This is a genomic window from Stenotrophomonas testudinis, assembly GCF_024499815.1.
In the GTDB taxonomy this organism is placed as follows: Bacteria; Pseudomonadota; Gammaproteobacteria; order Xanthomonadales; family Xanthomonadaceae; genus Stenotrophomonas.
Genome location: NZ_JAMOKY010000023.1, coordinates 1 through 56,153, shown reverse-complemented (window position 1 = coordinate 56,153; position 56,153 = coordinate 1). Strand labels below are relative to the sequence as shown.

The 56,153-nt window shown below is 67.8% G+C and carries 53 protein-coding genes (1 of these 53 running past the window's edge); 17 read left to right on the top strand and 36 right to left on the bottom strand.

Annotation, left to right across the window (positions count from 1 at the left end):
• The 14 genes from NQ204_RS13260 to NQ204_RS13195 form a co-directional block, all read right to left on the bottom strand.
• A protein-coding gene (locus NQ204_RS13260) for a GntR family transcriptional regulator (protein ID WP_108768136.1) crosses the window boundary here: on the bottom strand, positions 1–4 show its 5' end (the start). Its footprint begins 716 nt before the window's first position; the window shows 4 of its 720 coding nt (coding positions 1–4); it begins with the start codon at positions 2–4; its stop codon lies beyond the left edge, outside the window.
• 102 nt (positions 5–106) lie between these two features.
• Positions 107–1,474, bottom strand: coding sequence for an SLC13 family permease (locus NQ204_RS13255; protein ID WP_116863128.1), 1,368 nt, complete (start codon positions 1,472–1,474; stop codon positions 107–109).
• 104 nt (positions 1,475–1,578) lie between these two features.
• Positions 1,579–2,499, bottom strand: a complete 921-nt coding sequence (gene mdcH, locus NQ204_RS13250) for a malonate decarboxylase subunit epsilon (protein ID WP_256644104.1) — start codon at positions 2,497–2,499, stop codon at positions 1,579–1,581.
• Positions 2,496–3,353, bottom strand: a complete 858-nt coding sequence (gene mdcB, locus NQ204_RS13245) for a triphosphoribosyl-dephospho-CoA synthase MdcB (RefSeq protein WP_256644103.1) — start codon at positions 3,351–3,353, stop codon at positions 2,496–2,498. The genes mdcH and mdcB overlap by 4 nt, the downstream gene beginning before the upstream one ends.
• On the bottom strand, positions 3,350–3,991 hold the full coding sequence (mdcG, locus tag NQ204_RS13240) for a malonate decarboxylase holo-[acyl-carrier-protein] synthase (protein WP_116863131.1): 642 nt from the start codon (positions 3,989–3,991) through the stop codon (positions 3,350–3,352). The genes mdcB and mdcG overlap by 4 nt, the downstream gene beginning before the upstream one ends.
• Entirely contained in the window at positions 3,984–4,694 is a 711-nt protein-coding gene (mdcE, locus tag NQ204_RS13235; RefSeq protein WP_256644102.1) for a biotin-independent malonate decarboxylase subunit gamma, read from the bottom strand. Before mdcE ends, mdcG begins: the two co-directional genes overlap by 8 nt.
• Positions 4,691–5,599, bottom strand: a complete 909-nt coding sequence (locus NQ204_RS13230; RefSeq protein ID WP_256644101.1) for a biotin-independent malonate decarboxylase subunit beta — start codon at positions 5,597–5,599, stop codon at positions 4,691–4,693. The genes mdcE and NQ204_RS13230 overlap by 4 nt, the downstream gene beginning before the upstream one ends.
• On the bottom strand, positions 5,596–5,916 hold the full coding sequence (gene mdcC, locus NQ204_RS13225; RefSeq protein WP_256644100.1) for a malonate decarboxylase acyl carrier protein: 321 nt from the start codon (positions 5,914–5,916) through the stop codon (positions 5,596–5,598). The genes NQ204_RS13230 and mdcC overlap by 4 nt, the downstream gene beginning before the upstream one ends.
• A gap of 10 nt (positions 5,917–5,926) precedes the next feature.
• On the bottom strand, positions 5,927–7,570 hold the full coding sequence (mdcA, locus tag NQ204_RS13220) for a malonate decarboxylase subunit alpha (protein ID WP_256644099.1): 1,644 nt from the start codon (positions 7,568–7,570) through the stop codon (positions 5,927–5,929).
• Positions 7,571–7,843: 273 nt separating this feature from the next.
• Positions 7,844–10,033 carry a TonB-dependent siderophore receptor gene (locus NQ204_RS13215; RefSeq protein WP_256644098.1) on the bottom strand — a complete coding sequence of 730 codons (2,190 nt, stop codon included), beginning with the start codon at positions 10,031–10,033 and terminating at the stop codon, positions 7,844–7,846.
• Between the two features lie 321 nt (positions 10,034–10,354).
• Positions 10,355–12,043, bottom strand: a complete 1,689-nt coding sequence (mqo, locus tag NQ204_RS13210; RefSeq protein ID WP_256644097.1) for a malate dehydrogenase (quinone) — start codon at positions 12,041–12,043, stop codon at positions 10,355–10,357.
• Positions 12,044–12,136: 93 nt separating this feature from the next.
• Entirely contained in the window at positions 12,137–12,643 is a 507-nt protein-coding gene (locus tag NQ204_RS13205) for a GNAT family N-acetyltransferase (protein WP_256644096.1), read from the bottom strand.
• Between the two features lie 43 nt (positions 12,644–12,686).
• Entirely contained in the window at positions 12,687–13,271 is a 585-nt protein-coding gene (locus tag NQ204_RS13200; protein WP_256644095.1) for a hypothetical protein, read from the bottom strand.
• A gap of 159 nt (positions 13,272–13,430) precedes the next feature.
• The gene (locus tag NQ204_RS13195) at positions 13,431–14,336 is read right to left on the bottom strand and encodes a LysR family transcriptional regulator ArgP (RefSeq protein WP_108768150.1); all 906 of its coding nucleotides are present in this window, start codon (positions 14,334–14,336) and stop codon (positions 13,431–13,433) included.
• Positions 14,337–14,474: 138 nt separating this feature from the next.
• On the opposite strand from NQ204_RS13195, the gene NQ204_RS13190 reads away from it, so the two are divergent.
• The 4 genes from NQ204_RS13190 (at position 14,475) to NQ204_RS13175 (ending at position 21,414) form a co-directional block, all read left to right on the top strand.
• Entirely contained in the window at positions 14,475–15,110 is a 636-nt protein-coding gene (locus tag NQ204_RS13190) for a LysE/ArgO family amino acid transporter (protein ID WP_108764406.1), read from the top strand.
• A gap of 172 nt (positions 15,111–15,282) precedes the next feature.
• Positions 15,283–17,274, top strand: coding sequence for an alpha/beta hydrolase family protein (locus NQ204_RS13185; RefSeq protein WP_256644094.1), 1,992 nt, complete (start codon positions 15,283–15,285; stop codon positions 17,272–17,274).
• A gap of 93 nt (positions 17,275–17,367) precedes the next feature.
• A complete protein-coding gene (locus tag NQ204_RS13180) occupies positions 17,368–19,353 on the top strand; it encodes an alpha/beta hydrolase family protein (protein ID WP_256644093.1) in 1,986 nt (661 codons plus the stop codon).
• Positions 19,354–19,425: 72 nt separating this feature from the next.
• Positions 19,426–21,414: an alpha/beta hydrolase family protein gene (locus tag NQ204_RS13175; protein ID WP_256644092.1), complete on the top strand. Its 1,989-nt coding sequence runs from the start codon at positions 19,426–19,428 to the stop codon at positions 21,412–21,414.
• 23 nt (positions 21,415–21,437) lie between these two features.
• On the opposite strand, the gene NQ204_RS13170 is transcribed toward NQ204_RS13175, so the two are convergent.
• Positions 21,438–23,192 (bottom strand): peptide MFS transporter, encoded by a 1,755-nt coding sequence (locus NQ204_RS13170; protein WP_256644091.1) that lies wholly within the window; start codon positions 23,190–23,192, stop codon positions 21,438–21,440.
• 98 nt (positions 23,193–23,290) lie between these two features.
• Positions 23,291–24,439 carry an acetyltransferase domain-containing protein gene (locus NQ204_RS13165; protein WP_116863144.1) on the bottom strand — a complete coding sequence of 383 codons (1,149 nt, stop codon included), beginning with the start codon at positions 24,437–24,439 and terminating at the stop codon, positions 23,291–23,293.
• 199 nt (positions 24,440–24,638) lie between these two features.
• Between NQ204_RS13165 and NQ204_RS13160 the strand changes: the two genes are divergently transcribed.
• From NQ204_RS13160 to NQ204_RS13150, 3 genes are all read left to right on the top strand, one after another.
• Positions 24,639–26,603 carry an OPT family oligopeptide transporter gene (locus tag NQ204_RS13160; protein WP_108760163.1) on the top strand — a complete coding sequence of 655 codons (1,965 nt, stop codon included), beginning with the start codon at positions 24,639–24,641 and terminating at the stop codon, positions 26,601–26,603.
• A gap of 176 nt (positions 26,604–26,779) precedes the next feature.
• A complete protein-coding gene (locus tag NQ204_RS13155; protein ID WP_256644090.1) occupies positions 26,780–28,858 on the top strand; it encodes an alpha/beta hydrolase family protein in 2,079 nt (692 codons plus the stop codon).
• 126 nt (positions 28,859–28,984) lie between these two features.
• Positions 28,985–30,229 carry a DUF819 family protein gene (locus tag NQ204_RS13150; protein WP_256644089.1) on the top strand — a complete coding sequence of 415 codons (1,245 nt, stop codon included), beginning with the start codon at positions 28,985–28,987 and terminating at the stop codon, positions 30,227–30,229.
• A 30-nt stretch (positions 30,230–30,259) separates the two neighbouring features.
• Here the strand turns inward: NQ204_RS13150 and NQ204_RS13145 are convergent, their stop codons facing one another.
• From NQ204_RS13145 to NQ204_RS13125, 5 genes are read right to left on the bottom strand one after another with little or no spacing between them, the layout of a single operon-like run.
• Positions 30,260–30,739: a hypothetical protein gene (locus tag NQ204_RS13145; RefSeq protein WP_116864747.1), complete on the bottom strand. Its 480-nt coding sequence runs from the start codon at positions 30,737–30,739 to the stop codon at positions 30,260–30,262.
• Between the two features lie 47 nt (positions 30,740–30,786).
• Entirely contained in the window at positions 30,787–31,047 is a 261-nt protein-coding gene (gene minE, locus NQ204_RS13140; protein ID WP_079221044.1) for a cell division topological specificity factor MinE, read from the bottom strand.
• Positions 31,048–31,049: 2 nt separating this feature from the next.
• Positions 31,050–31,859 carry a septum site-determining protein MinD gene (gene minD / locus NQ204_RS13135; protein WP_108755675.1) on the bottom strand — a complete coding sequence of 270 codons (810 nt, stop codon included), beginning with the start codon at positions 31,857–31,859 and terminating at the stop codon, positions 31,050–31,052.
• A 35-nt stretch (positions 31,860–31,894) separates the two neighbouring features.
• A complete protein-coding gene (gene minC, locus NQ204_RS13130) occupies positions 31,895–32,683 on the bottom strand; it encodes a septum site-determining protein MinC (RefSeq protein WP_165835737.1) in 789 nt (262 codons plus the stop codon).
• Between the two features lie 8 nt (positions 32,684–32,691).
• Complete coding sequence (locus NQ204_RS13125) at positions 32,692–33,288, bottom strand: GNAT family N-acetyltransferase (protein WP_108764416.1); 597 nt, start codon at positions 33,286–33,288, stop codon at positions 32,692–32,694.
• 151 nt (positions 33,289–33,439) lie between these two features.
• Here NQ204_RS13125 and NQ204_RS13120 point away from each other — a divergent pair, with 151 nt between their 5' ends.
• From NQ204_RS13120 to NQ204_RS13105, 4 genes are all read left to right on the top strand, one after another.
• On the top strand, positions 33,440–34,633 hold the full coding sequence (locus tag NQ204_RS13120) for a sensor histidine kinase (protein WP_108768159.1): 1,194 nt from the start codon (positions 33,440–33,442) through the stop codon (positions 34,631–34,633).
• Positions 34,633–35,274 carry a response regulator gene (locus NQ204_RS13115; protein ID WP_108746175.1) on the top strand — a complete coding sequence of 214 codons (642 nt, stop codon included), beginning with the start codon at positions 34,633–34,635 and terminating at the stop codon, positions 35,272–35,274. The genes NQ204_RS13120 and NQ204_RS13115 overlap by 1 nt, the downstream gene beginning before the upstream one ends.
• A gap of 231 nt (positions 35,275–35,505) precedes the next feature.
• Positions 35,506–36,579, top strand: a complete 1,074-nt coding sequence (locus NQ204_RS13110) for a polyketide cyclase (protein WP_116864749.1) — start codon at positions 35,506–35,508, stop codon at positions 36,577–36,579.
• A gap of 101 nt (positions 36,580–36,680) precedes the next feature.
• Positions 36,681–37,052: a DUF423 domain-containing protein gene (locus NQ204_RS13105; protein WP_116864750.1), complete on the top strand. Its 372-nt coding sequence runs from the start codon at positions 36,681–36,683 to the stop codon at positions 37,050–37,052.
• A 120-nt stretch (positions 37,053–37,172) separates the two neighbouring features.
• Here the strand turns inward: NQ204_RS13105 and NQ204_RS13100 are convergent, their stop codons facing one another.
• The 6 genes from NQ204_RS13100 to NQ204_RS13075 are packed head-to-tail and all read right to left on the bottom strand — an operon-like array spanning position 37,173 to position 41,154.
• On the bottom strand, positions 37,173–37,982 hold the full coding sequence (locus NQ204_RS13100) for a M15 family metallopeptidase (RefSeq protein ID WP_256644088.1): 810 nt from the start codon (positions 37,980–37,982) through the stop codon (positions 37,173–37,175).
• Between the two features lie 9 nt (positions 37,983–37,991).
• A complete protein-coding gene (locus NQ204_RS13095; RefSeq protein WP_116864752.1) occupies positions 37,992–38,585 on the bottom strand; it encodes a PH domain-containing protein in 594 nt (197 codons plus the stop codon).
• Positions 38,582–39,871, bottom strand: coding sequence for an alpha/beta hydrolase (locus tag NQ204_RS13090; protein ID WP_116864753.1), 1,290 nt, complete (start codon positions 39,869–39,871; stop codon positions 38,582–38,584). Before NQ204_RS13090 ends, NQ204_RS13095 begins: the two co-directional genes overlap by 4 nt.
• Positions 39,872–39,873: 2 nt before the next feature.
• Entirely contained in the window at positions 39,874–40,053 is a 180-nt protein-coding gene (locus tag NQ204_RS13085) for a DUF4177 domain-containing protein (protein ID WP_108768165.1), read from the bottom strand.
• On the bottom strand, positions 40,050–40,229 hold the full coding sequence (locus NQ204_RS13080; RefSeq protein WP_079221055.1) for a type II toxin-antitoxin system antitoxin: 180 nt from the start codon (positions 40,227–40,229) through the stop codon (positions 40,050–40,052). The genes NQ204_RS13085 and NQ204_RS13080 overlap by 4 nt, the downstream gene beginning before the upstream one ends.
• A 43-nt stretch (positions 40,230–40,272) precedes the next feature.
• Positions 40,273–41,154 carry an SPFH domain-containing protein gene (locus NQ204_RS13075; RefSeq protein WP_164074738.1) on the bottom strand — a complete coding sequence of 294 codons (882 nt, stop codon included), beginning with the start codon at positions 41,152–41,154 and terminating at the stop codon, positions 40,273–40,275.
• A 132-nt stretch (positions 41,155–41,286) separates the two neighbouring features.
• Between NQ204_RS13075 and purT the strand changes: the two genes are divergently transcribed.
• Positions 41,287–42,474 (top strand): formate-dependent phosphoribosylglycinamide formyltransferase, encoded by a 1,188-nt coding sequence (gene purT / locus NQ204_RS13070; RefSeq protein WP_116864755.1) that lies wholly within the window; start codon positions 41,287–41,289, stop codon positions 42,472–42,474.
• Positions 42,475–42,566: 92 nt separating this feature from the next.
• On the opposite strand, the gene NQ204_RS13065 is transcribed toward purT, so the two are convergent.
• A complete protein-coding gene (locus NQ204_RS13065) occupies positions 42,567–43,781 on the bottom strand; it encodes an endonuclease/exonuclease/phosphatase family protein (RefSeq protein WP_256644087.1) in 1,215 nt (404 codons plus the stop codon).
• Between the two features lie 38 nt (positions 43,782–43,819).
• Positions 43,820–44,575 (bottom strand): arginyltransferase, encoded by a 756-nt coding sequence (locus NQ204_RS13060; protein ID WP_116864757.1) that lies wholly within the window; start codon positions 44,573–44,575, stop codon positions 43,820–43,822.
• A 163-nt stretch (positions 44,576–44,738) separates the two neighbouring features.
• On the opposite strand from NQ204_RS13060, the gene NQ204_RS13055 reads away from it, so the two are divergent.
• Positions 44,739–45,308, top strand: coding sequence for an EF-hand domain-containing protein (locus tag NQ204_RS13055; protein ID WP_256644086.1), 570 nt, complete (start codon positions 44,739–44,741; stop codon positions 45,306–45,308).
• Positions 45,309–45,359: 51 nt separating this feature from the next.
• Here NQ204_RS13055 and NQ204_RS13050 read toward each other — a convergent pair whose 3' ends face one another.
• The 4 genes from NQ204_RS13050 to NQ204_RS13035 form a co-directional block, all read right to left on the bottom strand.
• Complete coding sequence (locus NQ204_RS13050) at positions 45,360–46,577, bottom strand: RNA polymerase sigma factor (protein WP_256644085.1); 1,218 nt, start codon at positions 46,575–46,577, stop codon at positions 45,360–45,362.
• A 147-nt stretch (positions 46,578–46,724) separates the two neighbouring features.
• Entirely contained in the window at positions 46,725–47,234 is a 510-nt protein-coding gene (locus NQ204_RS13045) for a pathogenicity-like protein (RefSeq protein ID WP_164075398.1), read from the bottom strand.
• A gap of 3 nt (positions 47,235–47,237) precedes the next feature.
• Positions 47,238–48,158: an acyl-CoA thioesterase II gene (tesB, locus tag NQ204_RS13040; RefSeq protein WP_200752761.1), complete on the bottom strand. Its 921-nt coding sequence runs from the start codon at positions 48,156–48,158 to the stop codon at positions 47,238–47,240.
• Positions 48,159–48,245: 87 nt separating this feature from the next.
• Entirely contained in the window at positions 48,246–49,022 is a 777-nt protein-coding gene (locus NQ204_RS13035) for an enoyl-CoA hydratase/isomerase family protein (RefSeq protein ID WP_256644084.1), read from the bottom strand.
• Positions 49,023–49,056: 34 nt separating this feature from the next.
• Between NQ204_RS13035 and NQ204_RS13030 the strand changes: the two genes are divergently transcribed.
• Positions 49,057–49,503, top strand: a complete 447-nt coding sequence (locus tag NQ204_RS13030; RefSeq protein ID WP_256644083.1) for a copper chaperone PCu(A)C — start codon at positions 49,057–49,059, stop codon at positions 49,501–49,503.
• 92 nt (positions 49,504–49,595) lie between these two features.
• Here the strand turns inward: NQ204_RS13030 and NQ204_RS13025 are convergent, their stop codons facing one another.
• The 3 genes from NQ204_RS13025 to uvrA form a co-directional block, all read right to left on the bottom strand.
• On the bottom strand, positions 49,596–50,345 hold the full coding sequence (locus NQ204_RS13025; RefSeq protein WP_256644082.1) for an enolase: 750 nt from the start codon (positions 50,343–50,345) through the stop codon (positions 49,596–49,598).
• An 85-nt stretch (positions 50,346–50,430) separates the two neighbouring features.
• On the bottom strand, positions 50,431–50,838 hold the full coding sequence (locus tag NQ204_RS13020) for an acyl-CoA thioesterase (protein WP_116865286.1): 408 nt from the start codon (positions 50,836–50,838) through the stop codon (positions 50,431–50,433).
• Positions 50,838–53,831: an excinuclease ABC subunit UvrA gene (gene uvrA / locus NQ204_RS13015; protein WP_116865285.1), complete on the bottom strand. Its 2,994-nt coding sequence runs from the start codon at positions 53,829–53,831 to the stop codon at positions 50,838–50,840. Before uvrA ends, NQ204_RS13020 begins: the two co-directional genes overlap by 1 nt.
• Before the next feature lie 313 nt (positions 53,832–54,144).
• On the opposite strand from uvrA, the gene rplU reads away from it, so the two are divergent.
• The 3 genes from rplU (at position 54,145) to cgtA (ending at position 55,964) form a co-directional block, all read left to right on the top strand.
• On the top strand, positions 54,145–54,462 hold the full coding sequence (gene rplU, locus NQ204_RS13010; RefSeq protein WP_004148331.1) for a 50S ribosomal protein L21: 318 nt from the start codon (positions 54,145–54,147) through the stop codon (positions 54,460–54,462).
• Between the two features lie 11 nt (positions 54,463–54,473).
• Entirely contained in the window at positions 54,474–54,737 is a 264-nt protein-coding gene (rpmA, locus tag NQ204_RS13005) for a 50S ribosomal protein L27 (protein ID WP_004148333.1), read from the top strand.
• A gap of 174 nt (positions 54,738–54,911) precedes the next feature.
• On the top strand, positions 54,912–55,964 hold the full coding sequence (gene cgtA / locus NQ204_RS13000) for an Obg family GTPase CgtA (RefSeq protein WP_079221070.1): 1,053 nt from the start codon (positions 54,912–54,914) through the stop codon (positions 55,962–55,964).
• The last annotated feature ends 189 nt before the right edge of the window (positions 55,965–56,153 follow it).

Sequence of the window (56,153 nt, the reverse complement as noted above, 5' to 3'; positions counted from 1 at the left end):
CCATGGTGGAAAGTGTACTGCCTCCCTGCGTGGAACCTGTAACGCGGTGCGGGAAGTCCGCCGCCCCAACTAAAAGGGCGCCGGATTCTTCCGGCGCCCCTCGCACTTACATCCAGCCCGGTACCACGAACACCAGCCAGGCCAGCAGCGGGCCAAACGCCACCACCAGGCCGCTGTACACCAGGAAGCGGCGGAACAGCGTCTCGCGCTCTTCCTTCGCGGCCGAAGCCACCACCAGCGCGCCGTTGGTCGAGAACGGGCTGACGTCGACGATGGTGGACGACACGGCCAGCGCGCAGATCACGCCGGCCGCACCCAGGTGGCCCTGCATCAGGAACGGCACCGCCAGCGGAATGGTCGCGCCCAGCACGGCCGCCGAGGAGGCGAATGCGGACACGATGCCGCCGACATAGCAGACCAGCAGGGCGCCCAGCAGCGGGATGCCGATGCTGGAAACACCATGGCCGATGAAGTCCACCGCGCCGGCATGTTCAAGCACGCCGATATAGGTCACCACGCCGCAGATCAGCAGCACGGTCGACCAGCTTATGCCATCGACCGCACCCTTCTGGCTCTGCGGCGAGAGCAGGGCCAGCGCCACCGCGACGGTGATCGAGACCAGGCCGACGTTGAGGTTGTAGATCAGCGCGGCCACGCCCAAGCCGAGCAGGCCGATCAGGGTGAACAGACGCTCGCGGGTGAAGCCCACCGCATCCAGCGCGGCGGGGTCATTGGACAGCGTGCCACCACCGGCGGCGACCAGCGCGCCGTGGCCTTCGATGGCGAACTGCCGCGACGACGCCTGCGGGCCACCGGCCATGGCGAGCTCGGCGTTGCCGACGCCACCGGCGGCGGTGATCGAACCGCGACGCATCAGCGCGATGCCGCCGAAGGCCAGGAAGCAGATGATCGCCATCATGGAGTTGAAGCCGAGGCTGGTCAGGAACACCGCCATCTCGGTCACTTCCAGGCCGGCCTTCTGCACCACGCCGTTGGTGATGCTGCCGTACACGCTGATCGGCGAGAAGCCACCGGCCTGCGCACCATGGATCACCAGCAGGCCCATCATCAGCGGGTTGATGTTGTACTGCTTGGCGAAGCGCAGCGCGACCGGGCCGATGATGGCCACCGCGGCCGGGCCCAGCGCGCCGAAGGCGGTCAGCACGGCGGTGATGACGAACATCACCCACGGAATGGCCACGATGTGGCCGCGTACCGCTTTCACCGCCCAGTGCACCAGCAGGTCGATGGTGCCGTTTTTCTGCGCGATGGCGAACAGGTAGGTGATGCCGACCAGGGTCAGGAACAGGTCACCGGGGAAGCCGGCGAGCACGTCCTTGCCACCCATGTCGACGAAGATCCCGCCGATGATGAAGGCGAGGGCGAAGGCCACCGCACCCATGTTGATGGGCATCGCGGTGGCGACGATGAACATGATCACCAGACCGATGATCGTTGCGATTTGTGGACTCATGCGCCCTCCCAGACACGTGACTCGGGTACAGCTCGGATGGAGACCCGCCATCCCGGGGTAAGGCGTCGTACAACGTGATGCGTGATACGTACTGCTCGAACCCGTTACTGCAGCCGATCCAGCGCGCTGCGGACCCATGCCGCCGCGCCGTCCAGGCTCTGGAACTCTTCCACCGCGCGCACCTCGCAGCACGGGTAGGACGGCGCGACCATGCGCGCCAAAGCATTGCCCGGGCCAAGCTGCAGGAATACCCGCGCGCCGCGCTCGAAGGCCTGGCGCATCACCTGCGCCCATTCGATGGTCTGTGCCAGCTGCGCCGACAGCGTGTGCACCGCCGCTGCGCGGTCACGCACCGGGCGCGCATCGATGCCGGCCAGCAGCGGCAGGCGTGGGGCCTGCAGCGGCGAGCCGTCGAGTGCGGCGGCGAACGGTGGGACGGCAGCGTGCAGCAGCGGCGTATGCGCGGGGACATGCACCGGCAGCGGGCGGATCTCCGCACCCTGCGCGCGCGCGGCATCGGCCAGTGCCTGCAGGGAGGCCTGCGTGCCGCCGACGATGAAGTGATCGCGGCCGTTGGCGATGGCCACATGCGCGCCATGCGCGGCACACAGCGGCTGCAGCGTCTGGCGCTCCAGCCCCAGCACGGCCTGCATGCCTGCATCGGCAGGGCTGGCGGCATCCATCAACCGCGCGCGCTGCGCGGCCAGGGCCAGGCAGGTGCTTGCATCAAAACTGCCGGCAACTGCATGCGCGGCCAGTTCACCGATGCTGTAGCCGGCCACCAGCAGCGGTGCCGGCAGCGCCTCGCGCAGGCCGTGCCAGTGCGCCAGCGTTGCGGCACACAGCAAGGGCTGCGCCAGTGCGTTGTCGAAGCGTGCTCCGTCGGCGGCGGCCGCGAACACATCACGGCCGAGCACGGCGCTGGCCGACACCAGCACGTCGCGGGCCGCGGGAAACCCGCGCACACGGTCGAACATCGCCGCGTGCTGCGCACCTTGTCCGGGGCAGAGCAGAGCCAGGCTCATGCGCCCTCCTGCTGCAGCAGGAACCAGCTGCAGGCCAGCAGGTCAGCGCTGCCACCGGGGCTCAGGCGGCGCGCGACGAAGCCCTCACCGATGCCGTGCAGGCGAGTTTCCCAGCCGGGTGCGAAGGCACCGCCTGCCTCGATGAAGCGGCGCGCCTGCTGCTGCGCCCAGGCCAGGCCCTCTGCGCCGCCACGGTGCAGCAGGTTGAGATCGTCCACCTGCGCGACCAGCTGCATCAGGGTCTGGCACATCGCCGCATCACGCGCCAAGCCGTTGTGCAACGCATGGCGCAGGGTCGGTACGGCCAGCTCGCGCAGCACGGGGTAACCGGCGGAGGCCTGTTCGCGCACCCCCGGCACGCCATGGCGCAGGCGCGCGCGCTGGCCGGGGCTGTTCGCATCCAGCGGCGCAGCGGCCAACGCATCGGCCCAGTGCTGGACGGCCAGGCAGACCTGCGCGGCGGGCGCGGCGTGGCTCTGCTGGCGGCGGCAGCGGGCGGCAGCGGCGACCAGCAGGCCCAGGCTGAAGATGGCACCGCGATGGGTATTGATGCCGCCGGTGGCGCGCAGCATCGCGTGCTCGGCGGCGATGCCGTGAGCGCGCAGGTTGGCAAACGGCGCATCAGCGGCACCGGCGCCGGCAATCGCGGTGAAGTAGTGGCGCAGCGCGAACAGGCTGCGCAGGAACGTACCGGCATCCATGTCGTCATGGCTGCCGGTATCGAACGGAGTGACCAGGCCCGGCTTGGGTGCGCAGGCCAGTTCGGCATGCAGGCTGGCGATGGCCAGGCGGCCCAGGCGCGCGCTGTCGACGCGGTGCGCGACGGGGCGGGTGGCGTGGGCCAAGGTGTTCATGCGGCCACTCCAGTGGCCAGGAACAGTCGTTCGCGGGCTTCCAGCGCGGCACCTTCCAGGCGCTTGACCAGTACCTGGCGGCTGCCACCGGCGTATTCGCGCCAGTTCACCGCGCCGCCGTCGGCCAGGCACAGTTCGCCGTCCACCCGACGGCCGTGCTCGGCCTCCCACTTCTGCAGGCGCGCCACCAGTACATCGGCCTGTACCGTGGCCTCCACCTGCCACAGCAGGTCGATGTCCGATCCGGCATGCACATAGGGCAGGCCACTCAGGTGCTGCCATGCGAAGGCACCGAAAACACGGGCCGGCGCAAGGCGCGCCAGTGCGTGCAGCGCGGCCTGCCAGTCGTTGGCAACGCCGGTGGTGAGGATGGCTTCCAGCATCGGCGGCGGCTGCTGGCGCAGCACGTCATGCAGCGGCACGCGCAGGGCCAGGCGCTGCTTGCCCTCGCTCGGCGGCAGCGGCACGCCCAGACGCAGGCGCGGGTCGGGATCATCCACGGCACGCCGCGCCACCATCGCGGGCAGCCCCTGCGCGAACCACGCCGCCAGGCGCGGTTCCTGCGCGGCCACGTCGGCCCGCCAGTCGGCATTGGCCGACAGCCAGACCAGCGTGTGGCGGGCGGGCCGGTCAGGCATCGCCGCGGGCCACCGCAGTGCAGACATCGGCCGCCAGTGCGCGGCCGCCACGTTCGGCACCGCGTGCGGCACGCAGGTCGCCGTCGCTGGGCGCGCGCAGCGCCTGCAGCAGGTGCTGGGCGAGGTCACCATCCCACAGCGATTCGACCGCGCCCATCGACACGTAGTTGGCCACGCCCGGTGCGAACACCGGCGAGCTCTGGCTGAGCGCCTGCAGCTTTTCCAGCGGTTGCTTGGTCACCCGCGCCATCGCGCGCAGGTCCATCACCCGCACCTGTGCATCGGGCAGGGCATGGATGTGGTCGGCCATCAGGCCAAAGGACAGGAAGCCGCCGCTCACCGATTCGCCGTAGACCAGGGTAACCAGGCGCGCGCCACGACGGCGGGCCAGGTCGAGGGTCTGCGCGAGGTGGGCGAAACAGCCGTTGATGCCCAGCAGTTCATCGCGACGGGCCAGGCGCTGGCCGGCGGTGTCGGCCAGCATCACGAGTGGCCGCTGCGGGTGTGCGGCGGTACTGGCCAGCACGGTTTCGGCCAGCGCCAGCGCATGGTCGACGCCGACCTCGATGCGGTCGGTGGTGCCGATCACCGTCACTTCGCCGTCCTCGGTGGTGGCCGTTCCGGTCAGCACCGAATCATGGATGTCGATGCGGTGGCCGCGCGGGAACAGGGCGTCGAGCAGGGTCTGCAGCGGGGCGCTCATGGCAGGCTCCGGTCGGCGGTGGCGGCGAGGAAGGCGTCGGTGTCCAGCAGCGGCAGGCGCTCGGGTTCGGCGATGCCCTGACGGGCCCAGATCTCCAGCCCATCGCGGCAGTCGCCCCAGGCCTGCACGCGCGCCTTCAACGCGGCGTGGCGGGCCTGCAGGGCGGCCAGGGCAGCGTCGGTATCTGTGCTGGCGGCGTCGGCCTGCAACGCATCGGCCGCGGCGCGGGCGAAGGCTTCGATGGCGTCGGGCACCAGCACCTGCGCCTGGTCGATCAGATAGCGGTGCTTGCCGCCGGTCACCCGCCAGACCAGTGCGCGGTCGCGCGAATCGAACTCTTCCACGCCGCGCACGGTCTCTATCACTTCCGGCCCTGACAGCGACAGCCGGCCTTCCTCGGACATGATGACGGTGGTACAGCAGCGGGCGACGATGCCCATGCCGCCGAACGCGCCGTTGCCGCTGCCGATCAGGGCCACGACCGGTACGCCGGCGGCGCGTGCGCCCAGGGTGGCGCGCATGATTTCGGAAATCGCGATCAGGCCGGCATTGGCTTCGTGCAGGCGCACGCCGCCGGTATCGAGCAGCAGGAGCACGCCATCGGGCTGCGTTTCCGCCGCGCGGCGCAGCAGACCGGTCAGCTTGGCGCCGTGCACTTCGCCGACGCCACCGCCCATGAATTCACCCTGCTGCGCGGCCAGCAACACGCGCTTGCCCTGCAGCGTCGCTTCGCCGACGACGATGCCATCGTCGAAGGCGGCCGGCTGGTCGAGCTGGGCCAGGTGCGGGCTCATCATCCGCCGTGCGGGGCCGAGGAATTCGCGGAACGAACCGGCGTCGACCAGACCGGCGATGCGTTCGCGTGCATCGGCTTCGTAATAGCTGTGGCGTTGCACGTGGCTCATGGCGTGCCTCCGGCCAGCAGGGTTTCCACGGCCTGGTCCAGGCGCAGGCTGACCACGGCCGGCGTCGCACCGGCATCGTTGATCGAGACGCGCACGTCGCGCAGGGGATGGCGCTGGGCGAAATCGGCGATGACCGCCTGCCAGATGGTGCCGAAGCCCTGCGCGGCGGTGATGATGCGCACCGTCATCGCCCCGTCCTGCGCGGCGGGCTCCAGCAGGATTTCCAGGTTGCCCGAGGCGAGCACGCCCACCAGCACCGCATCGCGCGGGAACTGCACGGGGATGCGGCCGTCGAATCGATAGTCGAGGGTTTCCATGCTCAGTCCCTTACCAGTTGCGGAAGCGCTTGGGCGGGTCGTACAGGCCGCCGGACCAGCGCACCAGGTCCTTCACCGAACGCGCGGCCAGCAGGTCACGGCTGGCGTCGCGCGGCGAGATGCCGAGATCTTCAGGACGACGGATCACGCCACGGTCGCGCAGGTTTTCCACCATCGCGCGGTCGCGGCCGAGGCCGACGGCGGTGTAGCCGGAGACGCCACGGATCGCCTGTTCGCGTTCCTCCTGCGTGCGGCACAGCAGCAGGTTGGCGATGCCTTCCTCGGTCAGCACGTGGCTGACGTCGTCGCCGTAGATCATCACCGGCGGCAGTGGCATGTCCGCGCGCTCGGCCAGTTCCCAGGCATCCAGGCGTTCAACGAAGGCGGGCGCCATGTGCTCGCGGAAGGTTTCCACCATCTGCACCACCAGCTTGCGCCCGCGCGGCATTTCGCCCGGCCGCGCGGCCTGCTGGCCAGCCTTGATCCAGGCGTCGCTGGCGTGGCGGCGGCCGCGTGCGTCCGAGCCCATGTTGGGTGCGCCGCCGAAGCCGGCGATGCGGTCGCGGGTGGCGGTGGAGCTGTTGCCCTGCAGGTCGATCTGCAGGGTCGAGCCGATGAACATGTCGCAGGCATACAGGCCGGCGGTCTGCGAGAACGCGCGGTTGGAGCGCATCGAGCCGTCTGCACCGGTGAAGAACACATCGCCTCGCGCGGCGATGTACCTCTCCATGCCCAGCTCCGAACCGAACGAATGCACCGATTTGACGAAGCCCGATTCGATCGCCGGAATAAGCGCCGGGTGCGGGTTCAGCGCCCAGTGCTGGCAGATCTTGCCCTTCAGTCCCAGCGATTCGGCGTAGGTCGGCAGCAGCAGCTCGATGGCCGCAGTGTCGAAGCCGATGCCATGGTTGAGGCGGTTCACGCCGTACTCGGCGTAGATGCCCTTGATGGCCATCATCGCCATCAGCACCTGGATCTCGGAGATCTGCGCCGGGTCGCGGGTGAACAGCGGTTCGATGTGGTTCGGGCGCGGTGCCTGCACCACGAAGTTGACCCAGTCGGCGGGGATATCGACGCGGGGGAGTGTGTCGACGATTTCGTTGACCTGGGCGATGACGATGCCGCCACCGAAGGCGGTGGCCTCGACGATCACCGGGGTGTCTTCGGTGTTCGGGCCGGTATAGAGGTTGCCGTGGCGGTCGGCGGCCTGCGCGGCGACCAGCGCCACGCGCGGGGTGAGGTCGATGAAGTAGCGGCCGAACAGTTCCAGATACGTGTGGATGGCACCGATCTGGATGCGCCCTTCGGCCACCAGGTTGGCCAGCCGCACCGACTGCGGGCCGGAGAACGAGAAGTCCAGCTTCGACGCGATGCCGCGTTCGAACACATCCAGGTGCGAGGGCAGGGACAGCACCGACTGCACCATGTGCAGGTCGTGCACGCGGGCGGGGTCCAGGTCGGCCAGGGCCTGGGCGAGGAAATCGGCCTGCTTCTGGTTGTTGCCCTCCAGGCAGACCTTGTCGCCCGGTTCCAGCAGGGCATGCAGCAGTTCGGCCACATCCGCGGCGGCGACCTCGCGGCCCCTGGCCCATGGCGCGGCCCGTTCCAGGCGGGCCTGGCGGCTGCGTTCCAACGTGTCCCAGCTCGGGTTCATCGACCGGCTTCCGATTGGTGGTTTGATAATTACGACATAATTACAGGGCGGTGTGCAACCCGCAGCGCAGCAAGAAAAAGGCCCGCACGCAGGCGGGCCTATTCATGTAGGCCACGACCGTTGGTCGTGGCAGCGCGGGGGAGGCAAGTGCCGACCAACGGTCGGGCATCACCGGGATTGCGCCGGTAGATCCACGCCATGCGTGGATGGAGCCCGCGGTGGGGTCAGAGTCCTTTCCTGCGGAAAGGGATCCGACCCCGGCGTGCGGCGACCTTAGAACTTCCAGCGCAGGCTGGCCGCCACGAAGCGCGGTTCGCCGTAGTTGTTGTAGTCCAGGTTGGCCCAGTAGGTCTTGTCCAGCGCGTTGCGCACGCTCAGCGTCGCCGTCCAGTTGTCGCTGATGCGGTAGTTGGCGTTGAACTGCACCAGTGCATACGCCGGCTGGTTCACCGTCACCGTGCCGCCCAGCGGGTAGGGGATGTTGTAGCCCTGCACCTTGCTCTGCCACTGCACGCCGGCACCGACGCTCAGGCGGTCCAGCACGCCGGGCAGGCGCACCTGGGTGTTCAGCTGCAGCAAGTCCTCGGCCGGGTTCGCGTACAGCAGGTCGGTCGCGGCGCGGGTCACCTTGACGTGGGTAAAGCCGGCATTGACCGTCCAGCCCGGCAGGATCTCGCCGTTGATGTCCATTTCCCAGCCGCGCGCCTTGGTGCCGTTGACACCGATGTAGGCCGAGCTGCCATCGCTGAGCGAACCGTCCGGCACGCTCATGTCACGCACCGCGTAGTTGTCCTGCTTGGCTTCGAACACCGCCGCATTGGCGGTCAGGCGGCCGTCGAACCACTGCGTCTTGATGCCCGCTTCGACGTTGGAACCCTGCACCGGCGCCAGCAGGTTCTCGTTCTTGTCCTTGTAGTTCTGCGGGTTGAAGATCTCGGTGTAGCTGGCGTAGACCGACACGTCCGGGGTGATGTCGTAGACCAGGCCCACGTACGGCGTGACTTCGTCGCTGACCTTGTACGCACCGCTGGTGCCGGTGTACGCGCCGGCGGCGTTGTAGGCGCGGGAGCGGGTTTCCCAGCGGCTCAGGCGTGCACCTGCGATCAGCGCCAGCGGATCGGCCAGGCGCAGGCGGGTGGCCAGGTACACGCCACTCTGCGTGGTCTTGGCCAGGCGGCGCGCACCGGTGCGGGTGTAGGTCACCTCGGAGATGTCGCCGTTCCAGTCGTAGATGTTGGGGATGTAGTAGCAGCGCTCGTTGCCGCAGCGCGCCCAGTCACTCGGGAAGTTCAGCGTGGTGGTGTTGGTGGTGGCTTCCAGGTCCGACCACTGCGTGCCCAGGGTCACGTCGTGCTCCTGGCCCCACAGGCTGAAGGTGCCGGTCAGGTAGGCATCGACGTTACGGCGGGTGTCTTCGGCATCGCCGGCGGCGGCGCGCAGGAAGATGCCCGAGCCGTCCACCGGGTTCGGGTTGCCGGTGCCGTACAGGCGCACGTTCTGCACGTTGCCGCGGGTGTAGGAGGTGTTGACCTTCAGCAGCCAGTCGTCGCCGAAGCGCTGTTCGAGGTTGGCGAACACGGTGCTGGTTTCGCGCTGCCAATAGCTCCACTTCGGCGACACGTTGGTCGAGCGCGGCAGGTGGGCGAAATTGCCCTGGCTGTCGAAGAACGGCACGGTGCCCCAGGTCGAACCTACCGGGTTGTTGTCCTGGGTCTGGTAGCCGACGGTGACCGTGGTGCTGTCGGTCAGGTCGCCTTCCAGCACGGCCATGCCGGCCATCTTGTTTTCCTTGTAGCGGTCGTAATAGAAATCACGATCGGTATAGGCGGCGACGACGCGGCTGCGGAAGCGGCCATCGGCGGTGAGCGGCGCGGTTACGTCCGCCTCCATGCGGCGGTAATCCCAGCTGCCGGCACTGACCGAGAACGAGGCGTCGAATTCCTTGCCCGGGCGCTTGCGCAGCAGGTTGACCGTGGCCGACGGCACGCCGGCGCCGCTGAGCAGGCCGTTGGCACCGCGGATCACTTCCACGCGGTCGTAGAAGGCGGTGTCGTATTCCTGGTTGGTCGAGCCGCTGTAGGTGGGGATGCCATCGACCTGGAAATCGGTGATGGCGAAACCACGCGCGTAGTACAGCGGGCGCTGGGTGTCATAGAAGGACACGCTGACGCCGGTGACGTTGCGCATCACGTCGTTGATGCTGAACAGCGATTCGTTCTGCAGGCGATCCAGGCCGATCACCGTGGACGACTGCGGGGTTTCCTGCAGCGTGATCGGCAGGCGGGTGGTGCTCGACGGCGGCGCCGACTGTTCGGCGCGCACGCTCACCCGGTCCAGGGTCTTGGCGTCGGAGGCGTCGGCGGCAGCAAACGCGCTGGGCGCCGCCAGCAGGGACAGCGACGAAAGCAGGGCAGCCGGCAGCAGCGCGCGGCGGGGCAGGCGGTTACGCAGGGTCAAGGACATGGTGGGCTCGAGGGTTGGAAGCGGGGAAGGGTGGCGACAGTCGTCCAGTACCCGGGGCGGCGGCTTCGGGCACATCAGGTCCATCTGGGAGGGCGCAGTCACTGCGCAGGGCGCAAATGTAAATAATTCTTAACAACATTACAATTCGTATCAGCGGACATGGGCGTCCTGGCGCCGGGCACCGCCTTCTGTAGAGCCAAGCCTATGCTCGGCTGCATTTGGCTGGAGCCGAGCATGGGCTCGGCTCTACACCAAAGAGCCGCCCAAATACGAACGGCCACCCGAAGGTGGCCGTCCGTGTAGTGCAATGGGCAAGCAGGCTTACAGCGCCTGCAGCTCCTCGTTGGCGTTGCGCTTTTCCGGCGCGGCCGGGGCAGCGGCCGGGGCCACCGCCGGCGTCGCACCGGCTTCCACCGGCACGTCCAGATACGGCAGGTGCAGGGTCTGGCTGGTCTGCGTGCGGATCTCGTTGGTCAGCGCAGCGCTCTCGTTGAGCTTGCGACCGTACGACGGCACGATCTCGCGCAGGCGGGTTTCCCAGCCGGCCTTCATCTGTTCCGGGAAGGCCTTGGCCATCAGGTCCAGCATGATCGGCGGCGAGGTCGAGGCACCCGGCGAGGCACCCAGGAGGGCGGCCAGGGTGTGGTCCTTGTCGGTCACGATCTCGGTGCCGAACTGCAGCACGGGGCCCTTCAGCGGGTCGCGCTTGATGATCTGCACGCGCTGGCCGGCCGTCACCAGCTTCCAGTCAGTGGGCTTGGCGTTGGGGAAGTACTTGACCAGCTCGGCCTGGCGGTCAGCATCATCCAGACGCGCCTGGGCCATCAGGTACTGCACCAGGTCCAGGTTGTCCTTGCCCACCGACAGCATCGGGCCGACGTTGTTGTGGTTGACCGACGAATACAGGTCCCACCACGAGCCGTGCTTGAGGAACTTGGTGCTGTACAGGGCGAACGGCCCGAACAGGATCACCGGCTTGCCGTCCAGCTTTCGCGCATCCAGGTGCGGCACCGACATCGGCGGCGAGCCGGTTTCGGCCATGCCGTAGGCCTTCACGTGGTGGCGCGAGGTCACGTCCGCGCCCTGGAAGGCGAGGAACTGGCCGCCCACCGGGAAGCCGGCGTAATCCTTCGATTCGGGAATGCCGGACATCTGCAGCAGCTTCAGCGCGGCGCCACCGGCACCGATGAACACGAAGCGGGCGTGGGTGGTGGTCTCGGTGCCGGCCTTGAGGTCCTTCACCGTCACGTTCCAGCTCTTGTCGGCGTTCTGCCGCAGCGCGCGCACTTCATGTTCCAGGTGCAGGCCGAAGTTCGGGCTGCGCTGCAGGCCGGCGGTCAGCTGGCGGGTGATGACGCCGAAGTTGACGTCGGTACCGAGCGGCATCCAGGTCGCAGCGACCTTCTGCTTCGGGTCGCGGCCTTCCATCAGCAGCGGGGCCCACTGCTTGATCTGCGCCGGATCCTCCGAGTACTGCATGCCGTAGAACAGCGGGTTCTTCACCAGCGCCTGCTGGCGCTTGTGCAGGTAGGCGATGTTGTCATCGCCCCAGACGAAGCTCATGTGCGGGGTCGGGTTGATGAAGTCGCTGGGCTGGCTCAGCCGGCCATCCTTCACCTGGTGCGACCAGAACTGGCGCGAAACCTCGAACGACTCGGCGATGCCGACCGCGCGCTTGGTCTCGATGCTGCCGTCGGGCAGTTCCGGGGTGTAGTTCAGTTCGGCGAATGCCGAGTGGCCGGTGCCGGCGTTGTTCCAGCCGTCCGAGCTTTCGCCGGCGACGGTGTCGAGCCGCTCGTAGACCTGGATGTTCCAGTCCGGTTGCAGTTCCTGCAGGTAGGTGGCCAGGGTGATGCTCATGATGCCGGCACCGACCAGGACGACGTCGACCGGCTTGTCGTTGCTGGCGGCGGGCACCGAGCGCTGGGTCAGCGGCCAGTACAGGAACAGCGCGGCGGCCAGCAACAGCAGCACGAGCAGGGCGATAAGAGCCTTGCCAAATTTCTTCATGGGAATGACTTGGGCGTGGGGAAGGGGGCAGGATGCGCGCTGGGACAGCAAATGGCGTGAAGAAACAATGCCTTGCAGCAACCTGCCGCGATTTTAACCCGATCTGGTCCGGTTTTGATGCAATGCAGCATCCCGCCCCCCGGCGTCACGCGCTCCGACCAGGTCCAGGATCTCGTCGCCTGCCTCATCCACCTCGCCGGTGGCCTGCCAGCCCAGATGCCGGTAGAAACCGTGCGAACGCGAGCGCGGATCGGCCGAGCAGGCCAGGAACAGGCGGCCATGGCCGGCGACGCGGGCGAGACCGACCACCTCCTGCAGCAGGCGCTGGCCGATGCCGCGGCGTTCGTAGTCCGGCAGCAGCGCCAGCACCAGCACCTCGCCACTGTCGCGGTCGGCGAAGCCGTAGCCGACCACCGTGCCGTCGTCCTCGGCGATGCGGCCGATGAAATCGCCCTCGGCGATGCCTGCCGCCCAGCTCTCCGCGGTGATGCCCAGTTCGGCCAGCTGCGCGGCGCTGAAGGCGTTCTCGCGGGTACGCCCGCGCAGGTCGATGCAGGCGGCCGCATCAGTGGAAAGGGCGGGGCGGTAGTGGATCGTCATGCAGGTTCCTTCGGTAGCGCCGGGCCATGCCCGGCGGAAGCGTTCAATCACTGCCGATGGTGAAGTACTCCGCAGCGAAGTAGCCCACTTGGTACGCCAGTGCCACCCCGGCCAGCACCACCTGCGCGCGTGTCGTGCGCAGGTTCCAGCCCAGCACGCAGACCATCAGCATCAGCGCCGTGTGCAGCGGATAGGCCTCGCCCAGCAGGCGCCAGCGACTTTGCCCCTTGATCGCGGTATCCACAAGATCCAGAAGCGTCAGCGCGGCGATCGCGCTGAAGATCCAGCGCCGGCGCTGCATCAGGTAGGCGCCGTAGCTGCCGAAATCGCGCAGGTCATCCGGGAACAGCAGGGCGCACAAAAGGAACCACGTAGCGCCGTAAGTGATCACGAACAGATAGATCTCGAAGGTCCACTGGTGTACCTGGACCAGGCGGAATTCCCACCACCAGAACGTCACCAGCGATACCAGCGTCCAGGCCACCCAGCACAGGTGCAGGGCCGAACAGCCGCGCCGCTGCGGGTGCTCGATGATCTGCGCCAGCCCCTTCAGCAGCGTGGTGATCGACAGGCCCAGGATGATGCCCATCACCACGCGGATATGCAGGAACACCGGATCGGTCTGCATCGCCCAGCCCCCAGAAGGTCGGTTGCCGCGATGCTGGCACAGAAACAGGTCCCAAAAAATGGGGTCAGAGCCCGTTGCGCAGCAACCGGACCCACCCCGCCATTCCACGGAATGCCCGCTTCTGACGTTGACGTTGACGTTGCCGGCCAGCGGCCGGCACTACCGCTTCCGCCGGACCAGCGTGCTCGACGCCTCCAGCACCGCCCGGGTCAGCAGCGCCATCGTCTGCACATCGCCCTTCCAGTGCTGCCAGTACAGCGGCACGTCCTCCCACGCACGCTGCCGCACATACACCAGCCGCCCCGCATCCAGATGGCGCTTCACCAGCGGCAGCGGGTTCATCGTCCAGCCCAGCCCGCCCAGGTTGGCCTGCACGAAGGCCCGGGTGGAGGGGATCCACCACGTCGGCGCCGTGCTCGGCAGCGCATCGCCGGCCATCCGCTGGGCGAAGCGCGACTGCATGTCGTCCTTGCGGTTGAACACCAGCACCGGGGCCTGCGCCAGCGCCTGCGCCGTCACCCCCTTGGCGAAATGGCGCTCGCGGAACTCCGGCGTGCAGGTCGCCGCATAGCGGATGCTGCCCAGCGCATGGATCTGGCAGCCCTGCACCGGCTCGTCCAGCGTGGTCACTGCACCCAGCACCGTGCCCTGGCGCAGCAGCTCCACTGTGTGGTCCTGGTCTTCCACGCGCAGGTCCAGGGTGGTGCCGGTGTTCTGCGCGAACTGCTGCGCGGCCTGCGGGAACCAGGTTTCCAGACTGTCGTGGTTCACCGCCACCGGGATGCTCGCCTGCGGCAGGTCCTCGTCGGCCAGGCCCATGCGGTGCAGGGCGTCGTGCTCCAGCAGCGCGGTCTGCTCGGCCAGCTGGACCAGCAGCTGGCCCTCGGCGGTGGCCGTGGCCGGGGTGCCGCGCTTGACCAGCAGGCGGCCGATCCGGTCCTCCAGCGCCTTCACCCGCTGCGAGATGGCCGAAGGGGTGACATTCAGCGACTGCGCAGCGCGGTCGAAGCTGCCTTCGCGGATGACCGCTGCCAGAGCCCGCAGCTGGGCATGGTCGATGCGCATCGAATTAAGCTCCGCTAATGTTGGTTTAGTAAGTTTAGCTCGTCTTTCAAATGGTGCGGCGCGACAATGGCGCCCGTTCCGGTGCTGTCCGCCTTTGCGAGGCACCGTCCCCCCCAGTAAGACAAGGCAGTGAATCCCATGTTCTCGGTCATCTCCGCCAGCACCGGCCTCGGTGCCTGGTTCTCTGGTGCAGCTACCGGCGTCGGCCTGTTCGCCGTGGTCGGTGCCCAGAGCGCCTTCATCCTGCGCCAAGGCATCCTGCGCAAGCACATCGTGCCGGTGGTCGCCACCTGCGCGGCCATCGACGCCATCTTCATCTTCGCCAGCGTAGCCGGCCTGCGCACGCTCACCTCGGCGCTGCCGTGGCTGACCAGCGCCGTGCTGTGGACCGGTGTGGCCTTCTTGGCCTGGTATGCGATGAAATCCGCGCGCCGCGCCTTCGCCGGTGGCGGTGGCATGGGCGAGGCCGACAGCGATGACGGCAGCCGCCGTGCGGTGCTGCTGGCCGCGGTCGGCTTCTCGCTCATCAACCCGCATTTCTGGCTGGACATGATGGTGATCGGCTCGATCGCCGAGAACTTCGGCAATGCGCGCATGGCGTTCGCCGCCGGCGTGGTCACCGCCAGCTGCCTGTGGCTGACCGCGCAGGGCCTGGGTGCCCGCCTGCTGGCGCCGCTGTTCACCAAGCCCAGCACCTGGCGCGTGCTGGACGGCACCATCGCCGTCATCCTCAGCATCCTGGCGCTCACGCTGGCCATCCGCGGCGTGCACTGAGCACTGCACCGAACACCACACTCTCTCCAAGGTCGTGGCTGCGGCGGCATCGGAAACGATGCCGCCGTCCTTTTTTTTTCCGCAGCGCGTTTGTCCGTGGTGCTGGCGGCCGGGTACCGCCCCTGCCTAGAATTCCCGCAGGCGGACAGGGTGTCCGCGGCAAAGGGGATGGATGCGCAGTATTTTTCTGGCCGTCGGGCTGGCCCTGGCGTCGATGCCGCTTGCCGCGGCGACGGTCGACCTGGATCGTTTCCTGCAGCGGGAAACCTTCACCGACATCAAGATTTCACCCACGGGCGAGTACGTGGCCGCGACCGCGCCGGTGGAGGCCGGCACGCTGGTGGCGATCTACCGGATCGCCGACATGCAGCTGGTGGGCTCCTTCAGGCCGACGCGCAATAACCACGCCAGCACCTTCGACTGGGTCAGCCGTGATCGGCTGCTGGTCGGCCTGGCGGTGTCCTATGGTCCCCTGGACCGGCCCGGGCTGACCGGTGAGCTTTACGCGGTCAACGCCGATGGCAAGGAAGGCAAGCTGCTGGTGGGCGTCCGCTCGCCCGGCCGCGGCCGCGACCAGTCGGTGATGCCGGCCGATTCGGTGGTGGCGTTCCTGGCCGACGAACTGCGCGATGACGAGAGCAACGTCCTGCTGGCGGTCACTCCGCTCTTCAGCAAGGCCTCCACCCAGGTCGAGCGCATGGACGTGCTGACCGGGCGGCGCACGGCCGTGGCGCAGGCACCGATGGCCGATGCCGCGTTCACCACCGACAACCTTGGCCACGTGCGGTTCGCCCGCGCCCGCGATGACGACAACAAGCTCCGCCTCTACTACCGCCAGGATGAAGCTGCGCCTTGGGTGCTGGTGAACGACGAGGCGGCCAGCGGACACCTCGAATTCGCGCTCGGCTTCGATGCCAGCGACGAGATCGCCTACCTGCAGGTCGAGCAGGCCGAAGGCCCCGACACCATCGTCGCCTGGAACCCGCGCAGCAATGAGCGGCGCGACGTGCTGCGCGACCCGGTGCTCGATCCGACGCGGATCCTGATGCGCCCGGGTACCCGCCAGCCGGTGGGCGCGCTGTTCCTCGGCGAAGCCCCGCGCACCCGCTTCTTCGACGAGACCTCGGCCGAAGCACGGCTCTACCGCAGCCTCGAAGCCGGACTGGGCTCTGCGGTGAACGTGACCTCCAGCACCCACGACGGGCGGACGCTGCTGGTCGAATCGTGGTCGGGCAGCAATCCCGGCGACTTCCATCTCTACGACACCACCCGCAAGGCTGCGCGGCACCTGATCAGCCGCAGCGACTGGATTGACCCGGCCGAGATGGCCAGCGTGCGGCCGCTGCAGCTGACGGCACGCGACGGGCGCGCGCTGCGCGGCTTCGTCACCGTGCCGCACGGCCGCGAGTTGCGTGACCTGCCGATGGTGGTGATGCCGCACGGCGGCCCGTTCGGCGAATTCGACACCGGTGGCTACGACAGCGAGACGCAGATGCTGGCCGCGGCCGGCTACGCGGTGCTGCAGGTCAACTTCCGCGGTTCGTCCGGCCTTGGCCGCGACCACCTGCTGGCCGGCCAGAAGCAGTGGGGCCGGGCGATGCAGGACGATGTCACCGATGCCACCCGCTGGGCCATCGCGCAGGGCTGGGCCGACGCCGGACGCATCTGCATCTACGGCGCCAGCTATGGCGCCTACTCGGCAATGATGGGCGCCGCGCGCGAACCGGGCCTGTATCGCTGCGCGGCCGGTTTTGCCGGTGTCTATGACCTGCCGTTGATGCACGTCCGCGGCGACATCCGCGCCAACGCGTCGGGAAAGACCTATCTACGCGAGTGGCTGGGCGAGCCCAAGGAGCTGGCCGCGTGGTCGCCGGTCAACCTGGCAGGGCAGATCAAGGTGCCGGTGCTGCTGGCCGCCGGCCGCGACGACGTGCGCGCCCCACCGGTGCACACCGAGCGCATGGCCGCGGCGCTGAACAAGGCGCGCGTGCCGGTAGAAACGCTCTATTACCGCCATGAGGGGCACGGCCTGTACCGCGAAGCCAACCAGCGTGACTACTTCACCCACCTGCTGGCGTTCCTGTCGCGCAACCTTGGCGGAGCCACGGCCAGCCCGGCAGCGCCGCCGGCCACGCGGGCGGCACGCGCGACAAGGGCGCCCTGACGGGCGGGGCACGCGATCCGACACTGGCAGACCGCGCATCGGCCTGCCTACAATCGGGGGTGCGGACAGGGTGTCCGCTGTATAGGGGGAAGGATGCGCAGGACAATGATGGCCGCGCTGCTGGCGCTGGCCTGTGCCGCGCCGACTGCGGTCGGTGCCGTGGACCTGGAAAAGTACATCCGCCAGGAGACATTCCAGGACATCAAGATTTCGCCGGGGGGCGACTACTTCGCTGCCACCGTGCCGTTGGAAGACAGCACGGCTGTGGTCATCATGCGGACGTCGGACAACACGCCGATGGGCAGTTTCCGCCCGCCCCGCAACAATCATGCGACCAGCTTCGACTGGGTCAGCAACGAACGCGTGCTGATCGAGCTGTCCGAGAAGTTCGGCTCGCTGGATACGCCGCAGCGCACCGGTGAGCTGTACGCGGTCAACGCCAATGGCGGGCGCGGCGAGCTGCTGGTCGGCTACCGCGTGGAAGGCAATGGGCCCGGTACCCGCATCCAGCCGAAGAAGGTGGAGGCGGTGGCCGCCTTCCTCACCGACGAGCTGGCCAATGACGACCGCAACGTGCTGGTCGCGGTGTGGCCGTTCGGCAACGATCCCTTCACCCGCGTGGAGCGGCTGGACGTCACCACGGGTCGCCGCGTGCAGGTGGCGGGCTCGCCGGTGCGCAATGCCCGCTTCACCACCGACAACAAGGGCGAAGTACGTTTCGCCCATGGTTCCGGCACTGACAACGTCAACAAGCTCTACTACCGCCAGCCGGGCAACAACCAGTGGGTGATGGTCAACGACGAGGCGGTCAGCAGCCGGATCGAGACGGCCATTGGCTTTGCTGAAGACAACAGCGTGGCTTACCTGCAGGTCCAGCAGCCGAAGGGCCCCGACGCCATCGTCAGCTGGAACCCGGAGACCGGCGAGCGGAAGACGCTGCTGGCCGATGACGTGGTCGATCCGTACCACATCATCTTCCGCAACGGCACGCGCGTGCCGGTGGGTGCGCTGTACCTGGGCGACACCACCCGCAGCCGTTTCTTCGACGAGACCTCGGCCGATGCGCGCCTGTACCACAGCCTGGAAGCGGCCTTCAAGCAGCCGGTCTACATCACCTCCAGCACGCGCGACGGCAAGAAGGTGCTGGTGGAAACCTGGACCGGCAACGATCCCGGCTCGTTCTACGTGTTCGATACCGTGGCCAAGTCGGCGCAGCACCTCATCAGCCGCAGCGAGTGGCTGGACGTGGAAAAGACCGCGCCGGTGCGCGCTGTATCGCTGAAGGCCCGCGATGGCCTGCCGCTGCACGGCTTCCTGACCCTGCCGCACGGCAGCGACGGTCGCAACCTGCCGATGGTGGTGCTGCCGCACGGTGGTCCGTACGACATCTTCGACTCCGGCCGCTATGACATGGAATCGCAGATGCTGGCCGATGCCGGCTATGCGGTGCTGCAGGTCAACTATCGTGGCTCGGGCAACTACGGCCGCGCGCACACCCAGGCCGGTGCACGGCAGTGGGGCGGCGCCATGCAGGACGACGTCACCGATGCGACACGCTGGGCCGTCGCGCAGGGCATCGCCAACAAGGACCGCATCTGCATCTACGGTGCCAGCTATGGCGCCTACTCGGCGATGATGGGTGCCGCGCGCGAACCGGGCATGTACAAGTGTGCCGCCGGCTACGTGGGGGTGTATGACCTGCCGATGATGTTCACCCGTGGCGACATCCAGAACCGCGGTTCGGGCATGACCTACCTGCGTGACTGGCTGGGCGACCCGGCGAAGCTGGGCGCGGCCTCGCCGGTCACCCTTGCCGGGCAGATCAAGGTGCCGGTGTTCCTCGCGGCCGGTGGCGAAGACAAGCGCGCGCCGATCGAGCACACCAAGCGCCTTGAAGCAGCACTGAAGAAGGCGGGCACGCCGGTGGAAAGCCTGTACTACAGCACCGAAGGCCACGGCTTCTACCGGCCCGAGCACGAACGCGAGTACTACAGCCGCCTGCTGGCGTTCCTGTCCAACAGCCTGGGTGGGGCCCAGGCCAGTGCGGCAGCGCCGAAGGCCAGCGGCAAGGCGCCGTAAGTCCAACCGCGCACGCCGCGCGTGCGCTTCAGCAGGCCGGGCAGCCACGGCTGCCCGGCCAGGGGAGACATCATGAAACCTTCCATCCTGCTGGCCGGGATGCTGGCGCTGTGCGGCGCGGGCCAGGCCCGTTCGGCCGAGCTCGCGCTGGACGACTACCTGCGCCGCGCCGAGTTCAATGACATCCAGCTCTCGCCCACCGGTGAGTACCTGGCGATGACCCTGCCGCTGGAAGATGCAACCGCCGTCGCCATCCTGCGCACCAGCACCATGGAGCTGGTCGGCAACTTCCGGCCGCCGCGCAACAACCACGCCGACAGCGTCGACTGGGTCAGTGACAACCGCCTGCTGATCGGCCTGGCCGAGAAGTGGGGCGCGCTGGACGCGCCGCGGCCCACCGGCGAGCTGTATGCCATGGATGCCAACGGCAAGCGTGGTGACCTGCTGGTCGGCTACCGCGCACGCCCGGACGAGCCGGGCCTGGTCAGCGGCCGCAGGGTGGAGCCAGTGGCGGCCTTCCTCGCCGACCCGCTGCAGGGCGATGACCGCAACGTGCTGATCTCGCTGTGGCCGTTTGCCAATGACACCAGTGCACGGCTGGAACGGTTGGATGTGGTCACCGGTCGCCGCGTGCTGGTCTCGCGCTCGCCGGTGCAGCGGGCCACGTTCACCACCGACAACGCGGGGGTGCTGCGCTTCGCCCGTGGCGCTGGCGAAGACAACGTCAACAAGCTGTATTACCGCCAGGATGACGGCCGCTGGACGCTGCTCAACGATGAAGACAGCAGCTACCGCATCGAACGTCCGATCGGTTTTTCCGCCGACAACCAGCTGGCCTACCTGGTGGTGCAGCAGGCCAGCGGGCCCGATGTGGTGGTCAGCTGGAATCCGCAGACCAACGAGCGCCGCACCCTGCTGCAGGATGCAGCGGTCGATCCGACCTACATCATCCACCAGCCGGGCACGCGGGTGCCGGTCGGCGTGCAGTTCGTGGGTGCGGCTCCGCGCAGCGCGTTCTTCGACGAGCAGACGCCCACCGCGCGTATCCAGCGCATGCTGGAAAAAGCCTTCCCTGGCCACGTGGTCAGCCTGTTGTCGGCCACCCGTGACAATGCGCGCATCCTGGTCAAGGTCGACTCGGGAAAAAATCCCGGTGACTGGTTCCTGTTCAACACGGCCACCCGCGAAGCGGCGTTCCTGACCGCGCGCAACCGCTGGTTCGACCGCGACGGCGGTGCCAGCGTGCGTCCTGTGACCCTGGCCGCACGCGATGGCATGCCGTTGCACGGCTTCCTTACCGTTCCCCACGGCAGCGATGGCCGCGGGCTGCCGATGGTGGTGAAGCCGCATGGAGGCCCCATCGGCGAGTTCGACGACGGCAGCTTCGAGCGCGACAACCAGTTGCTGGCGGCGGCCGGCTATGCGGTGCTGCAGGTCAACTTCCGGGGCTCGGGCAATCATGGTCGCGCGCATACCCAGGCCGCCGCGAAACAATGGGGCCGCGCCATGCAGGACGATGTCACCGATGCCACGCGCTGGGCCATCGCAGAAGGCATCGCCGATGCACGGCGCATCTGCATCTACGGCGCCAGCTACGGCGCGTACTCCGCGCTGATGGGGGTCGCCCGCGAGCCCGCGCTGTACCGCTGCGCGGCCGGTTATGTGGGCGTGTACGACCTGCCGCTGATGTTCAAGCGCGGCGATGTGCAGGACCGCACGTCGGGCGTGAACTACCTGCGCGACTGGCTGGGCGAGCCAGCAACACTGGCGGAGGTTTCGCCGGTGAACCTGGCGGCCCGGATCAAGGTGCCCGTACTGCTGGCGGCGGGGCGCGAAGACCAGCGTGCGCCCGTGCAGCACACCGAGCGCATGGAAGCGGCGTTGAAACAGGCCGGCGTGCCGGTGGAAGCGGCCTACTACGCGCGCGAAGGGCATGGCCTGTATGGCGAGGCCAACCGGCGCGACTACTACACCCGGCTGCTGGCGTTCCTCGCACGCAGCCTGGGGGGCGCCACCGCCGCACCAGCATCTGCGGCGGCGGGCAAGGCCAAGGCGCCCTGAGCGGGCGCCGGTGCACGGGGGGGCTACTTCACCCCGTGCATCATCCGCTTCAGCAGCGGCGCGGCGATGAAGGCCAGCACTGCACAGCCCAGGCCGATCCACATCAGCAGCCAGAACAGGTGCGCATAGGCGCCTGCGGCCGCCACCATGTCCAGCGTCTCTCCTTCGGGAACCTCGATCGCCGCCAGCTTGCCGAACAGCGCGGCCAGCGTTTCGGAGAACGCGGTGGCCAGGAACCAGGTGCCCATCATCAGGCTCATCACCCGCGGCACGGCCAGCTGGGTCACCGCTGACAGGCCGACCGGCGACAAGCACATCTCGCCGCTGGCCAACAGGAAGTAGGCCAGCACCAGCCACCACACGCTGGCCATTTCACCCGTGGCGCTGACCTGCTGCGCGGCCAGTGCCAGCGGCACGAACGACAGCGCACCGATGACCAGGCCCCAAGCCGACTTCACCGGCTTGCCCGGCTCCCAGCCGCGGCGGTCCATCCAGGTCCACAGCGCGGCGAACGCCGGGGCCAGCAGCACCAGGAACAGGCCGCCCAGATAGGTGAGCGAGCCGGCCGTCTGCGGAATGACCAGGCAGTCGCGCACCAGCAGCACCAGCATCAGCGCGACGATGACGATGAAGAATGCACGCGGCGCGTTCGAGCCCGGGCGGCGCTCGGACAGGCGCGCGCTGACCACGAAGCCCAGCGGTGCCAGCAGCAGCGAGATGATCGACCACGGCAGCGGGGTGCCACCGGTGATGACCAGCGCCGGCACGATGTCCTTGGTCAGCAGGCGATCGGTGAAGGTGACCCACGAGCCGTAGGACTGCTCGTACATCGTGAAGAACACCAGCGCCATGAAGATCAGCACCATCAGCGCGATCATCTGCTGGCGCTGCACCGGGGTGCACTTGCTGCCGGTGAACCAGGCGAACCAGACCAGCACGCCGCCCAGCACCACCAGCATCAGCATCAGCGCCAGGCTGATCTCGCCGCCCAGGGCGAAGGCACCGTTGCCTGCGGCCCACATCAGCCAGGCCACCGGCAGCACGCCGACCACCGCGCACAGGTAGATCAGCCATTCGCGCGGCAGGCCCAGCACCTTCTGCTTCAGTGCGGCCGGCTGCGGTGGTTCGGCGTGGCCCTGCAGGTACTTCTGGCCCCACAGGAACATCGCCAGGCCGGCGAGCATGCCGATGCCGGCGGCGCCGAAGCCGTACTTCCAGCCATAGGCCTCGCCGAGGAAGCCGCAGACCAGCGAGGAGAACAGCGCGCCGAGGTTGATGCCGGCGTAGAACAGCGAGAAGCCCGAATCGCGGCGCGGGTCGTCCTGCGGGTAGAGCTTGCCGACGATGGTGGAGATGTTCGGCTTGAGGAAGCCGACGCCCATGATGATCAGCGCCAGCGACAGGTAGGTCACCGCCAGGGCCGAGGTATCGCGCACCACCTCACCGTTGACCCGGTAAGCGGCGTGGCCCTCGAAGGCCATGCCGAGGTGGCCCAGCACCAGCAGGATGCCGCCGAACAGCACCGCCCGGCGCATGCCCAGCCAGCGGTCGGCCAGCATGCCGCCGAACACGGGGATGCAGTAGACCAGGCCGCCGTAGGCGCCCAGCAGGTCCAGGCCGGCTTTGTCGCCGAACAGGTGGTACTTGGTGAGATACAGCAGCAGCAGCGCCTTCATCCCGTAGAAGGAGAAGCGTTCCCACATTTCGGTGAAGAAGCAGACGTAGACGCCTTTCGGGTGGCCGAGGAAGTCGTCGGAAGCGATCGCGGTGGAATTCATCGGCGGATTATAGGCGCGCGCCGGGTAGCGCCGGGCATGGCCCGGCGGCCCCAGTAGATCCACGCCATGCGTGGATGGGGCTCATCACGCGCGGTCGATTACAGGTAGCGCAGCCAGGCCAGGTCGCGGCGGCGCGCCTTGAACCGGCCGAACAGCAGCGTCGGCGGATACATCGCCACCGCCAGCGCGCAGGCCACCAGCAGCAGGCCGGCCACCGAATCCAGCGCGTACAGGCTGCCGTGGGTCGGCCCCCAGGTCGCCAGCGCGGCCACGTACAGCAGCTTCAGTACGTACAGATGCAGCAGGTAGAAGAACATCGGCGCTGCACCGATATCGGCCAGCGGTCGTAGCGCGCGGGCCAGCGGCGGCCATTCGTACAGGCGCAGCAGCAACAGGCCCACGCCCAGGGTCAGCAGCAGGAACTGCAGCGACGGCGGGTACTTGGTCACGTTGAACACACTCATCCAGGTGCGCAGGGCGCTGTCCTGGTGCTGCCACGGCGCCTCGCCATAGCTGTTGGCCAAGCGCAGCAGGGCGAACGCGGCCAGCGCGCCCAGCCCGGCCCACAGCAGCCAGCGCTGGCGCTGCACCGGGTCGCGGTCGCGGGCGAACCACGGACCCATCAGGTAGCCCAGCACGATCACCCCGATCCACGGCAGTACCGGGTAGGACGTGCGCAGGCGCAGCACGCCGGTTTCGATCCAGTCGCGCTGGTGCAGCACCTTCCACAACACGGCCAGCACGCCGTTGCCTTCCACGCGCACGCCATCGACCAGGTTGTGGCCGGCCACCAGCAGCACGCCCAGCACCAGCAGCGCCGGGCGCGGCAGCCACAGCAGGCCGGCCAGCGCGATCATGCTCAGGCCGATGGCCCAGATCACCTGCAGGTACAGCGTGTCCGGCGGGAACTGGAAGGTCCAGGCGAAGTTGACCAGGGTCAGTTCCAGCACCACCAGGAACAGGCCGCGCTTGAGCAGGAAGGCGGCGATGGCGCGGCGCGGGTCGGCCTGGCGCTGGCCGTACAGCCACGCCGACAGGCCGGTGAGCAGCACGAACACCGGGGCGCACAGATGCGCCAGCAGGCGGCAGGCGAACAGGGCAGGGGAGACGCTGGCCGCGTCCATCGGGTCGCCGACCTGGTGCTGCAGGAAGAAGGTCTCGCGCACGTGGTCGAGCAGCATCAGCAGCATCACGGTGCCGCGCAGCTGGTCGATGGAGGCCAGCCGGAGAGAGGGGGAAGGGGGCATGTGGAGCAACGGCTGGGTACAACATAAAGATATAACATATCATTTACAGGGCGGCCAGTCCGGCTTTGCTGCATCGGCCGGTTGCCTGTGCACGTCCGCGGCCGTTGCACTGCAGCAGCCGGCCCCATCCTTTGGCACGCTGGACTTGCTCTGCCCTGAACGCTAGCGTGGCAGGGATTTTTTGCCAGCAGGGGCTTCCATGAACCATGACGCTGCGCCCAAGCAGCTCACCTTCCGCGCAGTGGCCCTGGCCATCGTGCTGGCGGTGGTGCTGTCGGCGGCCAACGCCTATCTCGGTCTGTTCGCAGGCCTGACCATCGCCACCGCCATTCCCGCGGCGGTTATTTCCATGGGCGTGCTGCGCCTGCTGGGCGGTGGTTCCATCCTCGAAAACAACATCGTCCAGACCGGCGCTTCGGCCGGTTCGTCCATCGCCGCCGGTGTCATCTTCACCATCCCGGCGCTGGTCATCATGGGCTACTGGCCGGACTTCAAGTACTGGTGGGTGCTGGGCATCGCCGGTCTCGGCGGCCTGCTGGGCGTGCTGTTCTCGGTGCCGCTGCGCCGTTCGATGATCGTCGAAGACCCGCTGCCCTTCCCGGAAGGCAAGGCCGCGGCCGAAGTGCTCAAGGCCGGTGAAAACCCCGGCCCGGGCCTGAAGATCCTCGGCCTGTCTGCCGTGATCGGTGCCTTCGTCAAGCTGGCCGCCGAAAGCGGCCTGCGCCTGATCCCCGATGCCTGGTCGACCTCGGCCTACGTCGGCAGCTCCAAGATCACCGCTTTCATCGGCACCAACCTGTCGCCGGCCCTGCTGGGCGTGGGCTACATCGTCGGCCTGAATGTCGGCATCGTGGTCGTGTCCGGCTCGATCCTGACCTGGCACATCGCCATTCCGATCTACCAGGCGTTCTTCATGAACACCGATCCGGCCCTGGCCGCGTCGGTTGCCGCTGCTTCGTCCACGGAGGCCGCGTTCGCCATCTGGGGCGCGAAGATGCGCTACCTGGGCGTCGGCGCGATGCTGATCGGCGGCATCTGGACCCTGATCTCGCTGCGCAAGTCGCTGCTGAACGGCGTCAAGAGCGGCTTCGCCGCCGCGCGCAAGAGCGGCGGCCCGGTGCTGGCGCATACCGAACGCGACCTGCCGATGAAGTGGATGCTGGTCGCCCTGGTGGTCTTCGTGCTGCCGCTGCTGGCCCTGTACCAGGCCATCGTCGGCCAGTGGCATGTGTCGATCCCGATGACCATCATCATGATCGTCGCCGGCTTCCTGTTCGTGTCGGTCTCGGCCTACCTGGCCGGCCTGATCGGTTCGTCCAACAACCCGGTCTCGGGCATCACCATCTCCACCATCCTGTTCGCCTCGGCCGTGCTGGTCGTGCTGCTGGGCGCCGATGGCCTGAAGCCGGTCGGTGCCGGCGGGGCGCCGCTGGGCGCGGTGGCCGCCATCATGATCGGCGCGGTGGTCTGCTGCGCCGCCGCGGTGGGCGGTGACAACCTGCAGGACCTCAAGGCCGGCTACATCGTCGGTGCCACCCCGTGGAAGCAGCAGCTGATGCTGGGCATCGGCGCGTTCTCGTGCGCGCTGATCATGGCCCCGGTGCTGAACCTGCTGGCCACCGCCTACGGCATCGGCGTGAAGTCCGAGCTCCACCCGAACGCGCTGGCCGCCCCGCAGGCGAACCTGATGGCCTCGGTGGCCAAGGGCCTGTTCGGTGGCGAGCTGCCGTGGACCTTCATCGGCATCGGTGCCGTGGTCGGTGCGGTCATCATCGCCTTCGACAGCTGGCTGAAGTCGCGCAACTCGCGCTTCCGCGTGCCGGTGCTGGCTGCCGCCATCGGCATCTACCTGCCGCTGGAACTGATGGTGCCGATCTTCCTGGGCGGCCTGATCGCCTACCTGGTCGAGCGCTTCCACAAGGTGCGTGGCGATGACGAAGAAGGCCGCGACCGCGTGCACAAGCCGGGCGTGCTGTTCGCCGCCGGCCTGATCACCGGCGAGGCGCTGATGGGTATCGCCATCGCCGTGCCGATCGTGGTCAGCAGCCGCGCCGACGTGTTGGCCCTGCCGTTCCACCTGCCGGCCGCGCAGTGGTTCGGTCTGGCCGTGCTGTTCCTGGTGGGCTGGCTGATCTACCGCACCGGCAAGCGCGCCATGGCGTGATGGCTGGGCCCATGTAGAGCCGAGCCTGTGCTCGGCTGCCCTGGCAAACCGCGCTACGGCGCGGTTTGCTTTTTCTGGCGGTGGAACGCCCCCCGCGGGCGGTCATGACCGATGGCCTTGGCAGCCCCGCCCGCACGGGCCTACCATCGGTTTTTTGCCGTCCTGCGGAGATCCCGATGAAACTGCGTCATGCCCTGCTGCCACTGAGCCTGCTGGCCGCCCTGCCCAGCGTCGCCGCTGCCCGTGGCCTGGAAGTCCGCGACATGGTCGCCATGGATCGCGTCTCCGCCCCGGTCCTGACCGCTGACGGCGGCACCGTGGTGTTCGCCAAGCGCACTACCGACGCCAACCTCAAGTCCAGCACCGCGCTGTTCGCGCGCAACCTGCGCACCCGCGATGCGGCACCGCCGAAGCAGATCACCCCGGCCGGCTGGAACGTCAATTCGGCCTCGCTGTCGGCCGACGGCCAGACCGTGTACTTCCTCAGTGCCAAGAACGGCAGCCAGCAGCTGTACGCGCAGGGCATCAGTGGCGGCACCCCGCGCCAGCTGACCGATTTCCCGGTGGACGTGGACAGCTACCACGTCTCGCCGCAGGACGACCGCGTGCTGTTCAGCGCCGGCGTGTTCCAGGCCTGTGCCTCGGACCTGGCCTGCACCGAGAAGAAGCTCAAGGACGTGGCTGACGCCAAGGCCAGCGGCAAGGTCTTCGATTCGCTGTTCGTGCGCCATTGGGACACCTGGAACGACGGCCGACGCAACACCCTGTTCGTGGCCCCGCTGCCGGCGGCCAAGGCCGGCCCGGTGAAGGGCGCCTCGGCGCTGAGCGCGACCATCGATGGCGACGCACCGTCCAAGCCGTTCGGCGGCAACGACGATTTCACCTGGTCGCCGGACGGCGCCAGCGTGGTCGCCAGCATCCGCGTGGCCGGCAAGCAGGAACCGTGGTCGACCAACTTCGACCTGTACCGCTTTGATGCCGCCGGCAAGCAGGCGCCGGTCAACCTGACCGCCGCCAACCCGGCCTGGGATGCCGGCCCGGTGTTCAGCGCCGACGGCAAGACCCTGTTCTACCGCGCCATGAAGCGCCCCGGCTTCGAAGCCGACCGCTTCGGCCTGATGGCGATGGACCTGGCCAGCGGCAAGGCCCGCGAGATCGCCCCGCAGTGGGATCGTTCGGCCGGTGAGATCACCCTGTCCGCCGATGGCGCCAGCATCTACACCACCACCGACGATCTCGGCGAGCACCCGCTGTTCCAGATCGACGTGGCCAGCGGCAAGGCCACCAAGGTCATCGGCGATGGCACCGTGTCCTCGGTCAGCGTGGCCGGCAACAGCGTGGCCATCACCCGCAACAGCCTGAAGAGCAACGACCAGGTGCTGGTCGGCATGCTGCCGGCCGCCGGCCAGCCGATCGGCGAGCTGCGCGCGCTGACCCCGGCCGCCGGCGAGGTGCTGAAGGACGTCAACTTCGGCGACTTCGAACAGTTCGAGTTCAGGGGCTGGAACAACGACACCGTGCACGGCTACGTGGTCAAGCCGCACAACTACCAGGAAGGCAAGTCCTATCCGGTCGCGTTCCTGATCCACGGCGGCCCGCAGGGCAGCTTCGGCAACGGCTGGAGCTACCGCTGGAACCCGCAGACCTACACCGGCCAGGGCTATGCCGTGGTCATGATCGACTTCCACGGTTCCACCGGCTACGGCCAGGCCTTCACCGATGCGATCAGCCAGCACTGGGGCGACCGCCCGCTGGAAGACCTGCAGAAGGGCTGGAGCGCGGCGCTGAAGAAGTATTCCTTCCTCAACGGCGACAAGGCCTGCGCGCTGGGCGCCAGCTACGGCGGCTTCATGGTCAACTGGATCGCCGGCAACTGGAACAGCCCGTTCAAGTGCCTGGTCAACCATGACGGCGTGTTCGACCAGCGCATGATGGGTTACGCCACCGAAGAACTGTGGTTCACCGAGTGGGAGCAGGGCGGCACGCCGTACGAGAAGGCCGCCAACTTCGAGAAGTTCAATCCGGTCAACCACGTGGCCGACTGGAAGAAGCCGATCCTGGTCATCCACGGGCAGCAGGACTTCCGCATTCCGGTCGAGCAGGGCCTGGCCGCGTTCACCGCCGCCCAGCGCCAGGGCATCGAATCGAAGTTCCTGTACTTCCCGGACGAGAACCACTGGGTGCTGAAGCCGAACAACAGCATCCTGTGGCATGACACCGTCAACGCCTGGCTGAAGCAGCACATCGGCGAATAAGCGTTACCGGCGCCGCCCTCGTGGCGGCGCCCGGCTTTTTGTAGAGCCGAGCCATGCTCGGCTGCTCTGTGCCTCCTTTCCCGCCAACAGCAGCCGAGCATGGCTCGGCTCTACACGAGCGCCTGCATGCCTTCGACCGCCCTGATCCAGAACGACATCGTCGTCTTCGGTTTGATCGCCGCCACCCTCGGCGCCGTGTTCTGGACCGCCTCGCGCGAACAGGGGCTGTGGAAACGCTTCTACACCTTCGTGCCGGCCCTGCTGCTGTGCTACCTCATTCCCGGCATCTACAACACCATCGGCCTGATCGACGGCCAGAACACCAAGCTCTACAACCCCATCGCACGCGACATCCTGCTGCCGGCGGCGCTGATCCTGCTGACCCTGGCGGTGGACATCAAGGGCATCCTGCGGTTGGGCCCGAAGCTGGTGCTGATGTACCTGGGCGCTTCGGCCAGCATCATGCTCGGCGCGGTGGTGGCCTTCCTGGTGATGCGCGCGATCCATCCCGATACCGTGGCCGGCGACACCTGGGCCGGCATGGCCGCACTGGCCGGCAGCTGGATCGGTGGCGGCGCGAACATGCTGGCGATGCGCGAAGTCTTCGACGTCAACGCGACCACCTTCGGCCAGTTCGCCGTGGTCGATGTCGGCGTGGGTTACGTGTGGATGGCCGCGCTGATCTTCCTGGCCGGGCGTGCGGCGAAGATCGATGCGCGCAGTGGCGCCAATACCTCGGCGATCGATGAACTGAAGGAGCGCATCGCGCGCTTCCAGGCCGAGCACGAGCGCATTCCCAGCCTGACCGACCTGATGCTGATCGTGGCGGTTGCCTTCGGCGGCGTCGGCCTGTCGCACGCCATCGGCGCGCCGCTGGCCGCCTGGTTCAAGGGCAATGTCAGCTGGGCCTCGCAGTTCAGCCTGGATGCGCCGTTCGTGTGGGTGGTGGTGCTGTCGACCACGCTGGGCCTGAGCCTGAGCTTCACCCGCGCGCGCACTCTGGAAGGCGCGGGCGCCTCGCGCCTGGGCTCGCTGCTGCTGTACTTCCTGATCGCCTGCATCGGCATGCAGATGGACCTTCTGGCGCTGCTGGACCGCCCGTGGCTGTTCCTGCTCGGCATCATCTGGATCGCCGTGCACATCGCCCTGCTGTGGTGCCTGGGCAAGCTGCTGAAGGTGCCGTTCTTCTATTTCGCCATCGGTTCGCAGTCGAACATCGGTGGCCCGGCCTCGGCGCCGGTGGTGGCTGCGGCCTTCCATCCGGCATTGGCGCCGGTGGGCGTGCTGCTGGGCACGATGGGCTATGCCACCGGCACGTACCTGGCGTACATCGTCGGCATCACCCTGCGCGCGCTGGCGGGGCAGGGCTGATCCTGTAGAGCCACGCCATGCGTGGATGCTTTACGCCACTGGCAACCCGCGTTCGAGCAACCACGCCCGCGCATCTTCCGCGTCCTGTTCGAACCAAGCCTTGGTCGACCCCAGCCGATACGTATACCCCCACGCATCCATGTCTGCCATCAGCTGCTCGCTGCCCACGCCGGGCAGCTGCCCGGCCAGCACGATCTGCAGGTAGCAGGTGGCATCTTCCTCGGGCACCGAGTCGGTGGCGTCGGTATGCACCTGCGCGCGCCGCTCCGGCGGCAGCACGATCAGGTGGCAGGCTTCATGCAGCATCGAATGCACCGGCGTATCGTCGCGCACGTAGACGTCGCTGGCGATGATGCCGGCCTCGGGTTCGCCCCAGTAGCTGCCAGGAATCGGCGCACCGGCCGCCACGTGGTGCAGGCGCAGGTCATGCGCGGCGAGCAGCCGCTGCGCATCGGCGAAGGCGATATCGCCGACGCGAGTGACGTTCGGTTCGGGTGCGGTGTCGGTCATGCGGGGTCACGCGGCCCCGCCCATGCAGGCACGGGCGGGGCAGGGGGTCAGGGTTTTTCCGGGCCTTCAGGCAGCGCCACGGAGATGTCCAGCACATCGTGCTGGCCATCCTTCACCAGGTCGACCTTCACCGCGTCGACGTCGATGTTGACGTACTTCTTGATCACTTCCAGCAGCTCGCGCTGCAGCAGTGGCAGATAGTCCGGGCCACCGCGGTTGCTGCGTTCCTGCGCGATGATGATCTGCAGGCGGTTCTTCGCGGTTTCGGCGGTGGTCTTCTTCGCTTTGAGGAAATCGAACAGGCCCATGCTTACCCTCCGAACAGCTTGCTGAAGAAGCCCTTCTTCTCGACGTTGGTGAAGCGCATCGGGCGCTCTTCGCCGAGGATGCGTGCAACGGCATCGTCGTAGGCCTGGCCGGCGGCCGATTCCACGTCCAGGATGACCGGCTCGCCCTTGTTGGAGGCATTGAGCACGTCGCCCGATTCGGGGATCACGCCGATCGCCTTCAGGCCCAGCACTTCCTCGACGTCGGCGATGCTCAGCATCTCACCGCTTTCCACGCGCACCGGGGTGTAGCGGGTCAGCAGCAGGAAGGCCGGCACGTTCTGGCCCGATTCGGCCTTGTGGGTCTTCGAATCCAGCAGGCCGATGATGCGGTCCGAATCGCGCACCGAGGACACTTCCGGGTTCACCACCACCACGGCGCGGTCGGCGAAGTACATCGCCAGGAAGGCGCCCTTCTCGATGCCGGCCGGGGAGTCGCAGATGATGTAATCGAAGCCGTCGGCGGCCAGGTCCTTCAGGACCTTGCCCACGCCTTCCTGGGTCAGCGCATCCTTGTCGCGGGTCTGCGAGGCAGCCAGCACGTACAGGTTGTCGAAGCGCTTGTCCTTGATGAGGGCCTGCTTGAGCGTCGCTTCGCCGTGCACGACGTTGACGAAGTCGTACACCACGCGGCGCTCGCAACCCATGATCAGGTCGAGGTTGCGCAGGCCGACGTCGAAGTCGATCACGGCCACCTTCTTGCCGCGCCGTGCGAGGCCGCACGCCAGGCTCGCGCTGGAAGTGGTCTTGCCGACGCCGCCCTTGCCGGAGGTGACTACGATGATTTCAGCCAAAGGACTTCTCCTGATGATTCTGTTTTGGGGCTGCGTCAGTCCAGCGCAGCGATCTTGATCTGGTCCTGTTCCAGCCACACCTGCACGGCCTTGCCGCGCAGGTTGTCCGGCACATCGTCCAGTACCTTGTAGTGGCCTGCAATGGCGACCAGTTCCGCATGGAAATCACGGCAGAAAATACGTGCCGCGGTGTTGCCCTGGGCCCCTGCCAGCGCGCGGCCGCGCAGGGTCCCGTAGATATGAATGCTGCCGTCGGCGATGACCTCGGCGCCTGCGCCGACGGTGGCCATCACGGTCAGGTCGCAGTTTTCCGCGTACAGCTGCTGGCCCGAGCGCACGTTGCCCAGCTGCATGCGGCCCGGCTGCGGTGCGGCCGCATCGGCGGCGTTGCCCACCGGTGCGACGGGGGCCGGGGCCGGTTCGGCCTTGGCGGCACGACGCGGTTCCGGTGCGGGCGCGGGCGGCGGCGGGGCCGGTTCGGCCTCGGCACGCTCGTACTGCGCACGGAACTTGGCCAGCAGCGGCAGGCCCAACTGCTGCGAGAGCAGGTCGACCGCCGTGGTGCCATAGGCCAGCGCCACCGGCAGCACGCCGGCGCTGCGCAGGCCATCCACCAGCGCCTGCGCGGTGGCCGCGTCGGGCACCTGGCTCAGGCCGCCGAAATCGAGGATGACCGCCGCGCGGCCGAACAGCTTCGGCGCACGGTTCACGCGCTCCTGCATTTCCTGCACGAGGCGTTCGACATCAAGGGTACGGATGCGCAGGTTGGCGATGCCCACCTGGCCGATCTTCAGTTCACCGGCCTGTTCGTAATCGAAATTCACCGCCACGCTCAGGTCCCCGTCGGCCGCTGTGCCTGCACCGGCAGCTGCCGGTCACGCGCCCATGCCACATCCGGCAGCTTGCCGCCGTAGGTCTCGTGGACCCACGGGTAGCTGCACAGTTCCTTGGCCAGCATGCTGGCGCGCACGTCGACGTGCGGCATGGTGTTCTGGCCCAGCTCGCGGAAGCCGAAGCTGCCGTGGAAGAGCAGGGCGGCGTCGGCGCCGTGGTCCAGGAACACCTCGCAGGTCATCTGCGGGTAGCGCAGCTCGGCAAAGCTCTGCGCATCGGCATAGAACGCACGGCCGACGCCCCCACCGCGACGGCGGCTGGCGACCACGATGCGGTCGATATAGAAGAAGGGCGTGGCCAGCTGCTGCTTGAACCAGGCGAAGTTGCTGCTGTCGTGCTGGCTGTCGCTGCCGAAGCCGATCAGGAAGCCGGCCAGGTTGCCGTCGCGCTCGGCGACGCGGAAATATTCAGCGGTTTCGTAGAACAGGTGCAGGCGTGCGGCATCCAGCGGAAGGATGGCCAGGCCAGCATTGTTGTTCAACGCCAGGACGGAATCGAGCTCGTGCTCGCGCACGTCGCGGATGACAATCGACATTGTGACTCCGTGGGGTAACGCGGTTGGTCCATCAACGGACCCTGCGCACGATTATTGCATGCCCGGGGCGGGCTGCGGCATGAACAGGGGGAAGGGCATGCATGACTTCCGCCAGAGTGCAGCAGGCAGGCTTCAACCGTAGAGTGCTGGCATGTTGGGAGTCCTCAGCCATACCCGTGTCCTGCGACTGGCCGGCCTGTTTACCTGGGTCATGGTCGGCCTGCCCCTGGCCTATTCGCAGTTCGAGAACCTGCATGCCCGTGCCGACATGGGCGGCTGGGCCGTGCTGCTGTTCCTGGCGTACCTGTCCTTTGGCGCGGCCTACTTCCGGCTGACCCGCTCGCTGCGCAGCGACAGCCACACCACCTGGCTGGACCGTGGCCTGCTGCTGCTGCTCACCGTGTCCGCGCTGGGGGTCAGCTTCCTCAGCGGCTCGGGCCTGGGCAGCATCCTGATGATGGTCGCCGCCGGGGTCATCCCGTGGATGCTGTCGGTGCGGCTGGGCGTGCTGTGGCTGCTGGTCAGCCAGCTGGCCGTGGCGCCGGTCTATTACATGCTGCTGCGCTTCCCGCTGTTCGAGGCGGTGATGCAGTCGCTGCTGTATGGCGGCTTCTCCATGTTCATCTTCGTGACCAGCCTGGTCGCGCGACAGCAGACCGAGGCCCGCGACGAGCAGCGCCGCCTGAACGCCGAGCTGCGCGCGACCCGCGCCCTGCTGGCCGAAAGCGCCCGGGTCAACGAGCGCACCCGCATCTCGCGCGAGCTGCACGATGTGCTGGGCCACCAGCTGACCGCGCTGACCCTGAACCTGGAAGTGGCCGGGCACCTGGCCGAGGGCCAGGCGCTGGAGCACGTCAAGCGCTCGCATACCCTGGCCAAGCTGCTGCTGGGCAACGTGCGCGAGGTGGTCAGCCAGCTGCGCGAGACCGGCGCCATCGACCTGGCTGCCGCGCTGCGCCCGCTTACCGAGAACGTGCCCTCGCTGGACATCGTGCTGGACGTGGAGGAGCCGCTGAACGTGGAAGACCCGCAGCGCGCCCACGTGCTGCTGCGCTGCACCCAGGAGATCATCACCAACGCGGTGCGCCACGCCCAGGCGCGCCACCTGTGGATCCGGGTGTACCGTGAGGTGCCTGGCCTGGTGGTGGTGGACGCCCGCGACGACGGCGTCGGCGCACAGATGGTCAATGCGGGCAATGGCTTGCGCGGGATGCGCGAACGCCTGCAACAATGTGGCGGCCAGCTGCAGGTGGATACCCACCCCGGCGAAGGCTTCCGCCTGCGGGCCACGGTTCCGGCAACGGTACTGGCGGCCCTCACCGAGGTTCCTGAAGGAGTGCGTTGATGATTCGCGTCTGCCTGGTCGATGACCAAACCCTGGTGCGGCAGGGAATCCGCTCCCTGCTGGCGCTCGACGACGGTATCGAAGTGGTGGCCGAGGCCGCCGATGGCCGCCAGGCCGTCGAACTGGTGCCGCAGGTGCGTCCGGACGTGGTCCTGATGGACATGCGCATGCCGGTGATGTCGGGCCTGGAGGCGCTGCAGGTGCTGTCGCGCCAGGAACAGCTGCCGCCGACCATCATCCTGACCACCTTCGACGACGACCAGCTGGTGCTGGCCGGGCTGAAGGCCGGTGCCAAGGGCTACCTGCTCAAGGACGTCACCCTGGCGCAGCTGGTCGGTGCCATCCGCACCGTCGCCGACGGCGGTTCGCTGGTGCAGCCGGCGGTGACCCAGCGCCTGCTGTCGGGCCTGGAGCACATGCGCAACGACTTCGTCAGCCTGGACCGCCCGGACCCGCTGACCGACCGCGAGACCGAGATCCTGCGCCTGATGGCCAGCGGTTTCTCCAACAAGGAGATCGCCAATTCATTGGGGGTCGCCGAAGGGACCATCAAGAATCACGTGTCCAACATCCTGTCCAAGCTGGGGGTGCGCGACCGCACCCGCGCCGTGCTGAAGGCGTTCGAACTTCAGCTGGTCTGAAAAAGTCCTTTTGCGACAACGATTTGGGCCAGGCCCGGGGCGCCGGAGCAGGGTGCCCCCTACTTGCGGGGGCCCCGGATGCGTTACTCTTCAAAATCTTTGTCCATACAAATCCGCAGCCGGCACGGAAACCGGTGCGCCAATCCGATAAACAATGCCTGCGAAGCCTGCTAGGATTGGCGCTTCGCTTCAATCAACCCGGCCGTGGGATCGGCCCCGGAGACTCTCTGAATGACCCGTATTATCGAGTTCCTGATCGCCTTGGGGATCGTGGCTGGCCTGTTCGTCATTATTGGCGTCTGTCTGCCGGGCGAGCGTCACATCACCGAAAGCATCGAGACCAACCGCAAGATGACGATCGTGTACGACACGGTCAACAGCCTGCGCCGCTTCAAGGACTGGAACCCGCTGGTACTGCGCGATCCCGCCGTTGATCTGAAGCTGTCCGGCCCGGCCTCCGGCGTCGGTGCCACTCTCGACTTCTCCTCCAAGGACCTGGGCAACGGTTCCTGGAAGATCACCGAGTCGGAAGAGAACAAGCGCGTTGTGATTGCCGTCGAGGACCCGACCAAGGGCCACGACAAGGTGACCACCTTCACCCTGGAGCCGACCGGCAAGGGTGGCCGCAACGTCAAGATCACCCAGGATTACTCGGTGAAGTACGGCTTCGACCTGTTCGGCCGCTACGCAGGCCTGTATGTCAGCCGCCAGATCGGCGATGACATCAAGATGGGTCTGTCGCGGATGGCGAACATGCTGGCCACCGTGCCGAACGTCGACTACCGCACCGCCGAAGCCCCGCTGACCGATCTGGCGATCGTGGAAGTGCCGGCTGAAGACCTGCTGGTCGTCAACGCCGGTAACGTCGACCGCGGCGAGGCCACCATCACCAAGTCCATCAAGGACAACCAGGAGTGGATCAAGCGCGTGATGGAGGCCAATGGTCTCGAAGCCGCTGGCCCGTTCCGCATCATCACCACCGATTTCGGTGCTGAGAAGTACGCCTTCGACATCGCCCAGCCGGTGAAGAAGAAGGGTACCGAGGGCACCGCCGCTGAAGAACTCAGCGTCAAGATCGACGGTGGCGCACCGGTGAAGTACGTCCGCGTTGCTCCGCATCGTTCGGCCCATGCGGCCTACACCGGCCACATGGCTGGCCTGGACATCGCCCGCAACGCCCTGCGTGCCTGGGCTGTGACCAACGGTTCGGAAGTGGTCGATCGCCCGTACGAATCCTGGAAGGACGGTCTGGAAAAGTCGTTCACCCCGGAAGGTACCTACGACATCTACTGGGCCGTCAAGTAAGCCTCGGCTGACCCATGTAATGTTGGATACGAAAACGCGCCGCTTCCTGCGGCGCGTTTTTTTTGATCTGCGCCCCGAGGGGCGCTGCGCAAGGAGCAGTCATGTTCAATCCGGAACGACGCGCGCGTAAGCCTTCCCTGCTGGCCTGCCTGGGCGCGCTGCTGGCCGCGGCCTCGATCGGCCTGTCCGCCTACGCGGCGCACGGCGTGGCCGATCCGCTGGCCCAGCAGCATCTGAACATGGCCGCGCTGTATGCCTTCGCCCACGGCGCGGTGCTGCTGGCGCTGGGCCCGCGCCAGCAGGGGGCGATCGCCCACCTGGGCCTGTATGTGCTGCTGCTGGGCGTGCTGCTGTTCTCCGGCAGCCTCGCCGGTGCGGCCCTGTTGCAGTGGCCGACGCGGCTGGCGCCGGTGGGCGGCACCACGCTGATGGCAGGGTGGGTGCTGCTGGCGATCAACGCGCTGAGGCGCTAAACGCCGTTGCGACTTCGGCCGCCGGGCACGGCCCGGCGCTACCGGGTGGGTCGGCGTGATCCGTGTAGCGCCGAGCCTGCGCTCGGCTGCATTTGATCGGAGCCGAGCATGGGCTCGGCTCTACAGTGAGCCTTTCCAGCACCAGTGCCACGGCTCGTAGACGATGCCGTGCGGGTTGTCGCGGGGGTAACTCAGGCTGAAACCATGCGTGCCGGCATTCGCCTGCAGCCAGGCAAACGCGTCCGTTGCTTCGAAGGTTTCCTCGGCCGGGGCATCGCCCGGCGTGCCGATGTCCAGGGCATGGCCGCTGTGGTGTTCACTGAACCCCGGTGCCGCGTTGACCTTGAGGATTTCGGCCACGCTCAGCCCGCGCGCGAGTTTCCGTTCGAAGATGCCCAGCTGGTAAGCGTGGCTGCGGAAGCCGGAGATCGCATCCAGGGCCACCCCATCCCGCGCGGCATGCAGGCGCATGCGGCGCCAGCCCTGCACGGCGCCACGGCGCAGCCACAGCGGTCGGCCGAAGCGGTCGCGGCCAGCAGAATGCAGCACGCAGGGTTCGGCCTCCAGCGCCAGACCGCTGTCCTGCGCGTATTTCTGCGCATCCAGCCCCAGCTGCTGCAGGCGCTGCTGCAGGCCGGCCAGCGGCAGCCACTGTGCGTCCAAGGTCGCCGCAAACGGGCGCGCTGCGGCAGCGCCGTCCAGCAGCGCCAGCGCGTCCTCCACGCCGGGTTCGCGCGGCAGGTGCGGCACCAGCGAATGCACGCCCTGCGGCAGCACCGCCGCCAGATAGCGGCCATCGCGCTTGCGCCGCAGCACCCAGCGCGCACGCGCAAGCAGGCGCGCATCGAGGTTGCTGCGCGCACGCAGCAGGTTGGCCGGCCACAGTTCCACGGCCTCGGTGTTGATCAGCAGGGGGGCATGACGGTGCATGCCCGCAGCTTACTGCGGTGGCGGGGTGGCAGCCACCTTGCGCAGCGCGTCCAGCAGGGCCTGCGGCCGGTCCAGGCTGAGCAGCAGGGTGCTGCCGCCGCGCACGGGAATGACCAGGGTCTGCTGGCGATCAGTGACCAGAGCAAAGCCCTTGCTGCCGCCCTGCAGCCGGAAGTGCCCCGAGTAGAAGCCCGGCATCGAGTAGCCGTTGGTCTTCATGTGCAGGCCATAGCGGCGGTCGCGGCCAAGGTCGACCACCTCGGCCTGGTCCAGCTGCATATGTGCCACCGGCGTGCGGCGACGGTACAGGGTCGAGCGCACGTCCAGCACATCGCCCGCCAGGCTGACCCGGCGGCGGAAGAACGCGACGCCCAGGCCCGCACCGATCAGCACCAGCGTCGCCAGGCTCCAGGCCGCGCTGCCCCACATCCGGAAGAACGGCGGCGACAGGGTGATCTCCATCCACGGCGCATCGGCGGGTGCGTCCTTCAACTCGGCCCAGACGCAGAGGGCAAAGACCACCAGCAGCGGACCGAGGACCCACAGCACGCGCAGCGGCGAACTCTCTGCAACGTCGAACGTGCGCGGATCGCTGCCGCTCATCGCTGTGCCTCCACCCAGTGCGCGACATCGGCGATCAGCGCCGGGTCAACGTGCCCGGGCTGGGCGTACTCCTTCAGCGAGCTCGGACCGCTGCCGGCCACGCCGATATGGTTGAGGGCCGGGTAGGCCTGCCACTGCACATCCTTGCGGCCCTGCAGTGCCTGCTTCCACAGCTGCCAATCGGCATCGGGTACCTGGAAATCGCGGCCACCGTGCAGCATCAGCAGCGGCGTGCGCAGTGCCTTGGCATCGGCCCGTGCGTTGACGGCTTCGATGCTCTTCCAGAACGTCTGCGGCACGCCCAGCGGCAGTTCGCTGGCGGCGACCGGCGCGCTGCCACGGGCGGCGGCGATCTGGGCGTCCAGCTTGTCCAGAAAGGCCTGTTCCGGCGCGCTGATGTCACCGTCCAGGCTGAGCAGGTAGCGGTTCTGCTCGGGCAGCAGTTCCAGCAGGGTGCGTGCCGGTGCCGCCCACAGGATCGCGCCGCGCGCCTGCCGCCAGCGGCTGGCGATACGCGGGGCCAGCATGCCGCCCTGGCTGTGGCCGAGCACGAACACGCGGCGGCCATCGATGCGCGGATCGGCGGCGAGCGCGGTCAGTGCGGCCACCGCGTCATCGGTGGTTTCGTCATCGACGGTGAAGCTGCCGCCCTGGAAATCCTGCGGGCGGGCGAGGGTGCGCTTGTCGTAGCGCAGCACCGCGATGCCCTGCGCGGCCAGGCCGCGGGCGATGTCGAGGAACGGGCGGCTGGCGCCGATCGTTTCGTCACGGTCCTGCGGGCCCGAGCCATGCACCAGCAGCACCGCCGGGAATGGCCCCTTGCCCTTCGGCAGGGCCAGCGTGGCCGGCAATGCGCCGCGCGCCTGCGGCACGCTGAAATCGGCCTCGCTGTAGTTCGCGTCGGCCGGCGGCGGCGCTGCCTTGGCTGCGGGGGCAGGGCGCAGCATCAGGCCGGCGACCTTGTCCTGCGCGTCCACCGCCACCTGCGCGACCACCGCACCGCTGGCGAACTGCAGCGGCACCTCCACCACGTGCACGCCCTGTTGCTCGCTGCTGTGGGCGGCGCCGCGCTGCTTCAGCTCACCCAGCGAGTGCCACAGCCCCTGCAGCTTGTCGGCCGGTACGGCGCGGGCCATCTGCGGGGTGAACATTGCTTCGGCCTCGGCCATGCGCCCGGCCTGCAGATGGTCCAGCAGCTGCGAGGCCACCTGCTGCGGCTCGGCGGCGAGGGCACCGCCGCTGAAGGCGGCCAGTGCGACGGCAAACAGGGAGGGGCGCAGGCGCATGGTTACTGCTCCTTCTTGAAGACCAGCATGGCCGGGCGCATCGGCGCCGGGATGATGATGTTGACCAGTTCCCAGCCGAGCTGTCCCTGGCGGCTCAGTTCGGCCTGGATGTCCTCCGGCTTCTGCAGGCCCATCAGCGACGTTTTGACTTCAACGGTCAGGTAGCTCCAACGCTTGCTCATTCCTTGTCCTCCGACGATGGCTTGGGTTTCGGCAGCCGTCCTGCCTTGCGCAGGGCGTCGCGCAGCACGTATTCGATCTGCGCGTTGAGGCTGCGCAACTCGTCGTCAGCCCAGCGCTGCGCGGCGGCCAGGACATCGGCGTTGATACGCAGCGGGTAGGCTTTCTTCTCACTCATGCAAGCTCCTGGCGGGGCGGTGGGGGCGCCCCGTTGCGAGGGTTCAGTACAGCGAACCAGCGTTGACGATCGGCTGGGTGCCGCGGTCCGAGCACAGCACGGTCAGCAGGTTGCTGACCATGTGCGCCTTGCGCTCTTCATCCAGCTGCACCACGCCGTTCTTCTGCAGTTCGGCCAAGGCCATTTCAACCATTCCCACCGCACCGGCGACGATGCGGGTACGCGCGGCGATCACCGCGTTGGCCTGCTGGCGCTGCAGCATCGCCTGGGCGATCTCGGCGGCGTAGGCGAGGTGGCTGATGCGCGCGTCGATCACCTGCACGCCGGCGTCGGCCAGGCGCTCGGCCAGCTCGTTCTTCAGGTGCTGGGAAATCTCGCTGGCGTGGCTGCGCAGGGCCAGCTGGCCCTCTTCATGCTGGTCGTACGGGTAGCTGGTGGCCATCGCGCGCAGGGCGGATTCGGACTGGATGTGCACGAAGCTCTCGTAATCGTCCACGTTGTAGACCGCCTCGGAGGCATCGATCACCTGCCAGACGATCACCGCGGCGATCTCGATCGGGCTGCCGTCCAGCTCGTTGACCTTCAGCTTGCCGCTTTCGAAGTTGCGCACGCGCTGGCTGACCCGGCGCTTGCTGTAGAAGGGGTTGTTCCAGCGCAGGCCGTTGTCCTTGACGGTGCCCACGTACTTGCCGAACAGGCTCAGCACCGCCGCCTGGTTGGGCTGCACGGTGTACAGGCCGGCCAGCGCGAAGATGGCCAGCGCCGCGATCACGATCCCGCCGAACAGCATCAGCAGGTTGGGCGAGCCGGCAGTCGCCTTGGCCGCGACGCCGAGCACGAACAGCCCGCCGCCAGCCAGTGCGACCAGCAGGGCGCCCGCCAGCATGCCCAGGCCGTTGAGGGAGGAGAGCGACTTCTCTTTCATGGCAGTACGTCCTTGAGGATTCGGTAAAAAGATATCAAATTGATATCAGTCCGCAAGTGCCGTTCGTCGGCTGGCCGGGGGCAGACCGGCTAGAATGCCCACCCGCCTTCACATCGCTGCCGGACCCCCGCCATGGCCAAGCTTGGAACCCCGTTGTCCCCCTCCGCCACCCGCGTATTGCTGCTGGGCTCGGGCGAACTTGGCAAGGAAGTGGCCATCGAACTGCAGCGCCTGGGCGTGGAGGTGATTGCCGCCGACCGTTATGCCGATGCCCCGGCGATGCAGGTCGCGCACCGCTCGCACGTGATCGACATGCTCGATGCGATGGCGCTGCGCGCGCTGATCGCGCAGGAGCAGCCGCACCTGGTGGTGCCCGAAATCGAGGCCATCCACACCGAGACCTTGGTCCAGCTGGAACAGGAGCAGGGCCTGCGGGTGATCCCGACCGCACGCGCCGCACGCCTGACCATGGATCGCGAAGGTATCCGCCGCCTGGCCGCCGAGACCCTGGGCCTGCCGACCTCGCCGTACCGCTTCGTCGATACCGAAGCCGAGTACCGCGCCGCCGTGGCCGCCATCGGCCTGCCGTGCGTGGTCAAGCCGGTGATGTCGTCCTCGGGCAAAGGCCAGAGCACCCTGCGCAGCGAAGCGGATATCGCCCCGGCGTGGGACTACGCGCAGACCGGCGGCCGTGCCGGTGCCGGCCGCTGCATCGTCGAAGGCTTCATCGATTTCGATTACGAGATCACCCTGCTGACCGTGCGCCATGCCGGCGGCACCTCGTTCTGCGCGCCGATCGGCCACCTGCAGAAGGACGGTGATTACCGCGAAAGCTGGCAGCCGCAGCCGATGTCCAGCGCCGCGCTGGCGCGTGCCGAAGAGATCTCGCGCGCGATCACCGATGACCTCGGTGGCTGGGGCCTGTTTGGCGTCGAGCTGTTCGTGAAGGGTGACGAGGTGTGGTTCAGCGAAGTCTCGCCCCGCCCGCACGACACCGGCCTGGTGACCCTGGTCTCGCAGGAGCTGAGCGAATTCGCCCTGCACGCGCGCGCGATCCTGGGCCTGCCGATTCCGGTGATCCGCCAGAGCGGTCCGTCGGCCTCGTGCGCGCTGCTGGCGCATGGCGAAGGCGTGCCGTACTTCAACAACGTGGCCGCCGCACTGCAGGTGCCGGACACCGCCGTGCGCCTGTTCGGCAAGCCGAGCGTGCATGGCCACCGCCGCGTGGGCGTGACCCTGGCGCGCGCCGGAACCATCGACGAAGCGCGCGCCATCGCGCGTGATGCCGCCGAAGCCATCGGCGTCGAACTGCGCCCGTAAAACGGTAGCGCCGGGCCATGCCAGGCGCCGCATTCCGGTGGGTACCGACCGTTGGTCGGTACGTTTTCCATGCAGTCGACTAACAGTCAACTCTACTTCACATCCACCCACACCAGGTGGTGGTCGCTGCCGTCGGCGATCTTCGCTTCCGGGCTTTCATTGGCCGGCCAGAAGATGCCGCTGCCGACGTACTCGAAGCCGGCCGAGGGCAGCACGTAATCCAGGCGCATGGTGCCGGACTTCGGGCCGAAATCGCCGGTGGCGTGGAACGGCGCGCCCTTGCGCAGGATGCCCTTGGCCGCATAGGCCAGGCTGGTCTGCTCGCCACCGACGCTGCGCGGGGTGGGGTAGCGCAGCACGCGCGGGTTCTCGATCAGGTTGACGATGGCCTCGTGGCGACCGTCGCCGTCCACCGGGTCGTTGTTCAGATCGCCGAAGATCACAAAGCGCGCATCCTGGGCCAGGCCGCCGCAGTGGCCCTTGTCATCGCACAGCCAGGGCTTGTCGCCGGCCGACAGGTATTCCTGCCACAGGCGCAGTTCGTCGTGGTTGCGCGCGGCATTGCGCTTTTCCGGGCCGTCGAACACCGGCGGCGTCGGGTGCGAGACCAGCGCGTGGACCACGCCGGCCGGGGTCTTCACCGGCACGTCCCAATGCGACTTCGAGGACAGGCGCAGCTGCGACCACACCTGGTCGTTGTAGAAGCTCTTGCCGGTGCGCGGGTCGACCGGACGGATCGCGCCGGGCATCGTGCTCCACTTCAGCAGCTGGAAGCTGCGCACCTTCGCTTCGTCGATCGGGTAGCGCGACAGCACCAGCATCCCGTACTGGCCCGGGTGCAGGCCGTAGCCCCAGGCGTCGTTGCCACGGCTGCGGCCTTCGCCGCCAACCGTGCCGTTGCCGTCCAGGTCCAGGCCGCTGGGCACGCCGGTGTTGACCGGGGCCAGGTAGCGGTAGGCGAAGTGCAGCGGCTTGCCGCCGCCGGGCTGGGCCACTTCCAGGTAGCGCTTCTGGAACAGGTCGGCGGCGCGGTGGGCGTCGTCGAAGTCGAATTCGTTCAGCAGCACCAGGTCCGGGCGCACCTGCTGCAGCACCGCGGCGATCTTGCGCGCATGCTCGCTGTTGCCTTCCAGTTCCTTGATCAGGCCACCGGCATCATCCGAATACAGCGAGGTGTTGTAGGTGGCGAGGCGCAGCGTCGAGGACGGCTTTTCGGTCATCGCAGGGGACTTGGCGAAGGCGGGGGCGCTGGCGCCGCAGAGCAGGGCCAGGGCGAGGATCAGGGGATGGCGGCGGGTGATGTTCATGGGCCGTATTGTGCACCCGGCCTGGTGTCAGCGGTTTGTCAGCGTCCGTCCAGATCGCTGTCGAAATCATGCCAGCGGCGGCCGTCATAGGCCTCCAGCGGGCGGTAGCGGCGCTTGTAGTCCATCTTCTGGTGGTCGCGGATCCAGTAGCCGAGGTACAGGTGCGGCAGTGCCTCGCGCCGGGCCCATTCGATCTGCTGCAGGATGGCGAAGGTGCCCAGCCCGCGCGCGGCATGGTCCGGGTCGAAGAAGGTGTAGACCGCCGACAGGCCGTGTTCGGTCACGTCGGTCACCGCCACACCCAGCAGCTGGCTGGGCTGGCCGTCATGGCCGGGCAGGCGCATCTCCAGGAAGCGGGTATGCGACCAGCTGCCGATCAGGAACTGCTCGAACTCGTGCGGTCCGTGGTCATCCATGCCGCCGTTGGCGTGGCGATGCGTCAGGTAGCGGTGGTACAGGTCGAACAGGTCCTGGCGCGGCATGGCGGCGGTGATGCGCACCTCCAGGTCGGCATTGCGCGCGGCGCAGCGGCGCTGGCTGCGGTCGGCGGCAAAGCGCGCCACCGGGATGCGCACGGCCACGCAGGCATGGCACTGCGCGCAGTGCGGGCGGTAGACCAGGTCGCCACTGCGGCGGAAGCCCCAGCTCAGGGCCAGCGGGTACAGCCCGCCCAGGCGGCGGTCCTGCGGGTCCAGCACCAGATCGCGCGCAACGCGGTCCGACCAGTACCCGCAGGGGTGCTCGCCGGTCTGGAACAGTCTCAGTTCGTCGTCTCTGTCGCCGTGGATCGCCATGGGCACAGCATAGCCCCAGCGTGTCGCAATGGCCGCGACTGTCCGCCGGATGAACGGAACTGGCAGCTGCGTCAACCGATGTCGTGGTCGGGCGTTGTTGTCTCCCGAGGGTGAAGTGATCACCTCGACGCAATGACGCAATCCCCTTATCAGGAGTGACTCTATGATCCGTACCCCCCTGCTGCTGGCCCTGCTGCTGGGCACCTCCGCCACCGGCATCGCCCTGGCCGCCGATACTCCGGCCGACCCGAATGCCCCGGCGCAGCGTCATGCCAAGCTGGACACCAATGGCGATGGCGTCACCGACCGCAGTGAAGCCGCCGCGAACCCGCGCCTGGCCGCGAAGTTCGACGAGCTGGACAAGAACAAGGATGGCAAGCTGTCGCGTGACGAGCTGCCGCGCTGGAAGCACGGCCGTCGTGGTGGCCCGGGCGCCTGGATGGCCAAGCTGGACGTGAACAAGGACGGCCGCATCAGCCGTGAGGAAGCGAAAGCCGACCCGCGCCTGGCCGCGCGTTTCGACCAGATGGACGTCAACAAGGACGGCTACCTGGACAAGGCCGACCGCGAGCTGCGCATGAAGCAGCACCGTGACGCCTGGTTCGCTGCCGCCGACACCAACAAGGACGGCCAGCTGAGCAAGGCCGAGTTCGATGCCGCCAAAGGCCCGATGCACGGTGGCCCGCGCCACGGCGGCCCGCGCGACGGTGGCGCACCGGCGCCGCAGCGCTGAGGGTCGACGCAGCGAATGACGACAACGCCGGCAGACTGCCGGCGTTGTCCGTTATACGTTTCCGCTGCGCATCAGCGTATACACCACCAGGGCGATCACGAAGACGTTCGCGCCGATGATGCCGGTGCGCCCGTAGACGGATTCGTATTGCCAGTTGGTTCCGCTGCGGCCGCGCCGCGCCGAATCACGCGCGATCATGGGGGCCATCACGCGCTGCAGCGGCACCAGACACTGGTAGTTCACCGTACCCAGGCCGATGACGAGAATGGCAAGTTGCAGCCACAGCGGCACCTGCAGCATCAGCGAAACCAACAGGCTGGTGCAGACGACCATCGCAGTGAACGTATTGAGGTGCACGAACCGTCGCACGGCCGCCCGTTCCTGCGGGGTGTCTGCGAAGCGCAGCAGGAAGCAGCCCCCCAGATAGCTGCCGATGATGCCACCGACGACGCCCCCGGCAACGGCGGCCCAGTTGCTGGCGGGAATCAGGTGCAGCTGGCTGGCAGCGGCGGTCAATGAACCCATGGCGGTACCTCCGGCGGCACTCACGCCGCCCAGGCCCAGCTTGCTGCCGCCCACGCCCACCCCGGTGCCCAGCAGGATCGCTGCGCTGGCCGTGCCCGGTGCAGCGATCAGCACCATCGACACCACCGTTGTCGCAAACGCGGCACTGGGCGCACTGCTGCGGGCGAAATCGCCGAAGCGCTGCAGCAGGCCGTCGCGCACCTGCGCGCGTGCACGTGACAGGCGCTTGCGCACGGCCGCATCGCTGAGTCCCAGCAGGTCAGCCACCTGCTGGGAGCGCTGGCCTTCGCGGTAGTAGAGCAGCAGCACTTCGCGGCTGTCGCTGGGCAGGGCCGAGATGATGTCCTCGGCGGCCACTTCTTCTTCCAGCCGCTGCAGGCGGTCGGCGGCACCCGGCGTCGGGTCGGCGGCGATGCCCAGCGCGACCTCGGCGGCGTCGCCGGTCAGCGGGCGGCCGCGCTGCGCGCGCAGCCAGTCGCGGGCCAGGTTGCGGGTGATCTGCCGCAGCCAGGGCAGGAAGCTGGTCGAGCTGCGCAGCTGGTGCAGCTGCTGCCAGCCCTTCACAAAGGCCTCCTGGGCGATGTCCTCGCTGGCCTGGCGGTCGCGGGTGATCGCCAGGGCGATGGCGGTGACCGTGTTCTGGCAGGCCACCACGATGCGCCCATAGGCGTGCTGGCAGCCAGTGCTGGCCGCCGGCAGCTCGCGTTCAAGCGTCTCGTCGATCGTTGCAGCGAAAGTCGTCATGGCGGCAGCTCCTGCTGGGATTGTGTCCCAAGACGGAGCTGCGCGCCTGATGTGACCGGTTCGCGTCCCGGTAGCGCCGGGCCATGCCCGGCGGCTCATCTGCCAGGCCGCTGTGCTCGCCGGGCATGGCCCGGCGCTACGTGCGCGTTACGTCGACGGCTGGATGCGGACGCGGACTTCTTCCTCTTCCGGCGGCGCCTGCGGGGCCGGTTGCGCCTGCTGCGGCTGGGCCTGCGGGGCCGGGGCCGGTGCGGCGGGAGCCGGGGCGCCGCGGTGGCGCAGGCCGATCACCAGCGCCACGCCGGCGATCACCACCAGCAGGGCGATGCGGATGCGCCAGGCCCAACCGCGGCCACTGCCGGTGGTCTCGGCTGTATCGCGGAAGGCAAATTCGGCGGTCGGGTGGTCGCGGCGGGTGGTGTCGAGCAGGCGTGCGTCACGCAGGATCTCGCGTGCACGCGGCTGGTCGTCGGCACGCACGATCCACACCGCCGGGTAGCCCTGACTGTTGCCCAGGTCGGTATAGCTGAACTGGCCACGGCGACGGGTCTTGTACGAGCGGCCGTTGGTCACCTTCACTTCGATGTCGTGGCTGCGCAGCAGCTCGGCCACGCCCTCGACGGTTTCCACGCGCTGGCTGCTGAAAATCTGGCGCATTGCTTACTCCTTGGCCGGCACGGCGGCCGCGGCATCCTGGTCCGGCACTACGCGGATCAGGCCTTCCTGGGCGGTGCTGGCCACCAGCACGCCATCACGGGTGAAGAACTGGCCGCGGGCCAGGCCGCGCGAATCCTGCGCGCTGGGGCTGTCCAGCGAATACAGCAGCCAGTCGTCGGCGCGGAACGGGCGGTGGAACCAGATCGCGTGGTCCAGCGAGGCCATCTGCACGTGCGGATGGTAGTAGCTGATGCCGTGCGGGAAGGTGGCCGTGCCCAGCAGGTGGAAATCGGAGGCATAGGCCAGCAGCGCTTGGTGCAGCTCGGGCGCGTCGCCGACCGGTTCGCTCAGGCGCAGCCACACCTGGTGGTAGGGCGGGCGCTTGGGCGGGTTCAGTTCGTCGCGCGGGTAGACGTGGCGGAACTCGAACGGGCCGCCGCGGGAAAGCCAGCGCTGCACCTTGATCGGCAGCCGCTCCAGCACCTCGGCCGGCAGCGGACGGTTTGGTTCGATGTCCTCCGGCTGCGGCACCTCGGGCATCTTGTGCTGGTGCTGGGCGCCGGTCTCGGCCTGCTGGAACGAGGCCGCGCAGAAGAAGATCACCTTGCCGTGCTGGATCGCGGTGACCCGGCGCACGGAGAAGCTGCCGCCATCGCGGGTACGGTCCACGTCATAGACGATGGGGTGGTCGATGTTGCCTGCGCGCAGGAAATAGGCGTGCAGCGAGTGCACGTGGCGGCCGTTGTCGACCGTGGCCTGCGCCGCCGCCAGTGCCTGGCCCAGCACCTGGCCACCGAACACGTACTTGGTGCCGATGTCGCGGCTCTGCCCGCGGAACAGGTTGTCCTCCAGCCGCTCCAGGGTGAGCAGGTCGATCAGCTCGGAGACGACGGGTTCGGGCGTGTCGTTCAAGGGGGCGGCCACAGCAGTGAAGAAGGCTCGATTATACCGGTCAGGGGTCGGATCCCTTTCGCTTTGCGAAAGGGCTCTGACCCCGGGCGGGGGCGGCCGTTATTTGCCCAGCCTCGCCACCAGCGCCTGCAGGGCATTCTGCGCATCCGGCGCGAACCAGGCCTCCACGAACCGGTCCAGCTGGATCAGGTCCGGGTGCAGGGCCTCCTGCAGGTCGGCACGGGCCACCGCGCGGGTCAGCAGCATCGGCTGGCGCGGCTGCTTCAGCAGGTTCTGCAGCCAGGCGATGGCGCGGGCCACCACCAGTTCGCCGTCGGCGAGTTCATCGACCAGGCCGATCTGCAGCGCCTGCTCGGCCGGCACCAGCGCGCCCGTGGCGAGCAGGATGCCGGAACGGTGCACGCCCACCGCGCGGCGCAGCAGGCGCTGGATGCCTTCCGGCGCCACCAGGCCCACCTGCACCTCGTTCAGGCCGATGGCATAGGGGCGTGCCGGGTCGGCACTGCGCGCCATCACCCGGTAGTCGCAGCACAGCGCCAGCACGCAGCCGCCGGCCGGCGCATGGCCGGTGATGGCCGCCACCACCGGGATACGGCTCTCGGCCACGCTGCGCACCGCGCCGAAGAAGGCGTTCCAGCTGTCCAGCAGCTTGTGCTTGTCATCACCGTGGGAGAGCAGGTGCGGCACGTCCATGCCACCGGTGAAGACCCGGTCGCTGCCCGACAGCACGATGCCGTGCGCGTCCTCGGCCATCGCCAGCTCGATGGCGTGGATCAGCTGCCGGCACAGCTCGGTGTCCAGTGCGTTGACCGGTGGCCGCGCCAGGCGCAGTTCGCGGATGGGGCCATGGTTGATCACCTCGATGAGCGTCGTCATGCTGCGGTCTCGTTGCGGACAGGAATCTGAGGCGATGATAACCAAACCATTCGTTGGCGTATTGTTGCTGCTGTGTGCGGGGGCAGCATCGGCGGCGACCGCCGTGCCCGCCTGCGTCACCGTGCAGCAGGGCTGGGCGCGCCTGCCGCCAAATCCGGCCATGCCGATGACCGCCGGCTACGGGGTGATCCATAACGGCTGCGCGACAGCGGTGGCCATCAGCGGCGCACGCAGCGCCAGCTTCGGCGACGTATCGCTGCACGAAACCACGATCGTCGATGGGGTCAGCCGCATGCGTGCGGTCGAGCGGCTGCCGCTGGCACCGGGTGCGCGCGCCGAGCTCAAGCCGGGCGGCCTGCACCTGATGCTGATGGAGGGCAAGGGAGCGCTGAAGGAAGGCCAGGTCGTGCCGCTGCAGCTGCAGCTGGAGGGCGGTGGCGAAGCCAGCGTGACGTTGACGGTGCGCAAGGCTGCGCCGTAACGCGTCGCCCGTTCCGCCGGGCATGGCCCGGCGCTACCGGTGATGATCCGGCGGTCATGCTTGGGTAGCGCCGGGCCATGCCCGGCGGTGTTCTACGACCAGTCGTACGTAAACAGAACCGTACGGCTGTGCGGTTCGTAGAACATCACGATGGCATCGGCGCCAGCCGCGACCCGGTTGCTGGCCGGCACGCTTGCCACATGGAAGAAGGGCTGGCCGTCGCGGGTCAGTTGCAGGCCATCGTCGGGCAGCTGGCTGCTGTCATTGCGGAAACGCAGGCTGCCGCGCTGCCGGTAGCCGGCCAGATCCTGCAGCTGGAACGCCGCAGGCAGCGGGGCATAGCCGGACCAGTTGCCGAACCAGATCGGGCCGCCCAGCTGCTGCAGCCATGCCTGTTCGTCCAGCTCGCCCTCGCCGTAGCGCGAGCAGCTGGCCAGGCGCCCGTGCTGCTGGAAATACGCACGCGCCTTGGCATGGCTCTCGCGCATTTCCACCATATGGGCGCGGGCCTCGTCGCCATCCACGGCTTCACCCAGGAAGTATTCCTGCGTGCCAAGGAAGCGCATGCGGTTGTCCGCGGTCAGCGCGAAGGCGATCCAGTTGATGCCGGTGAACGCGTTGTGGTGTGCGGTGGTGTCGTCACCGATGCAGCCTTCATACGGCTCGATCGGGCACAGCATCGTCGCCACCTGGCCAGCCAGCTCAGGCCGCAGCACGCCCAGGTCAATGTTCAGCAGCGGCAGCAGGTGCTGGCCGAGCCAGGCCTGGTCGGCGGGAAAGACATCGGCGGGGAAGGGGACCATGCCGGGCAGCAGGTCGCGCAGTCCGGTGTGGTGGATCATCTCAGTCCTTTGAATTGCAACGGTAGCGCCGGGCCATGCCCGGCGGACCAAACGCCGACCAAGGTCGGCATCTACCAGAAGCGGATCAGCTCGACGCGTTGCGGATCGCGTCCGGCAGCGGGGCGCTCTTGCCGGTCTGCGTATCCATCCACACCACCACCACGTTGCCGTCCGAATACAGCTTCGTATCGTCCTGCTGGTCGACGATGCGGTGGCCGATGGTCACGCTGCTGTTGCCCAGGCGCTCGACGAACAGCTCGACCAGGATGTCGTTGGGCCACACGATCGGCAGGCGGTAGTTGACGTTGGTCGCGGCCACCACCGGTGCGATGCGGTCGGTCATCGACACGCCTTCCACGCCCAGCATCCAGCGCACGCGCGCTTCTTCCAGGTAGGAAATGTACTTGGCGTTGTTGACGTGGCCCATGCTGTCCATGTCACGCCAGCGCACGCTGATCGGGATGCGGGCCAGGATCTTGTGTTCGCTGCTCATCAGGCGTCCTTCTTCTTGGTCGTGCTCTTGCTGGCCTTGCCGGTGCTTTTGGCGGCCACGGCCTTCTTCGCCACCTTGGCCGGCTTCTCAGGCTTCACCTTGCGCGGCGGGCGGGCGTCGGGCTTGTTGGCCACGGCGGCCGGCTGCTCCGGGCGCGCGCTGGTCGAGGGCAGCATGCGGGCCAGGAACTGGCCGGTGTACGACTGCGGGCAGGCCGCTACGTCTTCCGGCGTGCCGGTCACCAGGATGGTGCCACCGCGGTGGCCGCCTTCCGGGCCGAGATCGACGATCCAGTCGGCGGTCTTGATGACGTCCAGGTTGTGCTCGATCACCACCACCGTGTTGCCTTCGTCGCGCAGCTTGTGCAGCACGCCCAGCAGCGCTTCGATGTCGTGGAAGTGCAGGCCGGTGGTCGGCTCGTCGAGGATGTACAGGGTGCGGCCGGTATCGCGGCGCGACAGTTCCTTGGACAGCTTCACGCGCTGCGCTTCACCACCGGACAGCGTGGTCGCGCTCTGGCCCAGCTTGATGTAGCTCAGGCCCACGTCCACCAGCGTTTCCAGCTTGCGGGCGATCGACGGCACCGGTTCGAACAGCCTCAGCGCATCTTCGACGGTCATTTCCAGCACGTCGTTGATGTTGTAGCCCTTGTACAGGATCTCCAGCGTCTCGCGGTTGTAGCGCTTGCCGTGGCAGACGTCGCAGGGCACGTACACGTCCGGCAGGAAGTGCATCTCGACCTTGATCAGGCCATCGCCCTGGCAGGCCTCGCAGCGGCCGCCGCGCACGTTGAAGCTGAAACGGCCCGGCGAATAGCCGCGCGCACGCGCTTCGGGCACCTGCGCGAACAGCTCGCGCAGCGGGGTGAACAGGCCGGTGTAGGTGGCCGGGTTCGAGCGCGGGGTGCGGCCGATCGGCGACTGGTCGATGTCCACCACCTTGTCGAACAGGTCCAGGCCATCGATCTCCTTGTACGGGGCGATCGGGTGCGAGGAACCGTTGATCTCGTTGGCGGCCAGCGAGAACAGGGTGTCGTTGATCAGGGTCGACTTGCCCGAGCCGGACACGCCGGTCACACAGGTCAGCAGGCCCGACGGAATCGCCAGGTCCACGCCCTTCAGGTTGTTGCCGCTGGCACCGCGCAGGTGCAGGGTCATCTTCGGGTTCGGCTTGTGCCGGCGCTCCGGGATCTTGATGGAACGCTTGCCCGACAGGTACTGCCCGGTCAGCGAGCGCGGTGCATCCAGCAGATCCTGCAGGGTGCCCTGGCCGACGATCTCGCCGCCATGCACGCCTGCACCCGGACCGATGTCAAGCACATAGTCGGCCAGGCGGATCGCATCCTCGTCATGCTCGACCACGATGACCGTGTTGCCGAGGTCGCGCAGGCGGGTGAGGGTGCCCAGCAGGCGTTCGTTGTCGCGCTGGTGCAGGCCGATGGACGGCTCGTCGAGCACGTACATCACGCCGACCAGACCGGCGCCGATCTGGCTGGCCAGGCGGATGCGCTGTGCTTCGCCACCGGACAGGGTGTCGGCCTTGCGCTCCAGGGTCAGGTAATCCAGACCGACGTCGACCAGGAAGCCCAGCCGCTCGCCGATTTCCTTGACGATCTTCGCGGCGATCTCGCCGCGCCAGCCCGGCAGGCTCAGCTCGCTGAAGAACTTCAGTGCTTCGTCGATCGGCAGCACCACCAGCTCCGGCAGCGGGCGGTCGGCCACGAACACGTTGCGTGCGGCCCGGTTCAAACGCGCGCCGTTGCATTCAGGGCAGGCGTGTTCGCTGATGTACTTGCCCAGCTCTTCCTGCACCGCCGCCGACTCGGTTTCCTTGTAGCGGCGTTCCAGGTTGGGAATGATGCCCTCGAAGCGGTGCTTGCGCTGGGTGCGGCCACCGGCTTCGGTGAAGTAGGTGAAGGTGATCGCATCATCGCCGCTGCCGTAGAGCACGGCCTGCTGCACTTTGGCCGGCAGCGAGTTCCACGACGCATCGACGTCGAACTTGTAGTGCTTGGCCAGCGAAGCGATCAGCTGGAAGTAGTAGGCGTTGCGACGGTCCCAGCCGCGCACCGCACCGGCGGCCAGCGACAGTTCCGGGTGCACCACCACGCGCGCCGGGTCGAAGAACTCGGCCATGCCCAGGCCATCGCAGCCGGGGCAGGCGCCCATCGGCGCGTTGAAGGAGAACAGGCGCGGTTCCAGCTCGGGCAGCGAGTAATCGCAGACCGGGCAGGAGTACTTGGAGGAGAACAGGGTTGGCGCGGTCTCGGCGTTGTCCAGGCTCTGCACCGAGGCCATGCCGTCGCCCAGCTTCAGCGCGGTCTCGAAGCTCTCGGCCAGGCGCTGCTTGATGTCCTCGCGCGGGCGGAACCGGTCGATCACCGCTTCGATGGTGTGCTTCTGGCGCAGCGCCAGCGGCGGCACCGCGTCGATTTCATACAGCTCGCCGTCCACGCGCACGCGCACGAAGCCCTGCGCACGCAGCTGGTCGAAGACCTGCGCATGCTCGCCCTTGCGGTCGCGGATGACCGGGGCCAGCAGCATGTAGCGCTGTTCCGGGTCCAGGGTCAGCACCTGGTCGACCATCTGGCTGACCGTCTGCGCCTCCAGCGGGTAGCCGTGGTCCGGGCAGCGCGGGGTGCCGACGCGGGCGTACAGCAGGCGCAGGTAGTCGTAGATCTCGGTGATGGTGCCGACGGTCGAACGCGGGTTGTGCGAGGTCGACTTCTGCTCGATCGAGATGGCCGGGGACAGGCCCTCGATGTGGTCCAGGTCCGGCTTTTCCATCACGCTCAGGAACTGCCGTGCATAGGCCGACAGCGACTCGACGTAGCGGCGCTGGCCTTCTGCATAGATGGTGTCGAACGCCAGCGAGGACTTGCCCGAGCCGGACAGGCCGGTGATCACGATCAGCTTGTCGCGGGGCAGGTCGAGGTCGATGTTCTTGAGGTTGTGCGTCCGCGCGCCGCGGATGCGGATGAAATCCATCGCCATGGGGGATCCGGTTATGGGGGGCGTTGGCTGGGTGCCGGGCCAGCAGGGGGACGGGCAATCGGTCAGCCTACCGAGGTGACCAGATGGGGGCAATGGGCGACAATGCCAGCCCGGTGTCTCACCTCATGAGACAAGGCTTTATGAAGGGGTCAGATCCCTTTTCACGGCGTGAAAAGGGATCTGACCCCGTTCCGTTCCGGGCCGCCCAGGGGTTGACTTGACCGGCGCCCATTGATCTGCGTACAATCCCGCTCCTGTCCGCCCTCGTTGGCGACAGTCCATAGACCACAATAACTACAGAGGAAGTCTGGTCATGTACGCAGTACTGGTCACCGGCGGTAAGCAATACCGCGTGGCGCAGGGCGAAAAGCTCCGCATTGAAAAGCTCGAAGTCGAAGTCGGCAGCGAGATCAAGTTCGACAACATCCTGCTGCTCGGCGACAGCGATGGCATCAAGATCGGCGACGCTCTCAGCGGCGCAGCGGTCACCGCCACCGTCCTGTCCCAGGGTCGTGCTGACAAGGTCCGGATCATCAAGTTCCGTCGCCGCAAGCACCACATGAAGCGTCAGGGTCACCGTCAGTACTACACCGAAATCGAGATCACCGGCATTGCCGGTGGCAGCAAGTAAGGAGATAGGTCATGGCACATAAAAAAGGCGTAGGCTCTTCGCGCAACGGTCGCGACTCCAACCCGAAGTACCTGGGCGTCAAGATCTTCGGTGGCCAGGCCATTGAAGCCGGCAACATCATCGTGCGTCAGCGCGGCACCCAGTTCCACCCGGGTTCGGGCGTCGGCCTCGGCCGCGACCACACCCTGTTCGCCCTCGTGGACGGCAAGGTGGAGTTCTCGGTGAAGGGCGCCAAGAAGCGTCGCACCGTCAGCGTCGTGTCGGTCGAAGCCTGATAAGGCTGGACTGGCGGCCATGCCGTGGCATGGCCCTGCTGGTCGAATCGCACGCTGCATGAAGAGCCCCGCTTCGGCGGGGCTTTTCGTTGGAATCAGTGGTACAACGGGCACGGCCCGACATTCAAGCAAGGCGGCGGCACGCAGGCCGCGCCCATCGCAGGCATCGAAACAATGAAACTGGTAGACGAAGCAGAAATCGAAGTGTTCGCCGGCAACGGCGGCAACGGCTGCATTGGCTTCCGTCGCGAGAAGTTCATTCCGCTCGGCGGCCCGGACGGCGGCGACGGCGGTGCGGGCGGCAGCGTGTACATCCGCGCCGACGAAAACCTGAACACCCTGGTCGACTTCCGCCATGACCGCATCTTCAAGGCGCAGCGCGGCGAGAACGGCATGGGCCGCCAGGCCTATGGCAAGGGCGGCGAAGACCTGACCATCACCGTGCCGGTCGGCACCGTGATCATCAACGTGGCCACCGACGAAATCATCGGCGACCTGACCCAGCACGGCGACCGCCTGCTGGTGGCGCAGGGCGGCCGTGGCGGCCTCGGCAACATGCACTTCAAGAGCTCGACCAACCGCTCGCCGCGCCAGGCGCTGCCGGGCGAGCCGGGCGAAGAGCGCACGCTGAAGCTGGAGCTGAAGCTGCTGGCCGACGTCGGCCTGCTGGGCTTCCCCAACGCCGGCAAGAGCACCCTGATCCGCGCCGTCTCGGCGGCAACGCCGAAGGTGGCTGATTACCCGTTCACCACGCTGTACCCGAACCTGGGTGTGGTGAAGGTGGAGAACTACCGCAGCTTCGTCATCGCCGACATTCCGGGCCTGATCGAAGGCGCGGCCGACGGTGCCGGCCTGGGCGCGCAGTTCCTGCGCCACCTGCAGCGCACCCGCCTGCTGCTGCACCTGGTGGATATCTCCCCCATGGAAGGCGGCGTGGAAGGCATTTCCCCGGTCGAGCAGGTGCGTGCCATCGAGCGCGAGCTGGAAAAGCATGACCCGGAGCTGCTGCAGAAGCCGCGCTGGCTGGTGCTGAACAAGGCCGACCTGATGTTCGAGGACGAGGCCAAGGCCGCGGCCGAGCAGATCGTCGCCGAGCTTGGCTGGAAGGAGCCGTGGTTCTTGGTGTCCGCGCTGGGCCGCGAAGGCACCTTCCCGATCATGAGCCGGGTCATGGCCTTCTTCGATCGCCAGAAGGAAGACGAACTGGAAGCCCGCAACGCGCTGTGATGGCGTCGTGGTTCCGCACGAAAAACCCGGCCTCGGCCGGGTTTTTTGTGGACTGCCGCTTTTCTGTAGAGGCGCGGGCCCCCCCCGGGGGGGCCGCGCCCCCCCCCCCCCCCCCGGGCGCGGGGCTTTATGTGGGTCTGGGCCCGGCCACAAAAACCCCGCCGGGGGCGGGGGGGGTTGTTTGTGCCC

Coding starts and splice junctions, on each gene's coding strand:
- NQ204_RS13255 (WP_116863128.1), bottom strand. CDS start 1,474: ATGAGTCCACAAATCGCAACGATCATCGGTCTGGTGATCATGTTCATC.
- mdcH (WP_256644104.1), bottom strand. CDS start 2,499: ATGAGCCTGGCTCTGCTCTGCCCCGGACAAGGTGCGCAGCACGCGGCG.
- mdcB (WP_256644103.1), bottom strand. CDS start 3,353: ATGAACACCTTGGCCCACGCCACCCGCCCCGTCGCGCACCGCGTCGAC.
- mdcG (WP_116863131.1), bottom strand. CDS start 3,991: ATGCCTGACCGGCCCGCCCGCCACACGCTGGTCTGGCTGTCGGCCAAT.
- mdcE (WP_256644102.1), bottom strand. CDS start 4,694: ATGAGCGCCCCGCTGCAGACCCTGCTCGACGCCCTGTTCCCGCGCGGC.
- NQ204_RS13230 (WP_256644101.1), bottom strand. CDS start 5,599: ATGAGCCACGTGCAACGCCACAGCTATTACGAAGCCGATGCACGCGAA.
- mdcC (WP_256644100.1), bottom strand. CDS start 5,916: ATGGAAACCCTCGACTATCGATTCGACGGCCGCATCCCCGTGCAGTTC.
- mdcA (WP_256644099.1), bottom strand. CDS start 7,570: ATGAACCCGAGCTGGGACACGTTGGAACGCAGCCGCCAGGCCCGCCTG.
- NQ204_RS13215 (WP_256644098.1), bottom strand. CDS start 10,033: ATGTCCTTGACCCTGCGTAACCGCCTGCCCCGCCGCGCGCTGCTGCCG.
- mqo (WP_256644097.1), bottom strand. CDS start 12,043: ATGAAGAAATTTGGCAAGGCTCTTATCGCCCTGCTCGTGCTGCTGTTG.
- NQ204_RS13205 (WP_256644096.1), bottom strand. CDS start 12,643: ATGACGATCCACTACCGCCCCGCCCTTTCCACTGATGCGGCCGCCTGC.
- NQ204_RS13200 (WP_256644095.1), bottom strand. CDS start 13,271: ATGCAGACCGATCCGGTGTTCCTGCATATCCGCGTGGTGATGGGCATC.
- NQ204_RS13195 (WP_108768150.1), bottom strand. CDS start 14,336: ATGCGCATCGACCATGCCCAGCTGCGGGCTCTGGCAGCGGTCATCCGC.
- NQ204_RS13190 (WP_108764406.1), top strand. CDS start 14,475: ATGTTCTCGGTCATCTCCGCCAGCACCGGCCTCGGTGCCTGGTTCTCT.
- NQ204_RS13185 (WP_256644094.1), top strand. CDS start 15,283: ATGCGCAGTATTTTTCTGGCCGTCGGGCTGGCCCTGGCGTCGATGCCG.
- NQ204_RS13180 (WP_256644093.1), top strand. CDS start 17,368: ATGCGCAGGACAATGATGGCCGCGCTGCTGGCGCTGGCCTGTGCCGCG.
- NQ204_RS13175 (WP_256644092.1), top strand. CDS start 19,426: ATGAAACCTTCCATCCTGCTGGCCGGGATGCTGGCGCTGTGCGGCGCG.
- NQ204_RS13170 (WP_256644091.1), bottom strand. CDS start 23,192: ATGAATTCCACCGCGATCGCTTCCGACGACTTCCTCGGCCACCCGAAA.
- NQ204_RS13165 (WP_116863144.1), bottom strand. CDS start 24,439: ATGCCCCCTTCCCCCTCTCTCCGGCTGGCCTCCATCGACCAGCTGCGC.
- NQ204_RS13160 (WP_108760163.1), top strand. CDS start 24,639: ATGAACCATGACGCTGCGCCCAAGCAGCTCACCTTCCGCGCAGTGGCC.
- NQ204_RS13155 (WP_256644090.1), top strand. CDS start 26,780: ATGAAACTGCGTCATGCCCTGCTGCCACTGAGCCTGCTGGCCGCCCTG.
- NQ204_RS13150 (WP_256644089.1), top strand. CDS start 28,985: ATGCCTTCGACCGCCCTGATCCAGAACGACATCGTCGTCTTCGGTTTG.
- NQ204_RS13145 (WP_116864747.1), bottom strand. CDS start 30,739: ATGACCGACACCGCACCCGAACCGAACGTCACTCGCGTCGGCGATATC.
- minE (WP_079221044.1), bottom strand. CDS start 31,047: ATGGGCCTGTTCGATTTCCTCAAAGCGAAGAAGACCACCGCCGAAACC.
- NQ204_RS13125 (WP_108764416.1), bottom strand. CDS start 33,288: ATGTCGATTGTCATCCGCGACGTGCGCGAGCACGAGCTCGATTCCGTC.
- NQ204_RS13120 (WP_108768159.1), top strand. CDS start 33,440: ATGTTGGGAGTCCTCAGCCATACCCGTGTCCTGCGACTGGCCGGCCTG.
- NQ204_RS13115 (WP_108746175.1), top strand. CDS start 34,633: ATGATTCGCGTCTGCCTGGTCGATGACCAAACCCTGGTGCGGCAGGGA.
- NQ204_RS13110 (WP_116864749.1), top strand. CDS start 35,506: ATGACCCGTATTATCGAGTTCCTGATCGCCTTGGGGATCGTGGCTGGC.
- NQ204_RS13105 (WP_116864750.1), top strand. CDS start 36,681: ATGTTCAATCCGGAACGACGCGCGCGTAAGCCTTCCCTGCTGGCCTGC.
- NQ204_RS13100 (WP_256644088.1), bottom strand. CDS start 37,982: ATGCACCGTCATGCCCCCCTGCTGATCAACACCGAGGCCGTGGAACTG.
- NQ204_RS13095 (WP_116864752.1), bottom strand. CDS start 38,585: ATGAGCGGCAGCGATCCGCGCACGTTCGACGTTGCAGAGAGTTCGCCG.
- NQ204_RS13090 (WP_116864753.1), bottom strand. CDS start 39,871: ATGCGCCTGCGCCCCTCCCTGTTTGCCGTCGCACTGGCCGCCTTCAGC.
- NQ204_RS13085 (WP_108768165.1), bottom strand. CDS start 40,053: ATGAGCAAGCGTTGGAGCTACCTGACCGTTGAAGTCAAAACGTCGCTG.
- NQ204_RS13080 (WP_079221055.1), bottom strand. CDS start 40,229: ATGAGTGAGAAGAAAGCCTACCCGCTGCGTATCAACGCCGATGTCCTG.
- NQ204_RS13075 (WP_164074738.1), bottom strand. CDS start 41,154: ATGAAAGAGAAGTCGCTCTCCTCCCTCAACGGCCTGGGCATGCTGGCG.
- purT (WP_116864755.1), top strand. CDS start 41,287: ATGGCCAAGCTTGGAACCCCGTTGTCCCCCTCCGCCACCCGCGTATTG.
- NQ204_RS13065 (WP_256644087.1), bottom strand. CDS start 43,781: ATGAACATCACCCGCCGCCATCCCCTGATCCTCGCCCTGGCCCTGCTC.
- NQ204_RS13060 (WP_116864757.1), bottom strand. CDS start 44,575: ATGGCGATCCACGGCGACAGAGACGACGAACTGAGACTGTTCCAGACC.
- NQ204_RS13055 (WP_256644086.1), top strand. CDS start 44,739: ATGATCCGTACCCCCCTGCTGCTGGCCCTGCTGCTGGGCACCTCCGCC.
- NQ204_RS13050 (WP_256644085.1), bottom strand. CDS start 46,577: ATGACGACTTTCGCTGCAACGATCGACGAGACGCTTGAACGCGAGCTG.
- NQ204_RS13045 (WP_164075398.1), bottom strand. CDS start 47,234: ATGCGCCAGATTTTCAGCAGCCAGCGCGTGGAAACCGTCGAGGGCGTG.
- NQ204_RS13035 (WP_256644084.1), bottom strand. CDS start 49,022: ATGACGACGCTCATCGAGGTGATCAACCATGGCCCCATCCGCGAACTG.
- NQ204_RS13030 (WP_256644083.1), top strand. CDS start 49,057: ATGATAACCAAACCATTCGTTGGCGTATTGTTGCTGCTGTGTGCGGGG.
- NQ204_RS13025 (WP_256644082.1), bottom strand. CDS start 50,345: ATGATCCACCACACCGGACTGCGCGACCTGCTGCCCGGCATGGTCCCC.
- NQ204_RS13020 (WP_116865286.1), bottom strand. CDS start 50,838: ATGAGCAGCGAACACAAGATCCTGGCCCGCATCCCGATCAGCGTGCGC.
- uvrA (WP_116865285.1), bottom strand. CDS start 53,831: ATGGCGATGGATTTCATCCGCATCCGCGGCGCGCGGACGCACAACCTC.
- rplU (WP_004148331.1), top strand. CDS start 54,145: ATGTACGCAGTACTGGTCACCGGCGGTAAGCAATACCGCGTGGCGCAG.
- rpmA (WP_004148333.1), top strand. CDS start 54,474: ATGGCACATAAAAAAGGCGTAGGCTCTTCGCGCAACGGTCGCGACTCC.
- cgtA (WP_079221070.1), top strand. CDS start 54,912: ATGAAACTGGTAGACGAAGCAGAAATCGAAGTGTTCGCCGGCAACGGC.